This window comes from Roseomonas nitratireducens, from assembly GCF_017813355.1.
GTDB classification, from domain to species: domain Bacteria; phylum Pseudomonadota; class Alphaproteobacteria; order Acetobacterales; family Acetobacteraceae; genus Neoroseomonas; species Neoroseomonas nitratireducens.
Genome location: NZ_JAGIYZ010000011.1, coordinates 1 through 54,575 on the forward strand (window position 1 = coordinate 1; position 54,575 = coordinate 54,575).

Genomic DNA, 54,575 nt, shown 5'->3' on the forward strand with positions numbered 1-54,575 from the left:
TGCGCGGCTTGCCGCCATCATCGGCGCGGCGCGCGGCATGGTGCTGGTCGACGCGCCGGCGCTCGATGCCGGGCTTGCCGGGCCGGTCGCGGCGGAAGCCTGCGGGGAGGCGCTGCTGGTGGTCCGCGCGGGTCGCCTGCCGCGCGAGGCCGCCGCCGGCGCGCGCGACGCGCTGCGCGCGGCGGGCGTCGCGGTGGCCGGCGTCGTGCTCAACGCGCATCGCGACCCGGTGCCGCGCTGGATGCGGGGGTGGCTGCGATGAGCGCGCCGGAAGTGAGCGTCGTCATCCCGTGCAAGAACCGCGCGCGGATGCTCTGGGACTGCTTCGAGGGCCTCGCCGCCCAGACGCTGCCGCGCGACCGCTTCGAGGTGGTGCTGGTGGACAATGTCTCCAGCGACGACCTCGCCGGGCTCTGCGCGCGGGCGCGGGCGGAACTCGGGCTGGCCGTGACGCATGAGCGCATGGCGGAGGATCGTGGCCCGGCGCCCTCGCGCAACCGCGGCGTCGCGCTCGCCCGCGCGCCGATCATCGCCTTCACCGACAGCGACTGCCGGCCGGAGCCGGGATGGCTCGCAGCCGGGCTCGCCGCCTTCGACGATCCCGCGGTCGCGCTCGTCAGCGGGCCGGTGCTGCCCAAGCCGGGCCAGCCGGTGCGCGTGACGTCGAAGATCACCTTCGTGACCGAGGCCGAGCATCCGACCTTCCCGACCGCGAATGCCTGGTACCGGCGGGACCTTTTCCTCCGCCTGGGCGGCTTCGACACGGCGCTGTCCTTCCGCGATCCCTTCGACCGCGCGACGGAGGGGGCGGATGTCGACCTCGCCTGGATGCTGATCAAGGCCGGGCATGCGCGGCGTTTCCTCCCCGAGGCGCGGGTCGCGCACGAGGTCGAGGACCAGCCCCTGGGCCTTTGGCTGATCGAGGGCACGCGTTTGTTCATCCTGCCGGAACTGGTGCGGCGGCATCCGGAGCTGCGGCGCGAATTGCTGCGCGCGCGGCTGTTCTTCCACCCGCGCGGCACGGCGAAGGTCGCACTGGCCGGCGCGCTGCTGGCGGCCTCCGTGTCGCAGCCCTGGCTGCTCGCGCTGCCGGCCGCGGCGCTGGTCGCGCATGCGGTGCGGCGCGCGGGCGGCATCGCCCCGCGCGTGGTCGGATTCCATGCGGCCAAGGCCTGCGGCGACCTGGTGCGCGAAGCCGTCGTCCTGCTCGCCCTGCTCTACGGAAGCCTGCGCTTCCGCTGCGTCGTGCTCTGACCGCCATGCACGACGCCGCCCGCCCGTCACGAAAGCCCCGCATGAATCCCGCGCGACGCCTGCTGCTCTCGGCCCTTCTGCTGCCTGCCTGCGCGGAACGCCGCGGCTTCGACCGCGGCCATGGGGAGGCGGCGGAGCATTTCGACGCGCTCGACCCCACCGCGCGCGATGCCGCGGCGCGGGCGGTGGGCGAGGGGCTGCTGCGCGGCACCGGCGCCTATCGCCTGCAGCCGGGCGACCGGATCGAGGTGCTCTACCACACCGACAACCAGCGCCTGCGCCCTTACCGGTTGTCCATCGGCGACGAGATCGAGTTCGACTTCGCCTTCGACCGCAGCCTGAACCGGCAGATGGTGGTGCGGCCGGACGGGATGGTCTCGCTGCCTGGGCAGGGGGAGGTGCGCGCGCTCGGCCAGGCGCCGGCCGCGCTGTCCGCCGCCGTCGCGCAGCGCTACCGGGAGGTGGCGCGCGACCCGGTCGTGACCGTGATCGTGCGCCGGTTCACCACGCCGGTGGACGACCTGGCGGAGGTGGTGCGCAACGGCGCGGAAGGGCGCGCGCGGACCGCGCTGGTGCGGCCGGACGGGCTGCTCGACCTGCCGCTGGTGCAGGGGATGCGCGCGGCGGGGCAGACGCTCGATGAGCTGAGACAGGATCTCGACGCGGCCTATGCGCGCGCGGTGGGCGGCGTTCGCGTCAGCGCGCGGCTGTCCGCCATCGCCGCCAACCAGATCTTCGTCTTCGGGGAGGTGCGGACGGCCGGCGCCATTCCCGCGCCGACGCCGCGCACGCTGCTGCAGACCGTGGCGGCCGCGGGCGGGCCGCTGCCCACCGGCGCGATGGACCAGGTCCGCGTGCTGTATTTCGACGCCGCCGGCCGGCCGCGGCTGCGGCAGGTGAACCTGACCCGCGTGCTGACGGAACTGGCGCTGGAGGAGGACATGGTCGTGCCGCCCAACGCCACCGTCTACGTGCCGCCGACCACCGTCGCGCGCGTCGGCCGCTGGGTGGACCAGGTGATCCGGCAGATCTTCCTGTTCAACGGCACCTCGGTCAGCTTCAACTACGGCAACAGCTTCCGCTTCCCGAACTGACGCGCGCGGGGCGGCCGCGCGTCGCCTCGACGCCCGTCAGGCGCGGGCGCGCCACTTGGCGAGGTCGGCCTCGACCATCTCGGCGATCATCTCCTCGAGGCTCGTCTCCGGCACCCAGCCGAGCCGGGTGCGCGCGCGCGTCGCGTCGCCGATCGTGATCTCGACATCGGCCGGGCGCATGAAGCGCGGGTCGATGGTGACATGCGCCTCGTAGTCCAGCCCGACATGCGCGAAGGCGATGCGGCACAGGTCGCGGATCGAGGCCGCGCGCCCGGTCGCGATCACGTAGTCGTCGGCCTTGTCCTGCTGCAGCATCAGCCACATGGCGCGGACATAGTCGCGCGCATGGCCGAAATCCCGACGCGCATCGAGGTTGCCCATCGGCAGTTCCGTCGCGCGGCCGAGGCTGATGCGCGCCGCCCCGTCGGTGATCTTGCGCAGCACGAACTCGATCCCGCGCAGCGGGCTGTCGTGGTTGAACATGATGCCGTTGCAGGTGAACAGGCCGAAGCTCTCGCGGTAGTTCACCGTGAGGCAATGCGCGAAGACCTTGGCCGAGGCGTAGGGGCTGCGCGGGTGGAAGCGCGTCTCCTCGTTCTGGGACGGCGTCTCGGCGCGGCCGAACATCTCGGAAGAACTTGCCTGGAAGTACCGCGCGCCGGGGGCCGCGATGCGAAGTGCCTCGAGCATGTTGGCGGTGCCGATGGCGGTGACCTGCGTCGTCAGCAGCGGCTGGTCCCAGGACATGCGCACGAAGGACTGGGCGGCGAGGTTGTAGATCTCGTCCGGCTGGATCTTGCCGAGCAGGCGGATCAGCGAGGACAGGTCGATCAGGTTGCCGTCGACCATCTGCACGTCGCCCTTGCAGCCGAGCCGGCGCAGACGGTCCTCCACGGCTTCCGACCCGCCATGGCGGTGCAGCAGCCCGTGCACCTCGTAGCCCTTGGACAGCAGCAACGCGGCGAGATAGGCGCCGTCCTGCCCGGTCACGCCGGTGATGAGAGCCCGCGCCATCGCCTTCGCCACTCCCCAGGTCCGATCGGCGCGCCTTACACGATCGCGCCGCCGGCGTCCAAGCGCGCGGTGCGTCAGCCGACCGGCGGCAGCGCGGGCAGTGCCGGCAGGGGGGGCGTGACCGGCGGGGCGAGCAGGGCGCGTTGGCGGACATGGAAGCGCATCTCGATCCGCGCGCCGTCCTCGGCGAAGGAAACGCGGACCGCGGCGCCGGGCCCGAGGTCGTGCGCCAGGCCGCGCTCCAGCAGCCGCATGCCGAAGCCGCGCCGGGCCGGCGCGGGCGTGGCGACGGGCGGGCCGCCGCTTTCCTGCCAGGTCAGCACGACCACGCCATCCTCCCCGAGCGTCCAGGAGAGCTCGACCTCCCCACCCGGGCGCGACAGGGCGCCGTAGCGCGCCGCATTGGTCGCGAGTTCATGCAGGCCCAGCACCAGCGCCTGCACCTGCGCGGCGCTGACCAGGATGCGCCCCGAGCCGAGCACGCGGATCGGCTTGCCGCTCTCGATCCAGGGGGAGAGCGCGGCACGCGCGACGCGCGGCAGCTCCACCTCGTCGCCATCCTGGTCGGCGATCAGGTCGTGGCCGCGCATCAGCGCCTGCAGGCGGCCGACGAATTCCCGGCCCAGCGCCGCCGCGCCCGCGCCGCGCAGCGACTGGGCGGCGAGCGACTGGACGGTCGCCAGCGTGTTCTTGACGCGATGGTTCAGCTCGCTGACCAGCGCCTCGCGCGACTTCTCGGCGCGCACGCGGTCGGTCACGTCCTGCAGCACGGCGGACACGCCCGTCACCTCCCCGCCCGCGTTCTTCACCGGGTGGCAGGAAGCGAGCCAGTGGCGCAGATGCTGCACCGCCCCCGGCGCCTGGGCGGAACACGTCACGTCGAGCACGGGGCGGCCGGTGGCGAAGACGCGCCGCTGCGCATCCTCGAGCGGGCGGGCGAGGCCCTCGGGCATCACCTCATGCGCGGCGCGGCCGATATGGGCCTCGGTCAGCAGGCCGCTGATCGCGGCGAAGCGCGCGTTCACGTTCACGAACTTCAGCGACTGGTCGACCAGCGCCAGGCCGACCGGCACCGTGTCGTACACCGCGCGCAGCTCCGCGACGGTCTGGCGCACCTGCGCCTCGTTCACCCGGTGCGCCTGGCCGGCGCCGCGCGCATCGGCCACGTCGTGGATGGCGCCGACCCATTCGAGCAGCAGGCCGTCCTCGTTCACCACCGCGACGCCGGTCGCGCGCACCCAGCGCCAGCCCGCGGCCTCGTCCGCCGTGCGCAGGCGGAACTCGACGCCGATCGGGTTGCGCGCGACGAGGCTGCGGCCCCATTCGGCGAGCGTCGGCGCCCGGTCGTCCGGGTGCACCATCTCGAGCCAGCCATCGCCGCGGAAGGCCGGCGCGGCCTGGCCGGTCAGGCCGGCCCAGCCGGCCGCCTCGATCCAGCCGCCCGCGGCATCGGCCCGCCACAGCACGATCGCCCCGGCCTCGGCCAGCGCGCGCAGGCGGCGTTCCCGCCCTGCCGCGGCGCTGAAGGCCTCCGCGAGCGCCGTGCCGATATCGGTCACCTCGGCCGGGCCGCGGATCGCGGGCGCGGGCGGCGGGGCGCCGTCGCCGCGCAGCGCCTCGGCGATCGCGAGCGTGTGCCGTTCCAGCGCGCGCGCCGGCTCTCGCACCGAGGTCAGGGTGCGCCGGTAGGCGAGCCCCGCGATGCCGAGCGCGAGCAGCACGAGCGTGGCCGCGAGCGGGATCTGCTGGCCGAGCGCGCCGACGGCCGCGGCTTCCGGCTCCCACACCACCACGCGCCAATCCGGCGCGGCCGACAGGTGCATCACGGCGTAGTGGATCGTCCGCCCGCCGGCGTCGCGCCCCGTCAGCGCGCTGCCGCGCGGGGAGGAGGAGAGGGTGGGCCAGTCAGGCAGTTCCGGCGGCAGGGTGCGCTGCGCGGCGACGATGCGCCCGCGCCCGTCGAGCAGCACGGCACGGCCCGCGCCGAGCGCGCCGCGCAGCCGGTCCGGCGCAAGGCCCGCGCTGACGACGCCGATCGGGCGGCCGTCGCGCATCACGGGCACCATCAGTGCCGGCGCCTGCGTGGCGCCGCCGGGCAGCGGCAGGATGTCGCTGACGCGCGGGCGGCCGGTCTCGACCGCCCAGATCGCGGCGGCCACGGCCGGGCTCGACCCCAGCGGCGTGCCGAAGGGATGGTCGGTGTCCACCAGCAGGCCGAGCCCGCGGTCGAGGATCGCGACGCTGCTGCCGAGCGACTGGGCGAGCCGGCGCGCGGCGCCGTCGAGCGCGGCGAGATCGGCTTCCTCGGGCGGGGTCGTGAAGGTGGCGGCGAAGCCGGCGAGGGCGACGAGGCGGCCTTCGATCTCGGCATCCGCGGCCTGCGCCGTCGCGCGCGCCGTGCTCGCCAGGCGGATCGCGGAATCCTCGGCGCCGCTGCGCAGCAGCATGGCGGCCAGCAGGCCGATGGTCACCAGCAGCGGCAGCAGGCAGGCCAGCACCAGCCCGCGCAACCGACCCGCGAGCGCGGGCGTCCGGCCGGTAGTGCGCTCCGCCGTTGCCGACATCCCCTGCGAACCTGATCCCCGAGGCAGCACCCAGGCGCGCTGCAATCGGTAAAGGATCAACTAAAGGGCGTTTTGATGCAAGGTTCACGCACGATACGGCGACTTGGAACCGAAACGATGGCTCGACCAGACGTGACCCGGGCAGCGCCATGTCGCGCCTCCCCACGCCGGCACCGGGCGGGGTGGTGGCGGCGGGGTTTCATCGTGCTGGCATAAGTCGCTCTAGAATCGGTATTTTTTCGTCGATGACGTTCGATCAGGTGATTTCGCGACGTCGAATATCGCGCTAGGGTCGCTGCATGCCGCGATTCGCTTCAGGGCTTGTCCTGGCTGCGGCCCTTCTCGCGCTTGGCGCCTGTGCGCCCGAGCCGCCGCCGGAGGAGCCGTTGCCGCTCCCGCCACCGCCGCCGCCCCGCTTGGCGATGGCGCGGCAGCCCATGCCCGCCATCCGTCCCGATGCGAACGGCGCCGTCGAGTCCGGCGCCGAGTCCACGCCCGGGGCCGGTGACGAGGCCAGCGAACCGGCTGCCGTGACCGAGGCCGCGGCCACGGTGCCCGCCCCGGCGCAGCCCGCGCGCCAAGTCTGGCGCGTGGCGCGGGACGGCACCATCGGCTGCGCCGACCCGAATGCCGTGCGCCTGTTGCGGCAAATGGCGGGCGGGGATCCGCGCATGCTGGTCGAGGCCCGCGCCGCCGGCGGCTGCCGCACCACCTTCCGCGTCAATGAATGGGTCGCCGAGGGCGGCGATGCGGAGACGGTGCGCATGCGGCTGACCAATGGCGCGCCGCTGACGCTGTGGTTCCTGCGCAGCGACCTCGCCGCCCCCTGACCCCCGCTTGCCGCCCGGCCCTGGCGGCGGGAGGATGACGCCCGGGAAGGAACGGGCGCGCATGGTGGGCTGGAACGCCGAACTCGAGGAATTGCGGCGGCGGGAAGCGCTGGCGCGGGAAATGGGCGGGCCCGACAAGGTCCGCCGGCAGCATGAAGGCGGGCGCCTGACCGTCCGCGAGCGGGTCGAGCGGCTGGTCGACCGCGGATCCTTCCATGAGGTCGGCGCCATCGCCGGCCGCGCGGACTACGACGCGCAGGGCGAGCTCACCGCCTTCACCCCGTCCAACTGCGTCATGGGCCGCGCGCTGGTCGATGGCCGGCCGGTGGTGGTGGTCGGCGACGACTTCACCGTGCGCGGCGGCAGCGCGGATGCGACGATCCGCGAAAAGCCGATCATGGCCGAGCGCATGGCGGCGGAACTCCGCCTGCCGATCATTCGGCTGATCGAGGGCTCGGGCGGCGGCGGCTCGGTCAAGACGATCGAGACGACGGGGCGGGCGAACCTGCCGGGCGGCGTCGGCGGCACGCAGCTGTACCACCAGACGACCGCGAATCTGGGCTTGGTGCCGGTGGTGACGCTCGGGCTCGGCTCGGTCGCGGGGCTTGGGGCGGCGCGGCTCGCGGCGGCGCACTACTCCGTCATGACCAAGACGAGCGCGATGTTCGTCGCCGGCCCGCCGGTCGTCGCCCGGCTGGGGGAGAAGCTCGACAAGCGCGACCTCGGCGGCTGGGAGATCCAGTGCAAGGCCGGCGCGGTCGACGACGCGGCGGAGAACGAGGAGGAGGCCTTCGCGCTCGCGCGGCGCTTCATGTCCTACATGCCTGCCTCGGTGCACGAATTGCCGCCCGCCATCCGGTCGCGCGACGATCCGGCGCGGCGCGACGAGGCGCTGCTCTCGGCCATCCCGCGCGACCCGCGGCAGGCCTACAAGATGCGCCCGATCGTCGAGACGCTGTTTGATAAGGGCAGCTTCTTCGAGATGGGCCGCTGGTTCGGCCGGCCGGTCGTCACGGGCCTCGCGCGGCTCGAAGGCCGCGCGGTCGCGGTGCTGGCCTCCGACCCCGTCTTCCAGGGCGGGTCCTGGACGGCGGATGCCTGCCAGAAGGTGATCCGCTTCGTCGACCTGGCCGAGACCTTCCATTTGCCGGTCGTCTACCTGATGGACTGCCCCGGCTTCGCCGTGGGGCTCGAGGCCGAGAAGACGGCGACGATCCGCTGGGGCGTGCGCGCCATGGCGGCGGTGAACCAGTGCCGGCAGCCCTGGTGCACCATCATCCTGCGCAACGCCTTCGGCGTGGCGGGCGTGGTGCACCAGCCGGCGGGGCGCTTTTCGCTGCGCTACGCCTGGCCTTCGGCGCGCTGGGGATCCCTGCCGCTGGAAGGCGGCGTCGAGGCGGCCTACGCGGCGGAAGTAGCGGCGGCGGACGACAAGGACGCCAAGGTCGCCGAGATCGAGGCGCGGCTGCAGAAGCTGCGATCCCCCTTCCGCACCGCCGAGGCCTTCTGGGTCGAGGAGATCATCGACCCGCGCGATTCCCGCCGCCTGCTGTGCGAGTTCGCGCGGCTGGCGGACCCGCTGCGCGCGCCAGGCGTGGCGGGGTTCACGATGCGGCCGTGAGGCCGCGCGCTATTCCGGCGTGATCCCCGCCGCCTGCACCACCTGGCGCCATTGCGCGACCTCGGCCCGCAGGCGCGCCGCCAACGGGTCCGGCCCGCTGAGCACCAGCAGCGACCCGCGATCGGCCATGCGGCGCGAAAGCTCGCTGGTCGGGGCGGCGAGCGGGGCGAGTTCGGCGTTCATCCGGCGGATCGCCTCCGGCGCCGTCTGCTTCGCGGCGAACAGCCCGAACCAGAAGGGCACGGCGTAGCCCGCGATCTGCTCGCCGATCGCCGGCACATCGGGCAGCAGCGGCGCGCGCGCCTGCGTCGTCACGCCGATGGGGCGGATGGTGCCGGCGCGGATGTGCTCGAGCGCGAGCGACAGGTCGCCCACGAAGGCGTCGATCTCGCCCGCCAGCAGCGCCGTCATGATCAGCCCCGCGCCGCGATAGGGCACGTGCAGCAGTTCGATCCCGGCCTTCTGCATCAGGAAGGCGCTGGCGAGATGCGTCGCCGAGCCGATCCCCGAACTGCCGACCGACACGCGCCCGGGCGCTTCCTTCGCGCGCGCGATGAAGGCCGCGAGGTTCGCCGGCCCGTTGGCGCGCACGCAATAGACCAGCGGCGCCTCCGTCACGATGGTGACGGGCAGCAGGTCGGTGAAGGGATCGAAGCCGAGGTCGCGCCGCAGCGCCGGCAGCGTCGCGACGGAATTGGAGGTGATGAGAAAGCTGTGGCCGTCCGTCGCCGTCGCGACATGCTGCATGCCGAGCTGCCCGCCCGCCCCGGCGCGGCTGTCATAGACGACCGGCTGGCCGAGGCGTGGCGTGAGGTAGTCCACGAAGTAGCGCGCCGGCACGTCCTGCGGCCCGCCGGGCGCGAAGGGGCTGATCAGCCGCACCGGCCGGGTCGGCCAGGGGGCTTGCGCGCGCGCCGGCGCGGCGAGCGCGGCGGCGAAGGGCGTCGCGAGCAGCGCGCGGCGGGCGGTCTTCATGGCGGTGTCTCCCCGGATGCGATGGCGTCCTCCCAGCGCGGCAGGGGTCGGTCCTCCGGCGGCGTCAGGAAGGCTTCGTGGTTGGCGCGGTCGATGACGCGCGCGGGCAGCAGGATCTCCCGCGGCACGGGCGCGCCGCGCAGGTGGCGCAGTGCCGCCATGGCGGCGACCGCGCCCATGCGGAACCCGTCATAGTCCATGCTGGCGAGCAGCCGGCCGCGGCCGATCTCCCGCACCGCGTCGAGCGTGCCGTTGTTGCCGACGACGAGCGCGTGGCGGCCGGCGTCGTCGAGCGCGTCCAGCGCGCCGAGCGCCATCAGGTCGTTGGTGCAGATCACGCCGTCGATGCGCGGATGCGCCAGCAGCAGCCGTTCCATCGCCGCGTGGCCCGGCCCGCGCAGGTAGCGCCCGGGCGCGGTGCCGAGGAGGCGGATGGAGGGGAATCGGGCCAGCGCCTCCCGGAAGCCGCGGCCGCGGTCGCGGCTGGTGGGCGCGGTGTCGGGGCCTTCGACCAGCACCACGTCGCCGACCTCGTTCAGCGCCTGGGCCATCACCGTCGCGATGGTGCGGCCCATCGCGACGTCGTCGGCGCCGACGAAGGACACGAAGTCGACCGACATGCGGTTGACGAAGCCGATGAAGGGAATGCCGCGCGCGATCGCCGCCGCGACCGGCGCTTCCAGCGCGCGGTCGTCGGCGGGGGCGAAGATGATCGCGTCCGGGCCTTCCGCGACGACGGCCGACAGCAGGGCGAGCTGGCCGTCCGGGTCGTCCGGCACGGGCGGGAAATGCCGCGTCGCGCGCGCGCCCTCGGCGGCTGCGGCCTTTTCCACCCCGAGCAGGAAGGCCTGGTAGTTCGGATTGACGCCGTTCTTGGTGAAGGCCGCGAGGCGGAGCGCCACCCGTCAGTCCCCGCGCACGCCGGCGGCGCGGATGACCTCGCCCCAGGACCGCAGGTCGGCGGCGATGCGGGCGTTGAAGGCGCGCGTGTCCTCGAACAGCGGGGTCAGCCCGTTGGCGAGCAGCCTTTCGCGGAAGGTCGCGTTCTCGAGCGCCTTGCGCGTCGCCTCCGACCAGCGGGCGAGGCTTTCCTCGTTCATCCCGCGCGGGCCGCAGATGCCGAACCAGCCGGCCATCTGCAGGCCGGGCACGAAGGCCGAGATCGGCCGCGCATTGGGGAACAGCGGCGACCCGGCATCGTCGCCGAGCGCGAGCAGCCGCAATTCCCCGCCCGTGATCTGGCGCATCACGTCGCCGAGGTTGGTGATCATGAAGTCGACGCGCCCGCCGAGGATGTCCACCACCGCGATCGCCGCGCCGCGATAGGGCACATGCGCGATGTCGAGCCCGGCGCGCGCCTTGAGCAGTTCGACCGACAGGTGCTGCGCCGAGCCGACGCCGGCCGAGGCGTAGGACAGCGCGCCGGGCCGCGCGCGCGCCGCGGCGAGCAGCCCGGGCACGTCCTGGTGCGGCCCGCGCGCCGCGACGACGAGCGCGTAGGTGGACAGCGCGACATTGGCGACGCCCACCATCTCCGTGCGCGGATCGACGGGCAGGGCGGCGCCGGGCAGGTTCGGCGTGATGGTCATGCTGCCCATCGGGCATTGCAGCACGGTCATCCCATCCGGCGCGCCGCGCGCCACCACCTCGGCGGCGATCAGGCCATTGGCGCCGGTGCGGTTCTCGACCACGCCGCGCGCGCCCATCTGCGGCGGCACGTATTCGGCGATGAGGCGGGCCATGAGGTCGCCCGCGCCGCCCGGCGCGAAGCCGGAGATGACGCGAACCGTGCGTTCCTGCGCCATGGCGGGCAGGGCAAGCAACGCCGCCGCGGCGGCGGCGAGCAGGGTGCGACGCATGATGTCCTCCCGTTGGTTGGGAGGAAGGCTAGGCGGCTGGCCCTGCCCGGTCCACCCCGTCGTCAGCCCAGCGCGAAGGGGTCCGCGGCGAGCGGGGCGGGCAGAACCTCGATGGCGCCGGCGACCTCCGCCGCGCTCGCGCCCTTCACCAGGATCGTGCCGCCGACATTGGTCGTGATCAGCGCGTCCCCGCCCGCATCGACGACCGAGACGGGCTCGGTGCCGAGCTCGAAGCGGATCACGTCGGCGCGCGTGGAAAAATCCTCGATCACGTCGGCATCGGTCGGACCCGTGCCGGCGCCGAAGACAAAGAGGTCCGCGCCCCCGCCGCCGCGCAGCGTGTCGTCGCCGGATGAGCCGTCCATCCAGTCGGCGCCGGCGCCGCCGATCAGCAGGTCGTCCTGCGTGCCGCCGAACAGCGTGTCATGGCCGGCGCCGCCTTCGAGCGTGTCCTCCCCGCGGCCGCCATCGAGGTCGTCATGGCCCGCGCCGCCATCGAGCAGGTCCTCCTGGTCGCCGCCGGACATGGTGTCGTCGCCTGTGCCGCCGCGCAGCGTGTCGTCGTCGGACAGGCCCGCGAGGATGTCGTCGCCCGCGCCGCCTTCCAGGCTGTCGGCGCTGCTGGTGCCATAGACCGCGTCGTCGCCGGCGCCGCCATCGAGCGTGCTCGGACCGCCGCCGATCGGCAGGTCCTCGCGCGATCCGAACAGCGTGTCGTCGCCCGCATCGCCGGCCATGCGGTTGGAGCCCTCGCCGCCGACGAGCAGGTCGCGGCCGGCGCCGCCATCGAGGCGGTCGTCGCCATCCCCGCCGCGCAGCGTGTCCGCCCCGGCGCCGCCTTCGAGCGTGTCGTTGCCGCCGCCGGCTTCGAGCAGGTCGTCGCCCGCACCGCCATCGAGCAGGTCCTCGCCGGTCCCGGCCGTCAGCGTGTCCTGCCCCGCGCCGCCGCGCAGCGTGTGGTCGGCCAGACGCGCGGTGATCAAATCGTCGCCGGCGCCGCCGTCGAGCAGGTCCCCGCCGAAGACGCCGCTGAGCGTGTCGTTGCCCGCGCCGCCGAACAGGCTGTCGCTGCCGGACCGACCGGCATAGAGGTCGTCATTCCCCGCGCCGCCTTCGATCCAGTCATCGCCGGTGAAGCCGCCGGCGATGACGTCGTCGCCCGCATCGCCGAAGAGTCGGTCGCTGGCGCGCCCGCCATCGATCGTGTCGCGGCCGTCGCCGCCATGCAGCGTGTTCGGCCCGGCGCCGCCCTGCATCCAGTCGTCGCCCGCGCCGCCATCGCCGGTGCCGAGGTTGGCGACGTGGATCTCGTCGTTGCCCGGCCCGCCTTCGACGCGCCAGCCGCGCAGCGTGTCGTCGCCCGCGCCGCCATCGACCAGGTCGTTCTCGTTGCCGCCGTCGAGCGAATCATCGCCGGGGCCGCCGCGCAGCGTATCGTCGCCGAGCCCGCCATTGACCGTGTCGTTGCCGGCGAGCGCGTCGATCAGGTCGGGGCCGTCCGTGCCGTCGATCCTGTCGTCGCCCCGCGTGGGAAACCCTGCGGCGAGCGCGGGGAGGATGGACCGTGTGGCGCTGCCGCTCATGCTTGCATTCCTTCCTGTCCGGCGCTGTGAGATGCGCGCCGCCAGTCACGGGAATGCTAGCCGGGGCTCGAGAGTTTCATCGAGATCGATTATATAAGTTAAGACTAATTAACTAATGATCGCGGAACGGGCGCGAGCGAAGGGCGCGGCCGTCCCGGGCCGCCTCTATACCGTCGCGTCGAGCGCGGCGAGAACGGCATCGGCCATCGCGCGGGTGCCGAGCACCGCCTCTCCCGGCAGGGCGATATCGGCCGTGCGCGCGCCCGCGGCGAGCGCGGCCTCCACGGCGTTCTCCAGCCTGTCCGCTTCTTCCGGCCGTCCGGCCGTCCAGCGCAGCAGCAGCGCGGCGGACAGGATGGCGCCGAGCGGATTGGCGATGCCCTTGCCCGCGATGTCGGGCGCCGAGCCGTGGATGGGTTCGTACAGCGCGCGCCGCCGCCCATCCGGGCCGGGGGCCGACAGCGCGGCGGACGGCAGCATGCCGAGGCTGCCATTGATCGCGCCCGCGCAGTCGGACAGCAGGTCCCCGAACAAATTGTCGGTGACGATGACGTCGAAGCGCGTCGGCGTGCGGCCCAGCTGCAGCGCGCAATTGTCGGCCAGCATGTGTTCGAGCGTCACGTCGGCGAAGTCGGCGCGGTGCACCTCCGTCACCACGTCCCGCCACAGCCGCCCGGCCTCCATCACGTTGGCCTTGTCGACGGACGTCACGTGGTTGCGGCGCGTGCGGGCGAGCTCGAAGGCGAAGCGCGCGGCGCGCGCGATCTCGGCTTCCGTGTAGGTGTGGGTGTTGACGCCGCGGCGCGTGCCGTCGGCCTGCGTCTCGATCCCACGTGGCGTGCCGAAATAGACCCCGGCGGTCAGTTCGCGCACGAAGACCAGGTCCGCGCCCGCGACGGTGCGCGCCTTGAAGGGGGAGGATTCGGCCAGCGGCGCCCAGGCGCGCACCGGCCGTACATTGGCGAAGACGTCGAGCGCCTTGCGCATCCGCAGCAAGGCGCCCTTGCGCCGTTCCTCCGGCGGGATGTGCGTCTGGTCCAGGCTGCCGACGGCGCCGAACAGCAGCGCGTCGGCGCGCATGATCGCGTCCCAGGTCGCCTCGGGCATCGTCGTGCCCTGCGCGGCCCAGGACGCCGCGCCGAACAGGTGCCGCGTCATGCGCAACTGCACGCCGCGCTTCGCCACGAACCAGTCGAGCACGCGCACCGCCTCGTCCGTCACCTCGGGCCCGATGCCGTCGCCGGGCAGGACGCAGATGTCGAGCATGCTCATCGTTCCACGCTTTCCCAGGCCCAGGCGCGCGCGGCGCGGTCCGCCTTCTGCCAGGCGGCGATGGTGTCCTTGTGGCGCAGCGTCAGCGCGATGTCGTCGAGCCCTTCGAGCAGCGATTCCCGGCGGCGCGGGTCGATGGCGAAGGGGATTTCCGCGCCCTCCGGCGTGACGACCACTTGCCGGACAAGATCGACCGTCGTGTGGCGCGAGCCCTGCGAGGCTTCGGTTTCCTCGGCGATGCGGCGGATCACGTCCTCCGGCAAGGCGACCGGCAGCAATCCGTTCTGGAAGCAGTTGTTGAAAAAAATGTCGCCGAAGGATGGGGCGATGACGGCGCGCACGCCCATGCCCATCAGCGCCCAGACCGCGCCTTCGCGCGACGATCCGCAGCCGAAATTCGGCCCCGCGAGCAGCACGGGGCTGCCGCGGTACTGCGCGCGGTTCAGCACGAAGTCGGGGTTGTCGCTGCCATCCTTCAGGTAGCGCAGCCGCTCGAAGGCATGGGGGCCGAGGCCCGTGCGCCCGGTGCCGACCAGCCGCTGGATCGGGATGATGACGTCGGTGTCGATGTTCGCCTGCAGCATCGGCACGGCCGGGCCGGCGACGGTGGTGACCTTGTCCATGATGCTGCCCCCTTATGCCGCGACCAGGCGGACATCGGCGATCGCGCCCTCGATCGCCGCGGCCGCCGCCATGGCGGGGGAGGCGAGGTGCGTGCGCGCCCCCGTGCCCTGCCGGCCGACGAAGTTGCGGTTCGACGTGGAGACGCAGCGCGCGCCGGGCGGCACCGCTTCCCCGTTCGCCGCGACGCAGAGCGCGCAGCCCGGCTCCCGCCATTCGAAGCCGGCGGCGCGGAAGGCGGCGTCCAGCCCCTCGGCCTCGGCCGCGTGCTTCACCCGCTCGCTGCCGGGCACCACCCAGGCGGTGACGTGCGGCGCCACCTTCCGCCCGCGCAGCACAGCGGCGGCGGCGCGCAGATCCTCGATGCGCGAATTGGTGCAGGATCCGATGAAGACCCAGTCCACCTTGGTGCCCGCGATGGGCTGGCCGGGCGTCAGGCCCATATAGGCGATGGCGGATTCCCAGGCGGCGCGCTGCTCCGCGCCCGGCGCCTCGGACGGGTCGGGCACGCGGCCGGTGACGGGCAGCACCTGGTCGGGGCTGGTGCCCCAGGTGATCTGCGGGGCGATGTCGCGCATGTCGATCGTGAGGTCGCGGTCGAAGGCGGCATCCTCGGCGGAGGGCAGGGTGCGCCAATGCGCGACCGCCGCGTCCCACGCACTGCCCTTCGGCGCGAAGTCGCGGCCGGCGAGCCATTCGAAGGTCGTCTCGTCCGGCGCCACCATGCCCATCTTGGCGCCCATCTCGATCGAGAGGTTGCACAGCGTGAGCCGCCCCTCGACCGACAGCGCGCGCACCGCCGAGCCCGCGTATTCCACCGCGTGGCCGACGCCCGCCGCCGCGCCGAAGCGGCCGATGGCGGCAAGGATCATGTCCTTGGGCGTGACACCCGGCGGGGCCGCGCCCTCGAAGCGGATGCGCATGCGCCTGGGCTTCTTCTGCGGCAGGGTCTGCGTGGCCAGCACATGGCGCAGTTCCGACGCGCCGATGCCGAAGGCGAGCGCGCCGACGCCGCCATTGGTGCAGGTGTGGCTGTCGCCGCAGACCAGCGTCGTGCCCGGCAGCACGATGCCGAGTTCCGGCGCCATCACATGCACGATGCCGTTGCCGTCCTGGCCGAGGTCGAACAGCCGCACGCCCGCCTCGGAGGCGCGCTTGCGCAGCCCCGCAAGCAATTGGCCGCCCTTGGGGAAGGTCTCCGAGGTGCGGCCGGGCAGCGTGGACACGGCATGGTCCGGTGTCGCGAAGACGAGGTCCGGGCGGGCGCATTTGTAGCCCGATTGCGCCAGTTCCTCGAGCGCGCGGCCGCCCGACAGGTCGTGCACCAGCACGCGGTCGCAATGCAGCAGGGACCAGCCATTGCCGAGATCCGCCACCACATGCGGGTCCCAGATCCTGTCGAACATGGTCGCGGACATGACGTTCCCTCGTTCTTGACCCGTGCGCGCCTGGGCCGCACCGTTCCCGGAAAGCGGCGGCATCACGCCGCGCGGATCGGGCGCGGTCAAGCGCCCGCCGACGGGAAGGAAACGCCATGACCTCGCTCCCCCGACGCGCCGTCACGCTTGGCCTGCTCGCCGCGCCCGCGATCGCCCGCGCGCAGACCACCTGGCCGGACCGGCCGGTGCGCCTCGTCGTGCCCTACAGCGCCGGGGGCGTGGCCGACACCATCGCGCGCACGCTGCAGGCGCGCGTCGCGGAGGCGCTCGGCCAATCCTTCGTCATCGAGAACCGCACCGGCGCCTCGGGCGCGATCGGCGCGCAGGTGGTCGCGCAGGCGCCGGCCGACGGCTACACGCTGCTGTTCGAAGGCGCGACCTTCGCGACCCTGCCCGAGGTGCGGCGCGACCTGCCCTTCGACTACGCCGCGACCTTCGTCCCGGTCGTGCAGGTGACGACCCAGCCCTACATCATCGGCATCCGCGCGGGCTTCCCGGCGACCGACCTGGCGGGCTTCGTGGCGGAGGCGAAGCGCCGGCCCGGGGAGGTCACCTACGGCACGCCCGGCGTCGCCCATATCGGGCATTTCATGGGGGAGGCGCTGCAACTCGCCGCCGGCATCCGGCTGGAGCACGTGCCCTTCCGCGGCGGCGCGGACGTGGCGCGCGAACTCGCCGGCGGGCGGATCGACGCCGGCATCATCTCCTTCTCCTCGCTGCGTCCCGCGGTGGAGCGCGGGGCGACGCTGATCGCGAGCACGGCCGGGCAGCGCCAGGCCTCCCTGCCGCAGATCCCGGTGATCGGGGAGACGTTTGCCGGCTACGACATGTCGTCCTGGACCGGCGTCTTCGCGACGTCGGGCACGCCGGCCATCGCCATCACGCGCATCGCGCAGGCGATGCGCAGCGCGCTGGCGGATCCCGAGGCGCGGCGGCGGCTCGACGCGGCGGGCGCGGATGCGGTGGAGTCCGATCCCGTCGCCTTCGCCGCGGTGATCCGGCGGGATAGGGAGACGGCGCGGCGGATCGTGCAGGCGACGGGGCTGCGGGTGGGGTGAAGGGCAGGGGGGAGAAGGGAACTTCTCCCCCCCCCCGACCTTACTCCGCCGCCTTCGGCGCGTAGCCCAGCCCGCCCTCGTACTTCCGCGCGCTGTCCGCGCCGAGGAACTCCGCCTCCATCTCCCGGATCCGGTCGAAGCCCGAGAAGCCGTGCAGGTTGCCCATCGGGTGCGCCTTGAAGCGCGCGTCGTACTCGGCTTCGGCCATCGGCCCGCCCGCCTTCAGCGCCATCGCGAAATCATGGATCGCCATGATCGTCGCGCGCATCGCCGCCCCCGGCAGGATGCACACGCGGATGCCGAGTTCCGCCATGCGTTCGGCCGACAGGCGCGGGGAGATGCCGGTCATGTTGTAGAAGACCGGGCCCTTCACCTCCCGCCCCACGCGCTCCACCTCGGCCTCGTCCTTCGGGCCTTCGACGAAGGCGAGGTCGGCGCCAGCATCGAGGAAGGCGTTGGCGCGGTCGATCGCTTCGTCGAGCGAGCCACCATGCGCGCCTCGGGCGTCGGTGCGCGCGATCAGCACGAAGTCGGGGTCGAGCGCGTCGCGCGTCCGCGCCGCGGCGCGCACCTTCAGCACCGCTTCCTCCCGCCCGATCACCTCCCGCCCCGCGACATGGCCGCAGCGCTTGGGCGCGACCTGGTCTTCCAGGTGCAGGCCGGCGACGCCGCCGCGGATGTATTCCTCGACCGTGCGCACGACGTTGATGGCGTTGCCGAAGCCGGTGTCGGCGTCGGCGATCAGCGGCACGCGCACCGCCGAGGCGATCAGCCGCGCGTTCAGCGCCATCTCGGTCAGCGTCGCGAGGCCGGCGTCGGGCAGGCCGAGCAGGTTGAGCGAGGTGCCGTAGCCCGACATGTAGAGCGCGGGGAATCCGGCATTCTCGAGGATGCGGGCCGACATGGCGTTGAAGCAACCCGGCACGACGAGCGGGCGGTGTTCGGCGATCAGCGCGCGCAGGCGCGTGGTGGGGCGGGCGGTCTCGCCCTGGCCGAGGCGCATGGGTTGGCTCCTTTCCCGGAAAGCGGGTTGCGCGGGAGCCTAACCCCGCGCGGCTAGAGCCGGAAGGTGACCGTCGCGTTGTCGTTGAAGCTTTGCTGGCCCACGCCGAAGGGATTGACCACGAAGGCGAAGCGGATGCGGGTGGTCACCGTGACCGTCACGTTGCCGTTCGCCGCCTCTGCGCGCCGGACGCAGACGCCCAAGGGGTCGTCCTGCGTGCCGGTCGCGGTCACGTAGCGCGTCACCACGCCGCCGCGGCCCATCTGGTTCACCAGATCCGTCCGGCAGACCTCGACATTGCCGCTCAGGTTGACGATGCCGAAGCGCTCCGCATCCGCGATGAAGTTCCTCATGCCCTGGATGGTCATGTAGTAGCGGCCGAGGTCGATGGTCGCGAGAAGCGTGAGGAAGAAGAGGCCGGCGACGACGGCGAATTCCACCGCCGCGACGCCGCGGCGGCAGGAGACCGCGTGGCGGCTAGAGGACACGGACTTCGACATTGCCGCGCAGCGTGGTGACGGGGACGACGATGAGCGGCGAATAGGGCCGGGTGACGGTGATCGAGACATACTGGCGGATCGTGCAGCCACTCTGTTCGGTGTCGCAGTCCACGCGGTTGGCGTAGTTGACCGCGGCGCTGCCGCACTGGCACCAGCTGAGCGGCGTGATGCAGACGCCATTGCCCACGCCGTCCACGCAGGACGTGGCGAGCGGCGGATTGCCCAGATGCGCGCGTACCGTGTCGCGGATCTGCGTCGTCGCGGTGGGATTCGAGAAGGCGATCTGCGCCCCGGCGCGGGCGGCCGATTCCATACGGATCGCCTGCTGCATGGCGTTGCCGAAATCGGCCACGGCGAACATGACGAGCACGACGATCGGCATCACCAGCACGAATTCGAGGGCCGAGGCCGCGCGGTCGCGGCGACGGAGGAGGGAGGTGATGGTCATTGGACGAGTCTCACGGTCCAGATCTGTGCCACCCCCGTGCCGTAGGGCTGGCAGGCATTCACGTTCATCGCCGAATTCCCGCTGAGGCTGATGCGCCCGGCGACGATCGACATGCAGCCTTCGGACGCGCCGGGCGGGGGATTCATGGTCGCGGTGCCGACGAGCTGGATCTCGCTGGTCGGCGCGTAGACGCCGCCGAACAGCGTGCTGCCGGAATTGCCCTCGATGCGGATGTTGTCGCCGGCGGCGTTTCGGACCGCGCCGGCGTTGTCGCGGTAGATGGCGACGCCGTCATAGGCCGCGGGCGCGCCGTTGCCGGTGCCCGGCGCGATCAGTTCGAAGGTGCCGCCGGTCAGGCGGATGGCACCGACATCGTTGGAGGAGTTGCCCGTGAAGACCAGGGTGACGCCGCGCCGGTCGGCGACGGAACATCCGTCGCAGACGATGCGCCCGCCGGTCTGGATCAGGCTCGCACCGCTGAAATAGTAGGTGCCGGGCGTCAGGCGCAGGGTCTGGCCGGCGCCGATCTGCACATTGCGGCCGCAGGTTGCGGTGTAGTCGCGGGGCACCGCGAGGCGGTCGGTGACGCTGGTCAGCGTCATCGTGGTCCAGCCATTCGGCTCGTTGTTGCCGTTGCCGCGCAGGATGGTGTTCTGGGCGTCGCGATAGGTCGGCTCGACGCAGGCGCCCCCTGTGAAGCGGGGGATCGGGTTCACCGTGCGGTCGTCGAGGTCCTCGAAGGGGTTTTCCGTGAGCGGGGCGCCCGATGCGGTGCCGCCGGGGACATTGGCCTCGGGCACATCGTCGCAGTTGTAGCACTGGCCGTGCGCGCGCAGCGCTGCGGCGATCAGGCTGCCCGCGGCGTTGTTCCCGAGTTCGATGGAACGCCGCCCCGGCCTGTTCGACGCGATCAGGCAGTTCGGCGCGTTCAGCGCGTTGCTGCCGGAGATGTAGACGCTGCCGTCGACCTGCGTCGTCCCGCCGCCCGGCGGCGGTACGGAAAGCACGCAGGCCGGTCCGCCCGGGGTCCGCGCGGCCACGGCCCCGCCCCAGGCGATCGGCGCGACGGTGCTGATGAGGCGGGCGAGCACCATCGTCTGCGTCTGCGTCACCTGGACGCGCACTGCGTTGGGGGTCTGGCCGCTCGGTACCGGCGTGGCGAAGGCGCCGCCGGCCCAGAGGCCGGTCTCGACCGTGACGGTCGCATTGGAGCCGTTTGTGAACCCGTTGCGGGTCACCACTTCGCGGACGCGGCTGTCGACCTCGTTCGTGCCGACCTGGGTCAGGGCGTAGATGCCGGCGATCGCGCCGGCATCGGCGGCGCCCTGGGCATTGCGGCGGACCGTCAGCCAAGTGCCGGCCTCGCTGGCGAGCGCGGCCATGCCGAGCAGCGCGGTGGCGCTGACGGCGAGGGCGACGGCGATCGAACCGCGCCGCGCGCCTGGCCTCGATCGGGGAAACCAACGCGCGCCGGGGGGGGATTTTTTCGCGGGCATGGGGCGATCGATCATGGTGCGGTAACTGACATAACAATTATGTGATCGCCTGTCGCGCGATCAATCACAAAATCGCGAACATTTTCGCGCCGATGGGACCGGCTGCGCGGGGCGGATCATTCGCCGCGCGACACCAAGATCGTTCGCAGCCTTGCCGATCGGGCATCGCGGCCGGTCTCCGCGAGGTTTCCCCGGCGGGATGCGCGGGCGCGCCTCACCCGATCGTCAGGGTGACCTACCCCTATGCCAAACAGAGGATTGATCGGGATTTCGAGCGAATTCTCAATTTGGAGATGGACATGAAAATTAGCAGTTTGTTTATATCTCGACAGCGGAACGAGTTGGTCCCTGACTGGCCGGACCGCACCGCTGCCTGGCGACGCGCCGCACGACGCGAGGCCTGGCAGCGGCCCAGTGACCAGAGGCGCCGCGGGCGCCCAGCAGACGGAAGACACCGATGATCCGCAAGTTCCTTGCCTCCCTCCATGGCGCCGCCGCCGATCGCAAGGGCGTGACCGCCGCCGAATACGCCATCCTCGCCGTGGGCGTGGTCATCGTGGTGGGCGGCGCCGTGCTGGCCTTCCGCGAGCCGCTCAACGACGCCTTCGCCAACATCGGCGGGCAGATCACCAGCACGCAGGGCTCGGTCCGGACAACCGCCCGCTGACGCGCGTCGCACCCGCGCCATGCGCGCCGGCGCCCCGTGCGCCGGCGCCTTCCGTCGGGTCGGCGAATGCCAGGGCGTGGCGGAAGGCAGGGTGCCGTGGGCGTTGCCTCGGCCATCCGGGTCGGACTCGCGCCTCACGCCCGTTGTCGTCGCCAGCGCGGCGCCGACTCCAAGATGGGCGCCGCCCCATCGAATTCCTTCGGAAATTCAATCTGATGCGCTGGATGCGCGACGACGAAACTCGTGCGTCGATCCATTCGAAAAAACAAATATGTGAAAAAGAGCCCGAATCTCAAAAAAGATCGTTCACATCTGATTAACGAAACTGTTTAGTCGCGCCAGGGCGGTTGCTGACGTTCTCGTTGGCGCCGCTTGCCGACCGTCCCGAATATCGTCCTGGCGAGCAGGCGTGGGGCGCGAGGTCCTCAACCCGCTCGCGTGTCCGTACCGAAGGAAACCCCCATGATCCGCACCTTCCTCGCTTCCCTCCGTGGCGCCGCTTCCGACCGCAAGGGCGTGACCGCCGCCGAATACGCCATCCTCGCCGTCGGCGTGGTCATCGTGGTGGGCGGCGCCGTGCTCGCCTTCGCGCCGGCCCTGAACAACGCCTTCACCACGATCGGCACGCAGATCACCAGCACGCAGACCTCGGTCCGCGCCCGCTGATCCTGGACGCGCCGGCGCCACGCGCGCCGGCGCCCTCCACGCCCGCGGCGAATGGCGCGCGGGCGTTCGGCCCCGCCCGCCTTGAGCGGGCCTTCCCCGGGCCGGGCCATCGATGCGATGGCATCCAAAGCCTCCCCTCCCGATCCCCTTGGCGCTCTCCGCGCCACACCTGGTGGCCGTCGCCCGTCGGGGAGAGCTGCGGGTGAGGCGTCGCCGTCCCGCTCGAGCCCGCCCGGCGCTGAAAGGTTGCGAAATCCAGAATTTCATCACCCGCAACGGACAGCCCTGCAACCTCCGGGTGTGTTGATGACTAACGAAGGAAAAACAGCCAGTTACAAGGAAAGCCTGCCGGAAAACGCGAACAAAATTGCTGGTCGAAAGCGAATGATCGGTAAAAAAATCGCTGAATCTCAATTTTTAGCGTTGACGCCTGCTTAACCAAGTTGTTCACTCCGTCTCGAGGTCAAGCACACACGAAAGCGTGAGCAAAGCCTCCCACCATCCTCAGAAGGCGCCCCGTCGAGCGGGCGTGGGGCTGGCGGTCCGCAACAGGCTCGTCCGTTTTTTGACCGAAGGGGAATATCATGATCCGCAAGCTCCTCGCCTCCATCCGTGGCGCCGCTTCCGACCGCAAGGGCGTGACCGCCGCCGAATACGCCATCCTCGCCGTCGGCGTGGTCATCGTGGTGGGCGGCGCCGTGCTCGCCTTCGCGCCGGCCCTGAACAACGCCTTCACCGCGATCGGCACGCAGATCACCAGCACGCAGACCTCCGTCAGCCGCTGACGTCGCCTACCCCATCGGTTATCGCCCGGACCCCGCCACGCGGCGGGTCCGGGCAGCCGAAGGGGGGGTCCGCCTGGCCCTGCCCCGCCTGATCAGACGCGGGGGAGGGCCCCGGCCACCGCCGAAGACCGGCCAAGTGGCCTGATGCCCGCGGTGCCGTCGCGCCGACGCGGGACCCGACTGCGGATCCCGCCGTCAGCCCGGATCACCCTTGGGTTCGAGCGGCTTGTGTCGTAATGGTCACGCCAAGTCGCGGTGGCCATGCGGTTCACTCGGGGAGACGGGGCTGCACAATGCAGGATCGGTTCACCTTTATTTTATGCCGCCTCTTCCGTGGCGTCCGCGATACGCGCGGCGTTACGGCGGCGGAATATGCCATCCTGGCTGTTGGCGTGGTCATCATGGTCGGCGGTGCCGTGCTCGGCTTCTCCCCGTACCTGGTCAACGCCTTCAGCGATGCCGGGACGGCCATCACCTCCACCCAGGCATCCCTGCCGGCTGCCGCCCGCTAGTGCGGCCGGTGGCCACCCACCAACGCCCCGCGAACGGGACAGGACCGAGATGAGTGGCGTGCTGCTCCTCCAGATCGTCGCGATCCCGCTCCTCTGCTTCGCCGCGGCGCGCGACATCGCGACCCGGCTGATCCCCGACGGCGTCTCGATCGGCATCCTCGTCGCGGGCATCGCCGCCCGCGCCATGGTCGGCTGGACCGAGGCCGGCATCTCCCTGCTGGTCGCCATCGCGGTCTTCGCGGCCCTGCTGCCGCTCGCGATGCGCGGGCTGCTCGGGGGCGGCGACGTCAAGCTTATGGCGGCGCTCGCCGCGGGGCTCTCGCCCTTCGAGACCTGGTCCTTCGTGGTGGCCACGGTCTTCGCCGGCGGCGTCCTGGGCCTTGCATATATATTGGGACGCTACCTCGTCCCCGAGACCCGCCTTGCGCCGGGCGGCCCGCTGCTTCGCCGCGTCCTGGCGGTCGAGGCGCGGCGCGTCCGGCGCCGCGGGCCGCTTCCCTACGCCGTCGCGATCGCGATCGGCGGCACCCTTGTCCTCCTCAACTTGCCGGGAGCCTAAGCCATGTTCCTGCGGCTTCTTGTCATCTTCTCCCTGGTGCTGAGCGCCACCGGCCTCGGCATCCTGGGCCTGCAGCTCATGCAGCCGGCCGGCCAGCCCCAGCAGGTGGTGCGCGTGGAAGCGCCCCCCTCCGTCGCCCCCGTTCCGCGGGTGCGCATGGTGGTCGCGGCCAGGCCGCTGTCCATCGGCACGCTGCTGAAGGACGACGACCTGCGCGAGATGGAGATCCCCGGCGACGCGGTGCCCGAGGGCGCCTTCGTCGGCGGCGGCGAAGCGCTCGCCGAGCTGCGCGGCGCGCTGCTGCGCCGCTTCGTCGACCCGAACACGCCGATCATCCGCACCGACGTGCTGCGCCCGCGGGACCGCGGCTTCCTTGCCGCGGTGCTGCGGCCCGGCACGCGCGCCATCTCGATCGGCGTCGATGTCGTCACCGGCGCCTCCGGCCTGATCTGGCCGGGCGACGAGGTGGACCTGATCCTGACCCAGAACCTGCAGTCCGGCGGCCAAGAATCGCCTGGACGGCGAGTCGTCGGCGAGACCATCCTGTCGGCAGTCCGGGTGATTGCGGTGGACCAGCAGATCAGCCATAGCGGCACGGATGCTACGGCGGGACGTGTCGTTGCCCGCACCGTGACGCTCGAAGTGACGCCCGAACAGGCGGAACGGGTGGCGGTCGCGATGCAGCTCGGTCGCATCTCGCTGGTTGTGCGTTCGATCGAGGGCGTGCCCGAGGCCTCCGCGCCCCGGCCGTCCCTCGTGTTCGGTTCGGATGTCTCGTCGGCCCTGACGGGCCCCCAGGCACCCACGCCGGCGGCGCCGCGCATGCGCATCATCCAGGGCGGGTCGCAGCAGGAGGTTACGTTTCGATGATGCTGGTGCGCTTCACCGGGGAGAACGGCTCCCGCCCCCTGCGGGCAGGGACGGCCAACCCCGGACGGCTTCTCCTGTTGGCGGCGGTCTCGGCCTTCCCCCTTCTGGCCCTGTCCGCCGAGCCGGCGCGGAGCGCGGCGGCGGCTGATCCCGCCGCCGCCTCCGATGCGCCGGCCGTCGGCGTCCGCGTCGGCAGCCACCCGGGCTATGGCCGCGTCGTCTTCGACTGGAGCGCGCGCACCGACTACCAGGCCACGGTCGAGGGCGACACGCTCGTCCTCCGCTTCGCCGAGCCGGGCCGGCCCATGGTCGGCGCGGTCTCCGCCCCGCCGCGCAACGTGCTGGGCCTTGCCGCGACGGGCGGCGAGGTGCGGATCGCGGCGCGCGAAGGCGCCCGCTTCCGGCATTTCCACCACGGGCCGAAGCTCGTGGTCGACATCCTCGACCCCGGCGCGCCGGCGGCCATGGCGGCCGCCCCCCGGTCCGTCGCGACGGTCCCGACCGCCCTGGCCGAAGGCGCGCCGAGCACCGAGAACGTGCTGAGCGACCTTGCCGCCGCGACCCGGCTGCCCGCCCCGGCCGCCCCGGGCGCGGCGATGGCGCGGCTGGCGAGCACCTCGCCGATCGTGCCGTCCGCCCCGGCGAACGTGCTGGTGCCGGATGCGCTGGGCGCCCCGGCTTCGCGCGGCGTCCAGACCGTGCAGGCGCAGCAACTGCCCCCGACCCGCCCGCCGGCCTTCACCGTGCCGCTGCAGGCGCCGGGGACGACCTTCATCCCGCAGGCCCAGGCGCAGGGCTTCCCGCAGCAGGCCCCGCAGGTGCCGCAGGTCCCCGGCATGCCGCAGGTGTCGGCGCCCGCGCCGGGTGCGACGCTGACGCGCCCGCTGGTGCTCGAGCAGGGATCCGGCCGGTTGGTCGAACTGCCGGCGGCCGCGCTCACGGTGCTGGTCGCCGACCCGCGCATCGCGCGCGTGCAGCCGGCATCGCCCACCAGCCTCTTCATCATGGGCGTCAATCCGGGCCGGACGAACCTGATCGCGACGCGCGAGGACGGATCGCTGGTCGCGGAATTCGACATCAGCGTGCAGTCGAGCGCGGCCGGCGCGGCGCAGGTCGCCCCGGTCGGCGCCGCGGCCGCGATGCCCGCGGTCACCGCCGGCCAGGTGCAGAGCATGATCCGCCGCACGGTGCGCGGCGGGCAGAATGTGCGCGTGACCATGACCAACCGCGGCCCGATCGTGCTGTCGGGCATGGTGCCGACCGCCGCCGACGCCTCGCGCGCCGAGGCGGTGGCCAAGGGCATGGCCGGCGAGGGGCGGGAGGTGCTGAACAACCTCACCCTGCTGTCCGGCATCCAGGTGAACCTGCGCGTGCGGGTCGCCGAGATCTCCCGCGAAGTGACGCGCGACCTCGGCTTCAACTGGCTCGCGGCCTTCAACGACGGCACCTGGCAGCTCGGGCTGCGCACGGGCGGGGGCGTGGTGGGCAGCGTGATCGGGGCGATCACCGGCGCAGGCACGAGCACGGGCGGCCTGGTCGGCGCCAGCTTCAGAAGCGGCAATTTCGACATCAACAGCATCGTCGACGCGCTGGCGCAGGACCGCCTGATCACCATCCTCGCCGAGCCGAACCTCACGGCGCAGTCGGGCGAGATGGCCTCCTTCCTCGCGGGCGGCGAGTTCCCGGTCCCGGTCGCGGCCTCGGGCAACTCGAACGCGCTGACGGTGGAGTTCAAGCAGTTCGGCGTCAGCCTCGCCTTCGTGCCGACCGTGCTCAGCCCCGAGCGGCTGAACATGCGCGTCCGCCCGGAAGTCAGCGAATTGTCCGAGGCGAATTCGGTGGTCTTCCCCGTCGCCGGCGGCACGGTGCGCGTCCCGGGCCTGTCGGTCCGCCGCGCGGAGACGACGATCGAGGTCGGCTCGGGCCAGAGCTTCGCGATCGCGGGCCTGCTGAGCCGCAACTCCTCGATCAACAACAGCGGCATCACCGGCCTCGGCGACATCCCGGTGCTGGGCACGCTGTTCCGCTCCGACCGGTTCCGCCGCAACGAGACGGAGCTTGTGATCATCATCACGCCCTATCTCGTCCGGCCGGTGTCCGACCCCTCGGCGCTCGGGACGCCGCTCGACACCTTCCGGCCGGCGACGGATCTCGAGCGCGTGCTGATGCGCCGCCAGACCGGATCGCAGCCGCCCTATCGCCAGATCAGGCCGCCCGCGGCGGCCGGGTTCATCGTGGAGTGATGGCCATGCTTCGCCACCCCGCCCCCGTGCTTCTCGTCGCGCTCGGCCTCGCAGCCTGCGCCGACACGGATTTCGACCGCCCGTACACCTGGCAGGCGGATGGGATCAACGATCGCAACCTCCGCGCCATGATTGTCGACCCGGCGCATCTCGACCGCGGCGTGGGTGCCGCGACGGATCGCGGCCAGCAGGGCGCGGCGGCTGTCCGTGCGCTCGAGGCCGGCGCGCGGCCCGCCCTGCCGGCGGGCCTGTCCGACATCGGCGGCAGCGGCGGCGGTGCCGCCGGCGTGTCGCAGGGCGGCGGTGGCGGGGGAGGGGGCGGCGGTGGGCGCTGAACCTATGGCGATGCGTGAAGTCCCCGACGCCCAGCGCGGCGGGGCGATCACCTCGGCGGACCGTCCGACGCTCACGGTCTTCGTCTCGGACGAGGCGAGCGAGGCCGCCATCCGTGGCGGCCTGGGCGACGTGCTCGGGATGCAGATCCGGCGCGGCACGGTCCGCACGGCGGTGAAGTCGCTCGAGAAGGAAGTGACGCCCCGCATCCTGATCGTGGACATCAGCGGCGTGGAGGATCCTTTCGCCGCGCTCGACGACCTTGCCTCGGTCTGCACGCCGGACGTTCGCGTTCTTGTCGTTGGCGAGAGGACCGAAATCGGATTCTACCGCGACATTACCCGCAATATCGGCGTGCATGAATACCTGCACAAGCCGCTGACGCGTGACAATGTCGCGAGGCTGTTCGCCCCGCATGTCCAGGGCAGCAGCGATGTCGGCCAGGACCGCGGCGGCCAGGTGACGGTGGTCTGCGGCGTGCACGGCGGCGTCGGCGCGACGACGCTCGCGGTCAACCTCGCCCTGCAACTCGAGGAAGCGACGCACAGCCACGTCGCCATCCTCGACCTGCATCTGCGCGGCGGGACGGCGGCGATGATGCTGGGCGCGCGCGTCACCTCGGGCCTGCGCATCGCGCTCGAGGAACCCGAGCGCGTCGACAGCCTCTTCCTCGACCGCGTGGCGGTGCCGATCGGCGAACGCGTCCGCCTGATCGCGGCCGAGGAGCCGATGGAGGCCGATACCTGCCCGACCGAGGAAGGCGTGCGCCGCGTGATCGACATGCTGCGCCAGCGCTTCAACCATGTCGTGGTCGACCTGCCGATGCCGCCCGGGCCGGTGGAGAAGCTGGTCCTGCAGCGCGCGCGGCACGTCGTGCTCGTGCTTGGGCCGGATGTCGCGAGCATCCGCGACACGGTCTCGACCCGGAAGCTCGTCTCGACGACCGGCGCGCCGGGCCGTGTCATGACCGTGCTGAACGGCGCGGGACGCCGCGGCTACCTGCCGGACAAGCTGGTGGCCGAGGGCATCGGCGCGGCACCCGAGGTCGTGATTCCCGACCTGCCGCGCCAACTGCCGCGTGCGGCCAATCTCGGCCGCCCGGCGCTGCGCGACAGCCCGCCGCTGCGGCGCGCGCTGTCCCAGCTCACGCAGGAGATCGCGGCCGTGCGCGCGGCGGAAAGGTCCCGCTCGCTGTTCGCGCGGCTTTTCGGACGCGGAGGCTGAACCATGCGACCCTTCGGGCGACGGAGCGAGGGCACCTCGCAGCTCCCGGTGCCGATCTCGACCGATGGGATGGCGAGGTCGGTCAACCTTTCGGCCGCTGACATCGCGCTGTCGGACAGCGCGGAACTGGCGCGGCTGCGCACCCTGGTGCTCGAGCGGATCGACCCGGTCGTCGCGGGCGAATTGCCGCCGGCCGCGCTGCGCCAGCAGCTCGACGCCCTGGTGCATGAGCTCGCGAGCCGCGAGCGCATGGAGATCTCGGCGCGCGACCAGTCGCGCATCGCCGAGGAGATCGCGCGCGACATGGTGGGCTACGGCCCGCTCGAGCCGCTGCTGGCCGACGACACCATCAACGACATCATGGTGAACGGGCCGGACAACGTCTTCGTCGAAGTCCGCGGCAAGCTGATCCGCACCAATGTGCGCTTCCGCTCCTCCGCCCAGGTCGCGGCCATCGCGCAGAAGATCGCTGCGACCGTCGGCCGGCGCGTCGATGAATCGAGCCCGCTGTGCGACGCGCGCCTGCTCGACGGCTCGCGCGTCAACATCGTCTTCCCCCCGCTCGCGCTCGACGGGCCCTGCATCTCGATCCGTAAGTTCGCCAAGAAGCGCTACGACCTCGGCTCGCTCGCCGCGAACGGGTCGATGTCCGCGCCGGTGCAGCGGATCCTCGAGATCGCGGCGCGCTGCCGGCTGAACGTGGTGATCTCGGGCGGCACGGGCTCGGGCAAGACCACCATGCTCAACGCCATGTCGCGGCTGATCGACCATGGCGAGCGCATCGTCACGATCGAGGACGCGGCCGAACTCCAGCTGCAGCAGCCCCATGTGGTGCGCCTCGAGACCCGGCACGCCAACCTCGAGGGCCGCGGCGAGATCACCGCGCGCGAGCTCGTGCGCAACGCGCTGCGCATGCGGCCCGACCGGATCATCGTCGGCGAGGTCCGCGGCCCCGAGGCCTTCGACATGCTGCAGGCCATGAACACGGGCCATGACGGGTCCTTCTGTACCGTCCACGCCAACTCCTCCCGCGACGCGCTGACGCGTATCGAGAACATGGTGATGATGGGCCAGGCGACGCTGCCCTCGCGCGCCATCCGCACGCAGATCGCCGCGGCGGTCGACGTCATCGTGCAGATCGAGCGCATGCGCGACGGCGGCCGCCGCGTCTCCCAGGTCAGCGAGATCTGCGGCCTCGAAGGCGATGTCATCACGATGAACGACATCTTCACCTTCCAGTACGAGGGCGAGAACGCGGACGGGCGCCTGCGCGGCTCCTGGGTCTCGCCCGGCATGCGCCCGGCCTTCGTCGAGCGGCTCAACTACTTCGGCATGCTCGACCCCTGGATGCGCGCGCTCCAGGAGGCCTGAACATGGACCAGACCCTCCTCCTCGGCGTCGGCGCCCTCCTGACCCTCGCGCTCGTCACGGGGATCGTGACGCTCGTGAAGACGGGGCAGGCGCGCCGCCTGAAGGAGAGGGTCTCGGTCGCCGGCGCGCTGGAGTCGCAGGCCGCGCTGCAATCGGGGCTTCCGAGCATCCGGCTGCAGACCAACGAGACGCAGCCGCTGGTCCAGCGCTTCCTTCGCCTGCTGCGTTTCAACCCGGACCTGCCGCAGGAACAGGTCATCCCCTGGTGGCTGACCATCCTGCTCGGCGTGATCGCGGGCGCGCTCGGCGGCTACTACATCGGCTTCCTGATCGGCCGCTCGATGTCGGTGCCGCTCGGCATCGTGCTCGGCTTCTTCGCCATCCGCGGCCTGTTCGGCTGGCAGCACCAGCGCTACGTCGAATCGATGTTCGTCCAGATCCCGGACGCGATCGGGATGATGGTCCGCGCGATCCGCGCCGGCCTTCCGGTGGGCGAGGCGATGCGCAGCGTCGCGGCCGAGATGACGGCTCCGCTGCGCGAGGAATTCGCGCGCATGCTGGGTGATGTCGCCGTCGGCCGGCCGGTCGACCAGGCGCTGATGCGGCTGTACAAGCGCACCGAGCTGCCGGAATTCTCCTTCCTCGCGGTCACGCTCGGCCTGCAGTCCCAGACCGGCGGCAATCTGGCCGAGACGCTCGAGAACCTCGCCGACATCGTCCGCAAGCGCGTCGCGCTCGCCAAGCGGGCCAAGGCGCTGGCGGCGGAAGCGCGCATGCAGGCCGGTATCCTGATGGTGCTGCCCTACATCGCCGCGCTGGCCATGTCGCAGATCCAGGACTTCTACATCGAGAACTTCTTCTACAACCCGACCGGGCAGAAGCTGCTCATGGTCGGGCTCGGCTTCTCGGTGTTCGGCTACCTCGTGATCCGCTGGATGATCAAGCGCGCGGGATCGGATTGAGGCGATGATCGACCAGATCCAGGGTTCCGGGCTGCTCGCCGTCCTTGCCGTCGGCGGCGCCATATTCTTCGCCATCCTCGCCGCCGTGCTGCTCGCGCGCGGGGCGGAGGACAAGGACATCTCGGGCCGCGTGCGCGGCCTGGTGCGCCCCGCGGCCGACCAGCCCTCCGCCGTCGCCGGCGCCGCCGGCGCGAGCGCGGCTGCGGCGCCCTTCCGCCGCCTGGGCGAGATGCTGCGCAACACCGCCATCGTGTCCGAGAAGGACATCGGCGACTTCCAGATGGCGATCGCCGCGGCGGGGCTCAATCCGCGCGCCGCGGTGCCGACCTTCATCGGCGTCAAGGCGGTGCTGATGGTGGCGCTGCCGGTGCTCGCCTACGCCTACGCGCATGTGACGAACATGGGAGGGCCGCAGACCGCCTTCGTCGTCTTCGGCGGCATCTTCTTCTCGATCTTCGGGCCGAACTTCGTCCTGTCCTACCTGAAGGGCAAGCACCAGGAGAAGCTGCGCAAGGGCCTGCCGGACGCGCTCGACCTCCTTGTCGTCTGCGCCGAGGCGGGGCTCGGGATCGAGACCGCGCTCGACCGCGTCGCTCGGGAGATCGAGAACAGCAACCGCCCGCTCGCCATCGCCTTCCTCGTGCTGGTGCAGGAGCTGCGCATGCTGCCCGACCGCCGGCAGGCGCTGGAGCGCTTCGCCGAGCGTTCGGAATTCGACGGCTTCAAGCGTCTGGGCGGGACCCTGTCCCAGACCCTGAAGTACGGCACGCCGCTGGCCCAGGCCCTGCGGGTGCTGGCGGCCGAGATGCGCCAGGACCGCATGCTGCGGATCGAGGAGAAGGCGATCCGCCTGCCGGCGCTCTTGGTGATTCCGCTGATTCTCTTCATCATGCCGGCGGTCTTCATCGCCCTGGTCGGCCCTTCGGTGCTCGAACTCGGCAAGGGCCTCCTCTCCGGCATGGACCAGTGATGCGCAGCCCTTCAGCCCTGCTTCTCGCCCTTGCCCTCGGCGCTTGCGCGAACAGCGATGCGCCGCGCGACCCCGACACCGCCTCCCGCCTGCGCGTCGCCAGCACGGCGGAGTCGCAGGGGCAGATGGACGTGGCCCTGTCGATGTACGGCGCCGCCGCGGCGCGGGACCCGAACAATCCCGAGGTGCAGGCCCGCTTCGCCGGCGCCCTCATGCGCTCGGGCAACATGCGCCAGGCCGAGCAGGTGCTCGCCGCGGCGGTGGAACGTTCTCCCAACGCCCGGCCGCTGATGGTCACGCTCGGCCGGCTCCGCCTGCGCAACGGCGCGGCGGGGGAGGCGCTCGGCCTGTTCGACCGCGTGCTCGCCTCCGAACCGCGCAACGTCGACGCGCTCGACGGCCGCGGCGTCGCGCTCGACCTGATGGGCCGGCATCCGGAAGCGCAGGAGGCCTATCGCCGCGCCCAGGCGGTCGATCCCGACCGGATCTCGGTCGCCAACAACCTCGGCCTGTCGCTGCTGCTCGACGGCCGTCCGGACGAAGCCCGCGCGGTGCTCGAGCCGCTGGCCCGCCGGTCGGACGCGCCGCAGCGCGTCACCGCCAATTACGGCATCTCGCTCGCCGCCACGGGCGACGTCGCCGCGGCGCGCAACGTGCTCGGCGAGGAAGGCGGCGACGTCCGCGCCCTCGGCGAGAGCTTCCGCACGAACCGCCAGGTCATCGAGGTCACGCCCGGCGACGGGCGCAGCTGACCCTCCCATGCCCGGCGGCGCGGGGGAGATGCGCTGGCTGACCGGCGCGCGCGTGGCGCTGTTCGGCGGCGCGGTCGTGGCGCTCTACTTCGCCATCCTGCTCGTCGGCACGCTGTTCCGCGCCGACGGGGCCCCGCCCACCGACTTCCTTGCCTTCCACACGGCCGGCCGCCTCGCCCTCGCGGGACAGGCGCCACAGGCCTATCACTGGCATGTCCTGCAGGCCGCGCAGGCCGAGACGGTGGGCGCGCCGCCGGATGCGATCAGTTCCCTCGCCTGGCTGAACCCGCCGCATTTCTTCTTCGTGGTCATCCCCTTCGCGATGCTGCCTTACGCCTGGGGCTGGCTCGCCTGGGTGCTGGCGACGGGCGTGGTCCATGCCGCGGCCGCGTGGGCGGTGCTGGCGCGGCCGGCCGCCATGCTCGCCGCGCTCGCCGCCCCGCCGGTGCTGCTGACCGCGAGCGTGGGGCAGAACGGGCTGCTGACGGCGGGACTGATTGGCCTGACCTTCGCGCTGATGGACCGGCGGCCCTGGGCGGCGGGCCTCGCGCTCGGGCTGCTGACGGTCAAGCCGCAATTCGGCCTGCTGCTGCCGCTGATCCTGGCGCTGACCGGGCGCTGGCGGGTCTTCGCCGCCGCCGCGGCCGCGGCGCTCGCGGCCATGGCCTTGTCCTGGCTCGCCTTCGGGGGCGCGACCTGGCTCGCCTTCCTCCCCTCCATCGGGGGGAATGCCGAACGCTTCCTGGGCCCGGGGATCGAGGTCTCGCCCCGCATCCAGTCGGTCTTCGCCTTCGTCGCGCGGCTGACGGGGGCAGATCGCGCGGCGATGCTCGCGCACGGGATCGTGGCGCTGGCCGCCGCGGCGCTGACGCTGCGCCTGTGGCTGCGCCGGCCGGAAGGGCCCGAGGAAGCGCGCGCGGCGGCGGGCATCGCCTCGGCCTACCTGCTGACGCCCTATGTCTGGGGGTATGATTCGCCGGCCATCGCGATCGCGGTGCTGTTCCTCGCCCGCGCCGCGCTGCGCGACGGGTTCCTGCCCTGGGAAAAGCCGCTGCTGGTCGCGGCCTGCCTGTGGCCGGCGATGCTGGTCCTCCGCCCCTTTCCGCTGGTCATGCCGCTCGCCTGGGGGCTGGTGCTGTGGCTCGCCTGCCGGCGGGACCGGGCCTGGCGGTTCAGCCCGGCGCGGTGCGCGACGACGTCCTGAGGCACATGATGCGCGGCCGCGCCGGGCCGGCGGCCTGCGGGGTGCCGCGCAGGCGAAGCTCGACGCTCGGCGCGCCGACGATCGGCATCAGGTTCGGCTCGCGCGACCCCAGCAGCAGCACGGCGCCGCGGCCGGAGGCGCAAAGCCCCGCCATCTGCGGCCCGGGGAGCGGGATCACGCCCGGCGCCGGCCCGGGCATGAAGCCCTGGCCCGTCATCGCGGTCATGACTCGCTGGTGGTAGATCGCGCCGCGCTCGGGCGTCGCGGAGTGATATTGCGCGGTCGCCGTCGCCCAGTCCCCGGTGCGGGCATGCAGGGCGCGCAGGAAGCGCACGGCGTAGGCGACGTTGGTCGCGGGGTCGAAGCCGGCATCGACGCTGGGAAAGGCGTCCGGGTGGTGCAGAAGGTTGATCTGCATGCAGCCGATGTCGATGGACCGCACGCCGCGCGCCTGCAGGGCCTGCACCTCGGCGACGGCTTCCGGGCGGTTCGCCGCGTAGCGGCCTTCCCCGGCGGCGTTGTAGGACCAGGGCCAGGGCTGGACGCCGCCGCCCGGCGCGCGGCGGCCCGTTTCCACCCGCGCGATGGCGCCGAGCAGGCCCGGCGGCAGGCCGGAATTCGCCTCGGCCGCGGCGATGGCCTGGGCGCAGGCGCTCCAGGGATCGAGGCTCGAGACGATGACGGGCGCCGCGGCGGCGGCCGGCACGCGGGCGGCGACCTGGCGGGGCTGGGCGGCGGGGGCGGGGCGCGCCGGGGTTGCGGCCGGGCGCGCCTGGGCCATGCGCGCAGCCTCGGGCTGGCGGGGCGCGTTCGCTGCGGCGGGGAGTGCCATGAACGGCAGCGCCAGGCCGAGGGCCAGGGGCGCGAGGCGGCGTCGCATCGGCATGCGCCGGTCATGGACCGATCCGCCGCGCCGGGTCAAGTCCGAAGGCCAAGGGCTCATCGGGACGGATCAGAAATGATCCGCCCGCAGCACCTGGCATTCCGTGATGCTGACGATGGCCGGGCGGGCGCCGAGAAGTTCCGCCTGCGCGCCCATGATCCGCTCGGCCACCGCCTCCGACGCGATGCAGAGCACCACCACGTTGTCGTCGACCCCGCCCGGGTCCCCGGCGCGGCGGATGCCCTGCCGCCCGCGCCCGGCCAGCACCGGCAGCACCGTCCAGCCGGTCGCCCCCAGCCGGTCGAGCAGCGCCGTCACCGCCTCGGCCCGCACGGCCTCCACCACGATCTCGATCCGCTTGCGCGCGTGCACCGCTACCCCCCCGTCGCCGCCCTTGCCGCCCAGAGCCAGAGCGGGATGCCGGCCAGGATGTTGAACGGGAAGGTCACCGCGAGCGAGAGGGTCACGTAGATCCCGGCATCGGCCGAGGGCAGCGCCATGCGCATCGCCGCCGGCACCGCGATGTAGGAGGCCGAGGCCCCGAGCACCGCCATCAGCCCCACGCCGCCGGGCGAAAGCCCCGCCAGCAGCCCCGCCCCGAGCCCCGCCGCGCCGCCGATCAGCGGCATCAGCAGCGCGAATCCCACCAGCCGCGCATCGAGCCCGCGCCCGCGGTCGCGCAGGCGCCGCGCCGCCGTCAGCCCCATCTCCAGCAGGAAGAGGCAGAGCGCGCCGGGAAACAGCCCGGTGATGAAGGGCGCCAGTTGCCGGTCCGCCGCGGGGCCGGCGATCCAGCCGATCAGGAAGGCGCCGAGCAGCAGCACGACCGACCCGTTCAGCAGCACCTCATGCGCCAGTTCGCGCGGCCCGCCCGAGGTCGCCGCGCCGCCGCGGCGCGCGAGCAGCAGGGCGGTCAGGATGGCCGGCGTCTCCATCGCGGCGAGCACCGCCGGCATGAAGCCTTCATAGGGGATGCGCGCGGCGTCCAACTGCCCCGCCGCCGCGGCGAAGGTGACGACGCTGACCGAGCCGTAATGCGCCGAGACCGCCGCGGCCGTCGCGCGGTCCAGCCCCGTGCCGGCGCGCAGCATGGCATAGGCCGGGATGGGCAGCAGGGCGGACAGCGCCACGCCGAGCCCGAGCGCGGGCAGCATCGCCGCCGCGGCCCCGGGCTGCGCCACCGCGATGCCGCCCTTCAGCCCGATCGCCATCATCAGGTACAGCGACAGCGCCTTGGCCAGCGCATCCGGCACGGACAGGTCAGACCGCAACGCCGCCGCGGCGAAGCCGAGGGCGAAGAACAGCACGGGCGGCGGCAGCAGGTCGGCGATCGGCATGGGTGCGCGCTCTTGGCGGCCCGCCGCGCCGATGTCCAGGCCCCGATGGACTTTCGGCCCCGCGGTTGCGACCCTGCGGCCAACCAAGCACACCGGAGGAAACGACGATGGCCTTCACCCTGCCGCGCCGCGCGCTGCTCGCCGCACCGCTCGCCGCCCCCGCGCTGGTCCGGGCGCAGGGCAGCGCCTGGCGGCCGACGCGGCCCGTCACCTTCATCGTTCCCTTCGCGGCGGGGTCGGGGACCGACACGGTGACGCGGCTGCTGACCTCGCTGCTCGAGCAGGAATGGGGCATCCAGCCGGTGGTCGAGAACCGGCCCGGCGCGAACGGCGCCATCGCCGCGGTCGCGACCGCCCGCGCCGCGCCGGACGGGCACACTGTGATGATCACAACGAACAGCCCGCATGGCGCCACGCCGGCGCTGATGCGGCGCCCGACCTACGACGCGGTGGCGGATTTCACCGCCATCTCCCGCATGGGCACGTACATCTTCGTCTTCGCGGTGAACGACCAGGTGCCGGCCCGGACGATGGCGGAATTCCTGGCGCTGGCGAAGGCGCAGCCGGGCCGCTTCACCTGCGCGTCCGGCAACACCACGGGCGTAGTCGGCGCGGCGATGCTCAACCGGATCGGCGGCGTCGAGGTGACGCATGTCCCCTACCGGTCCTCGCCCCCCGCCATGACGGACGTGATCGCCGGGCGGGTGAGCTCGATGTTCGCCGATGTCGCGGCCTCCCGCGCCTTCCTCGCCGAGGGGAAGCTCAAGCCGCTCGGCATCACCTCGGCCCGCCGCACGCCGCTTTTCCCGGACTGGCCGGCCCTGTCCGAGGTGGGGCTGCCCGGATTCGAACTGCTGTCCTTCATGGGCGCCGTCGGCCCCGCCCGCATGCCGGAGGAAGCGGTCATGGCCTGGAACGGCGCGATCCGCCGCGTGTGGGAGCGGCCGGAGACGGAGCGGCGCCTGGGTGATTTCGGCATCGAGCGGGTCACCTCCACCCCCGCCGAATTCGGCACCTTCATCCGCGAGCAGATCGCCTTCTGGGGCGAGCAGGCGCGCGCGGCGGGGATCGAGCCCGAGTAACCGCCGGCCCGCCTCGTGGCAGGATTGCGGCGAGTACGGTGCTTGTTTTGACCGATTCATGACCAATATCGGCGCCACGCGCGAAGAGAATGGGGGAGGCCGCGCGCAACGCCCGAAGGGGGACCTGATGACCGTGAACGCCCGTGATTCCAATGCCCTGGCCCGTGCGATCGCCGATCTGGCCGACGGCAGCCTTGCCGACCGCATCCGCCTGGAGCAGGCGGCGCGCGTGATCGTCACCGCCCGTCGCGCCGCGCGCCTGGCCGATGCGGGCGCCATCGCCCTGCCGTCCGTGACGGACCCGGCGGTGCAGGCGGTCACCGAGATCGCCCGTCATTGGGACGAGATCGCCGTCACCGCCTTCGAATACGCGGAATCGCTGCCTGTCGCGGCGCTCGAGCGCCTGCTGCGCGCCGCGCCGTCCTGGGCCGCGGCCTTCGGCCCCACCGTCGCGCCGCGCCTCGCGGCCTGACCGTTACCCACCCGGCGCATGCGCGCCGGGTGTGCCCTGAGCCCATCCGCGCTATACCCGCGCACAATCGAAAGCGCGGAGGTATTGCATGGCGGGCAGCACGGGGACGCGAAGCAGGCCATCCAATGAGCCGCGGCGCGTCCTTCTCCTCACCGGCGCGTCGCGCGGCATCGGCCATGCGACCGTCAAGCGCTTCTCCGCCGCCGGGTGGCGCGTCATCACCGTCTCGCGCCAGCCCTTCCCCGAGCAATGCCCGTGGGAAATGGGGCCCGAGGACCATATCCAGCTCGACCTGACCGACCCTGCCGCGACCGAGCTCGCGGTCAAGGAGATCCAGGCGCGCCTCGCCCCCGACAACGGGCTGCTGCACGCCCTGGTCAACAACGCCGCCATCTCGCCGAAAGGGCCCGGCGGGTCGCGCCTCGGCTCGCTGGAGATGGACCTCGAGGGCTGGCTGCGCGTCTTCCGCGTGAACTTCTTCGCCCCCGTCCTGCTGGCGCGCGGGCTGGTGGAACCCCTGCAGCGCGCCAAGGGGTCGGTGGTGAACGTCACCTCGATCGCCGGGTCGCGCGTGCATCCCTTCGCCGGCGTCGCCTATTCCACCTCAAAGGCCGCGCTGGCCGGCCTGACGCGGGAGATGGCGAGCGACTTCGCGCCGCTCGGCATCCGCGTGAACGCGATCAGCCCGGGGGAGATCGACACCTCGATCCTGTCGCCCGGCACCGAGAAGATCGTGCGGGAGCAGATCCCCATGCGCCGGCTGGGCCGGCCGGAGGAAGTCGCGCAGGCGATCTACTTCCTCTGCACCGAGGCGTCGTCCTACGTGAACGGCGCGGAACTGCACATCAATGGCGGGCAGCATGTTTGATGCCTCAGGCGCCGGCGCGGAGTCTTTTTTGACCTCAGGCGCCGGCGCGGCCATCCGGCCGTTTGGGTTGCGCGCCGTGGACTGTCGCGCCCGGCACGGCTGATGGTCTGGGCGCGGTCGCGCTTTGCGCTCCCGGATCGAGGCGGGGCCTCGATCCGTTTGGGTGTGCCTCAGGCGCCGGCGCGCGCATCCGCGCGCTTGGCTTGCGCGCCGTGGACTGTCGCGCCTGGCGTGGCTGATGGTTTGGGCGCGGTCGCGCTTCGCGCTCGCGGATCGAGGCGGCGCGCGATCCGCCGGGGTGGTGCGGGTGGCTGAGGGCGCGGATGGCCGATAGCGCGGCTGCGCGGCCGCGCAGCGTCACGGCGCTGCGCCTGCTGCTGCCCTTCCTCCGTCCCTATCTGCTGCGCGCCGCGGGGGCCGCGACCGCGCTGGTCGCCGCCGCCGCGCTCACCCTCGCGGTCGGGCAGGGGCTGAAGCACATCATCGACGACGGGTTTTCCGGCGGGCCCGGCGCGCTGAACCAAGCGGCGCTGGTGATGGGCGGCATCGTCGCGGGACTCGGGGTCGCGACCTCGCTGCGCTACTACCTGGTCACCTGGCTCGGCGAACGCGTCGCGGCGGATTTGCGCGCGGCGGTGTTCGACCATCTGACGCGGCTCGACGCCACCTTCTACGACACCGCGCGCACCGGCGACCTGATGTCGCGGCTGACGGCGGATGTCGCGCTGCTGCAGTCGCTGATCGGCTCGGCCGTCTCGATGGGGCTGCGCAATGCGCTGACCGGCATCGGCGCCTTCGCCATGCTCGTGCTGACCAGCCCCAAGCTTGCCGGCATCATGGCGGTGGTCGTGCCGCTGGTCGTGCTGCCGATGATCGCCTTCGGGCGACGCGAACGGCGCCTGTCCAAGGCCGCGCAGGAACGCATCGCCGACCTCGCCGCCCGCGCCGAGGAAGCGATCAACGCCATGCGCACCGTCCAGGCCTTCACGCAGGAGGATGCGGAGCGGCGCCGCTACGGCGCCGATTCCGAACGCTCGGTGCAGGCGGCGCTGAAGCGCGTGGCGAACCGCACGGTGCTGATCCTCTCCGTCATCCTGCTCGGCTTCGGCGCCATCACCTTCGCCCTCTGGGTCGGCGGGCAGGACGTGATCGCGGGGCGGATGAGCGGCGGGGACCTGACCGCCTTCGTCTTCTACGCCGTGATGCTGGCGAGCGCGGGGGCGACCGTCAGCGAATTATGGGGCGAGATCCAGCGCGCCGCCGCGGCGGCCGACCGGCTGGGCGAGATCCTGATCGTCCGCCCCGCCATCGCCGCGCCGGCGGACCCGCTGCCCCTGCCGCCGCCGCAGGGCCGCGTCGCCTTCCGCGACGTCACCTTCCGCTACCCGTCGCGGCCGGAGACGAAGGCGCTCGACGGCTTCACGCTCGATGTCGCGCGGGGGGAAACGGTCGCGCTGGTCGGACCCTCGGGGGCGGGCAAGACCACGGTGCTCGCGCTGCTGCAGCGCTTCCACGACCCTGACAGCGGGCAGGTGCTGCTCGATGGCGTCGACATCGCGCGCGCGACGCCGCAGGAGGTGCGCGCGCGCCTCGGCGTCGTGCCGCAGGACCCGGTGATCTTCGGCGCGACCGTCGCCGACAACATCCGCTACGGCCGGCCCGAGGCGAGCGACTCCGAGGTCGCGGCCGCCGCCGAGGCCGCTTCCGCCGCCGGTTTCATCGCCGCGCTGCCCGAGGGATTCGCGACGCATCTCGGCGCGCGCGGCGTCACGCTCTCCGGCGGGCAGCGCCAGCGCATCGCGATCGCCCGCGCCATCCTGCGCGATCCGCCGGTGCTGCTGCTGGACGAGGCGACGAGCGCGCTGGATGCCGAAAGCGAGCATGCCGTGCAGCAGGCGCTCGCACGGCTGACGAGCGGGCGCACCACCATCGTCGTCGCCCATCGCCTAGCCACTGTGCGCCGCGCGGACCGGATCGTGGTGATGGAAGCCGGACGCATCGTCGCGACCGGCACGCATGAGGCGCTGCTGGCTGAAGGCGGGCTCTATGCGCGGCTGGCCGCGTTGCAGTTCACGGATGCCTGAAGGCGCGCGTTTTCGCCGCGCCTCCTGAACGGTTCCGGCGCACCCAAATCCTGGTTTCCAAAGGCCTTTCGGCCTTTGGTGGGGTGGTGCGGAGGGGCAAGGCCCCTCCGTTCAACCCTGGCCGAGGAAGTCCAGCACCGCCGCGTTGAACGCCGCCGGATTGTCCGCCTGGACGCTGTGCGCCGCGTTCGGGATCGTCACGCGCGTCGCGTTCGGCATAGCCCCTTCCAGCGCATCGAGGATCCGCCCGAATTGCGGCTGGGACTGGTTGCCGCCCATCAGCAGCGTGCGCGTGCGGATGCCTTCGGCCTCCGCGCGGCGATAGGGGCTGCGCTGCTCATGGATCTGGCCGAGCAGCGTGCGGGCATTGTCCCGGTTCACCGCCTTGCGCGCTTCCGACCGCTTGGCCCAGGCGCCGGGGCCGCCGGTATGCTCGGCGACGACGGTCAGGCCTTCCTCCTCCCGCCCCTCGGCGATCAGCGCGGCGGCCTTGGCGAAGGCGGAGGCCTGGTTGCCCGCCGGCGGCGCGCCGCCGAGGCTTTCGTCCAGTTCCCCGCCAGGTTCCACCAGCACCAGCGCCGCGATCAGTTCCGGATGGTGCTGGGCGACGCGGAAGGCGATGTGCCCGCCGCGCGAATGGCCCATCAGCCGCACCGGCCCGGCGCCGAGCGCGCGGATGAACCCGGCGATGTCGGCGGTGTGGCGCGCGATGGTGAAATCCCCGCCATCCTCCCACCGTCCGGGCCAGCAATGGCGCAGACTGACCGCCATCGCGCGGAAGCGTTCGCCGAAGGGCGCCATCTGCGCCGACCAGGACCGCTGATCGCCCAGCGTCCCGTGCACCATGACGAGCGGCGGGCCGGACCCGGCCTCGGCATAGGCGATGTCGTAGCCGTCGACGGCGATGCTCGGCATGGCGTTCCTCCTCAGGCCGCGCGCGCGGCGTCGATCAGCGCGCGGAAGCGCCGCACCACGGCGGGCAGTCCTTCGAACACGCTCTGCGAGATCAGGAAATGGCCGATGGAAACCTCGGTCACCTCGGGCCAGGCGGCGATCGGGCCGACCGTGTCGTAGGTCAGCCCGTGCCCGGCGTGGCAGAGCAGCCCGGCGGCGCGCGCCGCCTCGACGCCGCGCCGCAGCCGCGCGAGTTGCGCCGGCCGGTCGGCGACCGGGCCTTCGGCGTAGGTGCCGGTGTGCAGTTCGATCGCCTGCGCGCCGATGCGAGCGGCGGCCTCGATCTGCGCCGGATCGGCCTCGATGAAGATCGACACGCGCACATGCGCGGCGCGCAGCCGCTGCACGGCCTGCGCGAGGAACGGCCCGGCGCGCAGCACGTCGAGCCCGCCTTCGGTCGTCAGTTCCGCGCGCTTTTCCGGCACGATGCAGCAATAGGGCGGGCGGATGCGCTCGGCGAAGGCGACCATCTCCTCGGTCGCCGCCATCTCGAAGTTGAGCTGCGTCGCGACCTCGCCGCGGATGCGCTCCACGTCGCGGTCGCGGATGTGGCGGCGGTCTTCCCGCAGATGGACGGTGATGCCGTCGGCACCCGCCTCGACCGCGACGCGCGCGGCCTCGACCGGGCAGGGGAAGGTCCCGCCGCGCGCGTTGCGCAGCGTGGCGACGTGATCGACGTTCACCGAGAGATCGAGATGCGTCATGCGAAACCCCTGGCGCGCGCCAGTTCCGCCGCCAGGCGGATGGCCGCGATCAATGATGCAGGATCGGCGCGGCCCGTCCCCGCGATGTCGAGCGCCGTGCCGTGGTCCGGGCTGGTGCGCACGATGGACAGGCCGAGCGTGACGTTCACGCCGCCCGCCATGTCGAGCGTCTTGATCGGGATCAGCACCTGGTCGTGATACAGGCCGATCGCCGCGTCGTAGGTGGGCCGCGCCAGCGCGGTGAACATGGTGTCGGGCGGCATCGGGCCGCGCGCGTCGATCCCCTCCGCACGGAGCGTCGCGACGGCGGGGGCGACGATCTCGATATCCTCCCGCCCCATCGTGCCCGCTTCCCCCGCATGCGGGTTGAGCCCCGCGATGGCGAGCCGTGGTGCCGCGATGCCGAATTCGTCGCGCAGCGCGCGGGCGGTGATGCGCGCCGTCTCGACGATCATGGCGGGCGTCAGCCGCGCGATGGCGCGCGCGAGCGCCTCATGCACCGTGACGGGCACGACGCGGAGTTCGGGGCAGGCGAGCATCATCACGGGCGGGATGCCGGTGCCCGCGATCTCGCCCAGATATTCGGTGTGGCCCGGGTGCTTGAAGCCGGCGGCCGTGAGCGTCGCTTTCTGGATCGGGTTGGTCACCACGCCGGCGGCGCGGCCCGCCTTGGCCAGTTCGACCGCCTCGGTGATCGCGGCGATGGTCGCGGCCGCGTTCGCGGTGTCCGGCCGGCCGGGCACGGGTGGGGCGGGCAGCGGGCGGTGCAGCACGGGCAGCGCATCAGGGAAGACCGCCGCCGCGTCCTCGGGTGCCGCGATGGCGCGCACCGGCACCGCGAAGGGCCGCGTCGCGTCGTCGATCAGGAAGAAGGCCGGGCCGGCCGCGCGCAGCGCCGTCCAGGCGCCGGCGGCGATCTCGGCGCCGATGCCGGCGGGTTCTCCCATGGTGAGGGCAAGCGGGCGCATCGCCCCGGATGTAGCCCCGCAGCCGGCGTCTGGCGAGGGCTTGCGCCGGCGCAAGCCTGGGCGTGCCTGCCATGCTATCCAGACGTCATGGAGTTCCTGGCGAATTGCCTCCATGACCTGACGGCGATCGGCCCGGGCGGGGTGCCGATGGTGATGGCCGCGCTGTTCCTGGCGGGGCTGGCCGGCGGTGCGACGCATTGCGCGGGCATGTGCGGGCCCTTCGTCATCGCCCAATCGGCCGCGGTCGCGGACCGCGCGGCGGCCGGCGGGATGCTGGCGCGGATTTCGGGTGCGGCGCTCGCGCCCTATCACCTGGGGCGCGCGCTGGGCTACGGGCTGCTCGGCGCGCTGGCCGGCGGCTTCGCGGGGCTTGTCGCGCTCGGCACGGGGCTGCGCTTCCTGCTCGCCGCGCTGCTGGTCCTCGCGGCGCTGCTGATGCTGGCGCAGGCGAGCGCGCGCATCGCAGCGCTGCTGCCGCGCCTTCCCGCGCCGCGCCTGCCGGCGGGGATCGAGGCGCGCATGGGCGCGCTGATCGCGGCACCCACGGGGCTGCGCGGTGTCGCACTCGGCCTGATGCTCTCGGCGCTGCCCTGCGGGCTGCTCTATGGCGCGCTGGCGGCAGCCGCGGCGACCGGATCGGCGCTTGGCGGCGCGCTCGCCATGCTCGCCTTCGTCGCCGGAACGGTGCCGGCGCTGGTGGGCGTGGCGTTGCTCGGGCGCTTCTTCGGGCGGCGCGCGGGGCCGGGGATGCGCGTCGCGGGTGCCGCGCTGTTCGCGCTGAACGGCGTGATGCTGGGCGCGATGGCGGTCAGGCTCGTGGCCTGACGCCTACCGCACCAGGTCGCGATAGGCGTGCCAGGTGGCGTGCCCGACCAGCGGGATCACCAGCGCGAGGCCCAGGAAGAAGGGCACCATGGCCATCGCCGTGAACACCACGATCAGCCCGGCCCAGAAGATCATCGCCGGCGGGTTGGCGATGACGGCGCGGACGGAGACCGAGATCGCCTCCATCGCCGTGATGTCCTTGTCGACCAGCATGGGGATCGAGACGGCGGAGATGGCGAAGGCGCCGGCCGCCAGCACCGCGCCGGCGGCCGTGCCCACGATGAGGAAGGGGAGCAGCATGGGCGAGCGCAGCATCGCCATGGGCAGGTCCTCGAGCGCCGGGGCGAAGTTGATGCCAAACATCAGCATGAAGACCAGCGCCGCCACGCGCACCCAGAACAGGTGCAGGATCAGCAGCACGACGCCCATGAAGGCGAGTTGCCCCGCATTGCGCGTATAGCCCTTGAGGCAGGCGGCGAAGGTGACGGGCTGGCCTTCCTCGCGCAGGCGCGATGCCTCGTAGAGCCCGGCGGCGAGGATCGGCGCCACCATGAAGAAGCCGGCCGAGGCCGGCAGGATCGCCCAGGCTGTGCGCGCCCAGAGCAGCAGCAGCGCCAGCGCCCAGCCGCCGAGCGTCAGCGCGCCGCCGTAGAAGAAGCCGATCTGCGGATTGGCCATCAGGTCCCGCCATCCCGCCGTCAGCCACGCCCAGGGCCGATCGGGCGGCACGGTGCGAATCAGGGCGGGTCGGCGCGTGGCGCTGTCCGCTTCGCTCGGCATGGCGCGGTTCCCCCGGAAGCCTTCGTGACGGAATCGCAGCCTAGCCTGTTGCAGTGCGAGAGAATTGATCCGGATCAAGGACGCATCCGGACCGGAACGCTTCCTTTCCGACCGTGGCAGGCATGGCGACTCCGCCATGCGGCCGTGGTGGGAGAGATTGGTCGTGGCAGCAGCAACGGCAACCGCCGCCCTGGCTCCGGGGCAGGCGACAAGGGCTGGGGAGGTGACCTATGTGGAGGCGCCGATCCGCGCCTTCGCGGCGATCACCGCCTTCTGGGGGGTGGTCGGGTTCCTCGTGGGCGTGGTCATCGCCCTGCAGCTGGCCTTCCCGCTGCTGAACCTCGACCTGGAATGGACCACCTTCGGCCGCCTGCGGCCGCTGCACACGAGCGCGGTGATCTTCGCCTTCGGCGGCAACGCGCTGCTGTGCACGAGCCTGTTCGTCGTGCAGCGCACCTGCCACGCGCGGCTGTTCGGCGGCGACGACGCGGGATGGTTCCTCTTCTGGGGCTACCAGTTCGTCATCGTCATGGCGGCACTCGGCTACGTGCTCGGCATCACGCAGGGCAAGGAATACGCCGAGCCCGAATGGTACGTTGACCTCTGGCTGACGGTCGTGTGGGTCGTCTACCTGATCGTGTTCGGCGGGACGATCGTGAAGCGGCAGGAGCCGCACATCTACGTGGCGAACTGGTTCTTCCTCGCCTTCATCATCACCGTCGCACTGCTGCACATCGGCAACAACATCTCGATCCCGATCAGCCTCGGCTCCTCCACCTCCTACGCCGCGCCCCCGGGCGTGCAGGGGGCGATGATCCAGTGGTGGTACGGCCACAACGCGGTGGGCTTCTTCCTGACCGCGGGCTTCCTCGGGATCATGTACTACTTCATCCCCAAGCAGGCGCAGCGGCCGGTCTATTCCTACCGGCTGTCCATCGTGCACTTCTGGACGCTGATCTTCCTGTACATCTGGGCCGGTCCGCACCACCTGCACTACACCGCGCTGCCCGACTGGGCGCAGGTGCTGGGCATGGTGTTCTCCGTGATCCTGTGGATGCCGTCCTGGGGCGGCATGATCAACGGGCTCATGACGCTCTCGGGCGCCTGGGACAAGCTGCGCACCAACCCCGCGCTGCGCTTCTCGGTCACCGCCGTCGGCTTCTACGGCATGTCGACCTTCGAGGGGCCGGTGATGTCCATCCGCGCGGTCAACGGCCTGTCGCACTACACCGACTGGACGATCGGCCACGTGCATTCCGGCGCGATGGGCTGGGTCGGCTTCATCACCTTCGGCGCGCTCTACTACCTGTTCCCCGTGCTGTGGCGGAAGAAGGCGATCTGGAGCGAGAAGCTGATCGCCTGGCACTTCTGGCTCGCGACGTTGGGCATCGTCTTCTACATCACCGCGATGTGGGTCTCCGGCATCATGCAGGGCCTCATGTGGCGGGCGTACGACGAGCTCGGCTTCCTCCAGTACTCCTTCGTGGAGACGGTGGAGGCGATGCACCCCTACTACGTGATCCGCGCGCTGGGCGGCGTGCTCTACCTGAGCGGCGCCCTGATCATGGCCTTCAACCTCTGGAAGACCGTCACCGACAGCGAGGCCTCCGAGCCCGCGCCGTCGGCGGCTTCCGCCATCGCCGTCGCGGCCGAATAAGGAGGAACCGCACATGTTCGCCTGGCTTCGCGACCACGGCATCATCGAGCGCAACGTGATCCTGATGGGCGTGCTCACGCTCATCACGGTCTCGATCGGCGGCCTCGCGCAGATCGTCCCGCTTTTCGCGGTGGAGACGACCATCGAGCGCGTCGCCGGCGTGCGCCCCTACACCCCGCTCGAGCTGCGCGGGCGGGACATCTACATCCGGGAAGGCTGCTACAACTGCCACTCCCAGATGGTCCGCCCCTTCCGCGACGAGCTGGAACGCTACGGGCACTACAGCCTGGCGGCGGAGAGCATGTACGACCACCCCTTCCAGTGGGGCAGCAAGCGCACGGGGCCTGACCTCGCCCGCGTCGGCGGCCGCTACTCGGATGACTGGCAAGCGGCGCATCTGCGCTCCCCGCGCGCGCTGGTGCCGGCCTCGATCATGCCGCCCTACGCCTTCCTCGACCGCCCGCTCGACGTCTCGGACGTGCAGTCCCGGATGCGCGCGCTGCGCGCGGTCGGCGTGCCCTACACGGACGAGATGATCGCGAACGCGGTCGCCGACCTCCGCGCCCAGGCCACGCCGGATGCGGACGCGGCCGCCTTCCAGGGCCGCTACGCCCGCGCCCGCCAGGCGGCCTTCGACGGCAATCCCGGCGTGGTGACGGAGATGGATGCGCTCGTCGCCTACCTGCAGATGCTGGGCACGCTCGTCGACTTCCGCGACGTGACGCCCGCGCAGCTGCGCCAGCCTTGAGGAGATGACGGTGGAAGCCCTGACCTCCCAGCTGCCGCTGATCCGCACCCTCTGGGTCGTGTGGTTCTTCGTCCTCTTCCTCGGGATGCTCTGGTTCGTCCTGCGCCCGTCGAGGAAGCAGCACTTCGAATCCCAGGCCGACATTCCGCTGCGCGACGATGTCGCGCGCCCGAGCCGTTGAGGAGCATCCGAGGATGCCGACCAAGATCGAGAAGGACACCCTCTCGGGCCAGGACACCACGGGCCATGAGTGGGACGGGCTCAAGGAGCTCAACACCCCGCTGCCGAAATGGTGGCTCTGGACGTTCTACGCCTGCATCGCCTGGGGTGTGGCCTGGGTGATCATCTATCCCTCCATCCCCGGCTGGCGGGGCACCTCGGGCTGGATCGCGCGGGAGGCGATCGTGGAGGAGGTGCGCGCGGCGACCGAGCGCAACGCGCCGATGATGGCGCGGCTGCGGGAAGCCACGCCCGCGCAGATCGCGGCGAATGACGAGATGCGCGCCTTCGCGCTGGCCGGCGGGCGCGTCGCCTTCGCCAACAACTGCGCCGCCTGCCACGGCGCGGGCGGGCAGGGCGCGGCGGGCGGCTTCCCGTCGCTCGCGGACGATGACTGGATCTGGGGCGGCAGCCTCGAGGAGATCCAGCACACCATCCGCCACGGCATCCGCGCGAATGAAAGCGACGACCAGCGGCAGAGCCAGATGCCCCGCTTCGGCGCCGACAACCTGCTGACCGCGGCGCAGATCAACGACGTGGCCGAGCATGTCCTGTCGCTGACCAACCGCGCGACCGACCAGGCCGCGGCCGGCCGGGGTGCGGCGCTGTTTGCCGAGCAATGCGCCTCCTGCCACGGCGAGCGCGGCGAGGGGAACCGGGAGTTCGGCGCCCCCCGCCTGAACGACCAGATCTGGCTCTATGGCGCGAGCAAGCCTGAGATCGTGGCGATGATCCGCAACCCGCGGGCCGGCGTGATGCCGTCCTGGCAGGGGCGGCTCGACGCCGCGACCGTCAACATGCTGACCGTCTACGTGCAGTCCCTCGGCCGCACCAACTGAGGCCGGGGGCAAGCGAGGCAGACATGGGCACCGTCGAGGCGCCGCACCGCGCGAAAGGGGACCGGCCGGCCGACGCGCCGGTCTCCGCCGCGCCGCAATCGCTCTACGCGGCGCGGCAGAAGGTCTATCCGAAGCGCGTCTTCGGCCTCGTCCGCTCGGCCAAGTGGGCGGTGCTCGGGCTCTGCCTCGCGTTCTACTACATCGTGCCCTGGCTGCGCTGGGACCGCGGCGCGGGGATGCCCGACCAGGCGGTGCTGGTCGACATCACCAACGCCAGGCTGTTCTTCTTCTGGATCGAGATCTGGCCGCAGGAGATCTACTTCCTCACCGGCGCGCTGATCCTCGGCGCCTTCGCGCTGTTCGCCGTCTCCTCCCTGTTCGGGCGGCTGTGGTGCGGCTTCACCTGCCCGCAGACGGTCTGGACGGACCTGTTCATGTGGGTGGAGCGCTGGATCCAGGGCGACCGCAACGCGCGGATGAAGCTCGACCAGGGGCCGAAGGACGCGAACTACTGGACGCGCAAGGGCCTGACCCATGCGGTGTGGGTGCTGATCGCGGCCGCGACGGGCGGCGCCTGGGTGATGTACTTCAACGACGCGCCGACCGTGACGATGGAGATCCTGACCGGCACGGCGGGCACGCAGGTCTACTTCTTCTTCGCCATGTTCGCCGGCTTCACCTACCTGCTCGCCGGCTGGGCGCGGGAACAGGTCTGCACCTACATGTGTCCCTGGCCGCGCTTCCAGGCGGCGATGCTCGACGAGAACTCGCTCGTCGTCACCTATCGCGACTGGCGCGGCGAACCGCGCGGCAAGGCGAAGGCGGAGAATGTCGGCGATTGCGTCGACTGCTACGCCTGCGTCCATGTCTGCCCGACGGGCATCGACATCCGCGACGGGCAGCAGCTGGAATGCATCGGCTGCGGGCTTTGCATCGACGCCTGCGACAGCGTCATGGGCAAGCTCGGCCGGCCGAAGGGGCTGATCGCCTTTGAGACGCTGAAGAACCTCGCCGCCAGCGAGGCCGCCGTCGCCGGCATGGCCCCCGGCCCCGAACGCCAGGCCTGCGGGATGAAGGCGCGCACCATGCCGCGCTTCGTCCGCCCGCGCACGCTGATGTACGCCGGCGCGCTCGCCGTCGTCTCGCTCGCGATGCTGCTGGCCTTCGTGCTGCGCTCGACGCTCGACGTCACGGTGCTGCGCGACCGCGCGCCGCTGTTCGTCCGGCTGTCGGATGGCGGCATCCGCAACGGCTACACGGTCAAGATCGTGAACAAGCGGCGCGACGACACGCCGCTGGTCCTCTCGCTCCAGGCGCCGGAGGGCTTCCGCCTGTCGGTGCAGGATGCCGCGACCGACGCGCAGGGCCGCCCGCTGCTGGCGCGCCGCGCCGACGGCATCACGCAGTACCGCGTCTTCGTCACCGCGCCGGCGGGCCTGAGGGTCCGCGAGGATACGCATGTGACCTTCCGCCTGCTGGACGCGGGCGGCCGCGTGATCGCGGGCGAACGCAGTTCCTTCCGGGGGCCGGGCCATGACCGCAACGACCATCATGACTGACCGCGGCCAGCCGCACGACCCTTCCCGCGGCCGCTGGATCCCCTGGGCCTTCGCCGGGGCCATGACGCTCGTCGTCCTGGTCAACGCGGTGCTCGTCTACTTCGCCATCTCGACCTTCACCGGCGTGACCGTCCCGCGTTCCTACGAACGCGGCCGCGGCTATGACGGGGTGCTGGCGGAAGCGGCGCGGCAGGATGCGCTCGGCTGGAAGGCCGATGTCGCGCTGGCAGGCGGGCGGCTGAGCCTGGTCGCGACCGACCGCGAGGGCCGCCCCGTCCCCGGCCGCGTCGAGGGCGTGCTGCTCCGCCCGCTGGAAGGCACCGAGATCCCGCTCGCCTTCTCCCCGGTCGGCGGCGGACGCTGGGCCGCGGACGCCGTCCCGCCGCAGCGCGGCCAGTGGGAAGCGCGGCTGACGCTGTTCGGCCCGAACGAGACCGCCTTCGACATCCGTCGCCGCGTGGTCGTGCCGTGAGCCTGATCGTCCCGGCCCGGCCGATCGCCAGCGAGGCGCTCTCGGCCGCCGCCTGCGCGCATTGCGGCGCGCCGCTCGCGCCGGGCCAGGCGCGCTTCTGCTGCACGGGCTGCGAGGGCGCGCATGCGCTCATCGCCGGCCTCGGCCTCGCCGCCTTCTACGCGCGGCGGGAGTCGGAGGCCGGCGCGCTGCGGCCGGAAGTCACCGCGACGTCCATCGACCTCGTCCCCTTCGCGGCGGCCGGGCGGGACGGCACGCGGCGGCTTGAACTCGTCGTCGCGGGCCTGACCTGCGGCGCCTGCGTCTGGCTGGTCGAGCAGGCGCTGGCGCGCGAGCCCGACATCCTCTCCGCCCGCGCCTCGCTGTCCGCCCGCCGCCTCACCGTGACCTGGCGGGGGGAAGCGGGGCGCGCGAATGACATCGCCGCGCTGCTCGCGCGCCTCGGCTTCCGCGCCGCGCCCTTCTCCCCCGCCTGCCTGCGCGCGACCGAGGATGCGGAAGGGCGCGAACTGACCCGCGCGCTCGGCATCGCCGCCTTCGGCGCGATGAACGTCATGCTCGTCTCGGTCGCCGTCTGGGTCGGCACCGACATGGGCCCGGCGCTGCGCCACGGGCTGCACTGGCTCGCCGCGCTGATCGGCATGCCGATCGTGCTTGTCGCGGGCATGCCCTTCTACCGCTCGGCCTGGGTGGCGCTGCGCGCTGGCCGGCCGAGCATGGACATGGCGGTCTCGCTCGGCGTGCTCGCCACCGCGCTGATGTCGCTGTCCGAGACGGTGTTCAACGGCCCCTACACCTATTTCGACGGCGCGACCGCGCTGCTCGCCCTGCTGCTGGCCGGCCGCGCGCTGGACCGCGGCGCGCGGCGACGCGCGCGGCAATCGGTCGCGGAACTGCTCGCGCTGCAGGAAGGCACCATCCAGCGCCTGCTGCCCGATGGCCGCACGGAAGCGGTGCCGGCCGAACACGCCGCCGCCGGGGACCGCGTGCTGGTCGCGGCGGGCGAGCGGCTGCGCCTCGATGGCGTGGCGGAAGGCGACACGCTGCTCGACGCCGCCGCGACCACGGGCGAGAGCCTGCCGCGCCGCTTCGGCGCTGGGGAGGCGCTGCCGGCCGGTGCGGTCAACATGGGTGCGGCCTTCACCATGGTGGTGAGTGCCGCGGCGAAGGACGGCTCGCTCGCCGCCATGGCGCGGCTGCTGGAACGCGCCGAACAGGCGCGCGGCCGCTTCGTGTCCATCGCCGACCGGGCGTCGCGCTGGTACGTGCCGGTGGTGCACGTCGTCGCGGCGGCGACCTTCGCGCTGTGGTGGGGCGCCCTCGGCGCGCCCTGGCAGGTCGGCCTCGTCAACGCCGTCTGCGTGCTGCTCATCACCTGCCCCTGCGCGCTGGCGCTCGCGGTGCCGGCGGTGCAGGTGGTCGCGGTCGGCGCGCTGTTCCGCCGCGGCGTGCTCGTCACATCCGCGACCGCGCTGGAACGGCTGGCCAGCGCGGACCATGCGGTGTTCGACAAGACCGGCACGCTGACCGAAGGCCGCCCGGTGCTGATCCCCGAGGGTCAGGATCCGGCGGTGCTGGCGCAGGCCGCCTCGCTTGCGCGCGCCTCGCGCCATCCGCTGGCGCAGGCGCTGGCGCGCGCGGCGCCGGACGCGCCGGCCCTCGATGGCGTGCACGAGGTTCCCGGCCAGGGGCTGGTCCGCGGGGTCGCGCGGCTGGGTTCGCCTGCCTTCTGCGGGCTGCCCGCCTCGGTGGACGGCATGACGCTCGCCTATCGCGACGGGGATGCGGCGCCGGTGGTGTTCCGCTTCGCGGACCGGCTGCGCGCCGATGCGCCGGCGGCGGTGGCGGCGCTGGCGGGGCTTGGCCTCGATGCCGAGCTCCTGTCCGGCGACGGCGCCGGCGCCGTCGATGCGGTCGCGCGGGACGCGGGGATCGCCGGCTGGCGCGCCGGGGTCGATCCTGCCGCGAAGCAGGCGCGCATCCTGGCGCTGAAGGCGGAAGGGCGCCGGCCGCTGATGGTCGGCGACGGCATCAACGACGCGGCCGCGCTCGCCGCCGCGCATGTCTCGGCGAGCCCCGCCGGCGCGACCGACCTCGCCCAGACCGCCTCGGACCTCGTGCTGCAGCGGGAGGGGCTGGCCATGCTGCCGGGCGCCATCCGCATCGCGCGGCGCGCCCAGGCGATCGCGCGGCAGAACATCGGCTTCTCGCTTGTCTACAACGTGCTGGCGGTGCCGATGGCGGTCGCCGGCTTCGTTACGCCGCTGGTCGCGGCGCTGGTCATGGCATCCTCCTCCATCATCGTCGTGGTCAACGCGCTGCGCGCGGGGAAGGAGGGCTGATGGACAGCCTGCTGCTGCTGATCCCGGTTTCGCTCTTCCTGGGCTTCCTCGGCCTGGTGGGCTTCCTCTGGGCGCTGCGATCGCGCCAGTACGAGGATCTGGATGGGGCGGCCGCCCGCATCCTGTTCGACGACCAACCCGACAAGGAGACACCGAGATGAGCGGTGGCCGCGTCTTCTTCCTCGCCTTCTATGCCGTGCTCGCGCTGCTGGGGCTGTTCCTCGCCGCCGCGGCGCAGGATGCGGGCATCACCATCTTCGCCTGGGGCCTGATCCTGTTCGGCGTGCTGAACGCCTACCGGACCATCGGCGCGCATTATTCCGAGGCCGGCCGGGCGCATTGAACATGGGCGGCGCGGCCCACGCGGCCGCGCCCTTCACGGCACCGGGGAGATCGTGCGCTTCAGGCAGCGCAGGGTGAAGGCCGTGCGCGTGTGGCGCACGCCGGGCAGGCGGTAGATCTTCTCCCGCAGCAGCGCCTCATACCCCGCGGTGCCGCCCACCGCGGCCTTCAGCACGTAGTCGTATTCGCCGGTGACGAGCCAGCATTCCAGCACCTCGGGGATGGCGAGCACCGCTTCCTCGAAGCGCGCCAGATGCGTGTCGTCGTGGCGTTCCATCATCACCTCCAGGAACACCGTGTCCGGCAGGCCGAGCGCGGCCTGGTCCAGCACCGCGTGGTAGCCCTGGATCACGCCGGCCTGCTCGAGCCGCCGCACCCGCGTCCAGCAGGGGGAGGGGGAGAGGCCCACCTCCTCGGCAAGCTCGGCATTGGTCAGCCGCGCCCGGCGGGCCAGCGCGCGGAGAATCTTTCGGTCGATGGCGTCCATGACGGCAGGATGTTCCGCCCCTTCGGCGCCGCACAACAGAAATCGGTAAAATCCGCCGCGCGCCCGGGCGCATCATCCCGCCATTGGCATCCTCGCGGGACGCACGCAACATGACCGCCATGGGCAACATGATCCGACCCGACGCGACGCTCGAGGAACGCTGGGAGGCGACCGGCGGCCCCGTGCTGCTGACCGGCACCCAGGCGCTGGTCCGCCTGCCGCTGCTGCGGCGGGAGATGGACGCGGCGCTGGGCTGGACCACGGGCGGCTTCATCTCCGGCTATCGCGGCTCGCCGCTCGGTGGCTTCGACCGGGAACTCGCCAAGCAGAAGAAGCGGCTCGACGCCGCGGGCGTCGTCTTCCAGCCCGGGCTGAACGAGGACCTCGCCGCGACCGCCATCTGGGGCACGCAGCAGGTGGGCATGACGCCGGGGGCCAAGGTCGAGGGCGTCTTCTCGATCTGGTACGGCAAGGGGCCGGGCGTGGATCGCTCCGGCGACGTGCTGCGCCACGCCAACAGCGCGGGCACCTCGCCGAAGGGCGGCGTGCTGGCGCTGGCCGGGGACGATCCTTCGAGCAAGTCGTCCACCATCACATCGGGATGCGAATACGCCTTCATCGATGCCGAGATCCCGGTGCTCGACCCGTCCGATGTGGCGGAGGTGCTGGAATTCGGCCTCAAGGCCATCGCGCTGTCGCGCTACGCCGGCACCTGGGCCGGCATGAAATGCGTGGCCGACACGATGGACGCGTCGATGACCGTCCTGCTCGACCCCGCCCGCTACGTCACGCGCGACCCGCAGGGGCTGCCCGAGGGGCCGGACGGCATCCATATCCGCCTGACGGATACGCCGATCGCGCAGGAAGCGCGGCTGCGCCACGTGAAGCTGCCGCGCGCCGTCGCCTTCGCCCGCGCCAACGGCTTCGACCGCATCGTGCTGGATTCCCCCGACGCCCGCTTCGGCATCGCCGTGCGCGGCAAGGCCTATGGCGTGCTGCGCCAGGCGCTGGAGGAAGCGGGCATCTCGGACGCCTTCGCCCGCGCCAACGGCTTGCGCATCTGGAAGGTGGGCCTGGCCTGGCCGCTCGATGCCGAGGCCGCACGCGCCTTCGCCGAGGGGCTGGACGAAGTCCTCGTCGTCGAGGACCGCCGCCCCGTCATCGAATGGCAGCTGCGCGACGCGCTGTTCCACGCCGCCACCCG

Annotated in this window: 56 protein-coding genes (1 of these 56 running past the window's edge); 35 read left to right on the forward strand and 21 right to left on the reverse strand. The window is 72.2% G+C overall.

All coding sequences use genetic code 11. The annotated features are described in order from the left end of the window. The 3 genes from J5Y09_RS12225 to J5Y09_RS12235 form a co-directional block, all read left to right on the forward strand. Positions 1–262 (forward strand): hypothetical protein (locus J5Y09_RS12225; protein ID WP_209352078.1); only part of this gene is annotated, 262 nt, incomplete at its 5' end. Beyond that, positions 259–1,254: a glycosyltransferase gene (locus J5Y09_RS12230; protein WP_245217092.1), complete on the forward strand. Its 996-nt coding sequence runs from the start codon at positions 259–261 to the stop codon at positions 1,252–1,254. The genes J5Y09_RS12225 and J5Y09_RS12230, both read left to right, overlap by 4 nt. Positions 1,255–1,295: 41 nt before the next feature. Continuing rightward, complete coding sequence (locus tag J5Y09_RS12235; RefSeq protein ID WP_209352080.1) at positions 1,296–2,348, forward strand: polysaccharide biosynthesis/export family protein; 1,053 nt, start codon at positions 1,296–1,298, stop codon at positions 2,346–2,348. Between the two features lie 36 nt (positions 2,349–2,384). Here J5Y09_RS12235 and J5Y09_RS12240 read toward each other — a convergent pair whose 3' ends face one another. Further along, positions 2,385–3,362 carry a GDP-mannose 4,6-dehydratase gene (locus tag J5Y09_RS12240; RefSeq protein WP_209352081.1) on the reverse strand — a complete coding sequence of 326 codons (978 nt, stop codon included), beginning with the start codon at positions 3,360–3,362 and terminating at the stop codon, positions 2,385–2,387. A gap of 74 nt (positions 3,363–3,436) precedes the next feature. Then, positions 3,437–5,926: a sensor histidine kinase gene (locus J5Y09_RS12245; RefSeq protein ID WP_209352082.1), complete on the reverse strand. Its 2,490-nt coding sequence runs from the start codon at positions 5,924–5,926 to the stop codon at positions 3,437–3,439. A gap of 437 nt (positions 5,927–6,363) precedes the next feature. Here J5Y09_RS12245 and J5Y09_RS12250 point away from each other — a divergent pair, with 437 nt between their 5' ends. Further along, the gene (locus tag J5Y09_RS12250; protein WP_209352083.1) at positions 6,364–6,756 is read left to right on the forward strand and encodes a hypothetical protein; all 393 of its coding nucleotides are present in this window, start codon (positions 6,364–6,366) and stop codon (positions 6,754–6,756) included. A gap of 61 nt (positions 6,757–6,817) precedes the next feature. Next, on the forward strand, positions 6,818–8,377 hold the full coding sequence (locus tag J5Y09_RS12255) for an acyl-CoA carboxylase subunit beta (RefSeq protein ID WP_245217082.1): 1,560 nt from the start codon (positions 6,818–6,820) through the stop codon (positions 8,375–8,377). A 9-nt stretch (positions 8,378–8,386) separates the two neighbouring features. On the opposite strand, the gene J5Y09_RS12260 is transcribed toward J5Y09_RS12255, so the two are convergent. From J5Y09_RS12260 to leuC, 7 genes are all read right to left on the reverse strand, one after another. Further along, entirely contained in the window at positions 8,387–9,352 is a 966-nt protein-coding gene (locus tag J5Y09_RS12260; protein WP_209352084.1) for a Bug family tripartite tricarboxylate transporter substrate binding protein, read from the reverse strand. Continuing rightward, the gene (locus tag J5Y09_RS12265; protein ID WP_209352085.1) at positions 9,349–10,254 is read right to left on the reverse strand and encodes a sugar ABC transporter substrate-binding protein; all 906 of its coding nucleotides are present in this window, start codon (positions 10,252–10,254) and stop codon (positions 9,349–9,351) included. The genes J5Y09_RS12260 and J5Y09_RS12265 overlap by 4 nt, the downstream gene beginning before the upstream one ends. Before the next feature lie 3 nt (positions 10,255–10,257). Beyond that, entirely contained in the window at positions 10,258–11,211 is a 954-nt protein-coding gene (locus J5Y09_RS12270) for a Bug family tripartite tricarboxylate transporter substrate binding protein (RefSeq protein ID WP_209352086.1), read from the reverse strand. 62 nt (positions 11,212–11,273) lie between these two features. Next, complete coding sequence (locus tag J5Y09_RS12275; protein WP_209352087.1) at positions 11,274–12,794, reverse strand: calcium-binding protein; 1,521 nt, start codon at positions 12,792–12,794, stop codon at positions 11,274–11,276. A 165-nt stretch (positions 12,795–12,959) separates the two neighbouring features. Continuing rightward, complete coding sequence (gene leuB, locus J5Y09_RS12280; protein ID WP_209352088.1) at positions 12,960–14,066, reverse strand: 3-isopropylmalate dehydrogenase; 1,107 nt, start codon at positions 14,064–14,066, stop codon at positions 12,960–12,962. After that, positions 14,063–14,689, reverse strand: a complete 627-nt coding sequence (leuD, locus tag J5Y09_RS12285; RefSeq protein WP_209352089.1) for a 3-isopropylmalate dehydratase small subunit — start codon at positions 14,687–14,689, stop codon at positions 14,063–14,065. The genes leuB and leuD overlap by 4 nt, the downstream gene beginning before the upstream one ends. A 12-nt stretch (positions 14,690–14,701) precedes the next feature. Further along, complete coding sequence (leuC, locus tag J5Y09_RS12290) at positions 14,702–16,105, reverse strand: 3-isopropylmalate dehydratase large subunit (RefSeq protein ID WP_209352090.1); 1,404 nt, start codon at positions 16,103–16,105, stop codon at positions 14,702–14,704. 116 nt (positions 16,106–16,221) lie between these two features. On the opposite strand from leuC, the gene J5Y09_RS12295 reads away from it, so the two are divergent. Next, positions 16,222–17,184, forward strand: coding sequence for a Bug family tripartite tricarboxylate transporter substrate binding protein (locus tag J5Y09_RS12295; RefSeq protein ID WP_209352091.1), 963 nt, complete (start codon positions 16,222–16,224; stop codon positions 17,182–17,184). Between the two features lie 40 nt (positions 17,185–17,224). On the opposite strand, the gene J5Y09_RS12300 is transcribed toward J5Y09_RS12295, so the two are convergent. From J5Y09_RS12300 to J5Y09_RS12315, 4 genes are read right to left on the reverse strand one after another with little or no spacing between them, the layout of a single operon-like run. Next, complete coding sequence (locus J5Y09_RS12300) at positions 17,225–18,187, reverse strand: isocitrate lyase/PEP mutase family protein (RefSeq protein ID WP_209352092.1); 963 nt, start codon at positions 18,185–18,187, stop codon at positions 17,225–17,227. 53 nt (positions 18,188–18,240) lie between these two features. Next, entirely contained in the window at positions 18,241–18,675 is a 435-nt protein-coding gene (locus J5Y09_RS12305; protein WP_209352093.1) for a TadE/TadG family type IV pilus assembly protein, read from the reverse strand. Beyond that, the gene (locus J5Y09_RS12310; protein WP_209352094.1) at positions 18,665–19,135 is read right to left on the reverse strand and encodes a TadE/TadG family type IV pilus assembly protein; all 471 of its coding nucleotides are present in this window, start codon (positions 19,133–19,135) and stop codon (positions 18,665–18,667) included. The genes J5Y09_RS12305 and J5Y09_RS12310 overlap by 11 nt, the downstream gene beginning before the upstream one ends. After that, positions 19,132–20,646, reverse strand: a complete 1,515-nt coding sequence (locus J5Y09_RS12315) for a TadG family pilus assembly protein (protein ID WP_209352095.1) — start codon at positions 20,644–20,646, stop codon at positions 19,132–19,134. The genes J5Y09_RS12310 and J5Y09_RS12315 overlap by 4 nt, the downstream gene beginning before the upstream one ends. 442 nt (positions 20,647–21,088) lie before the next feature. On the opposite strand from J5Y09_RS12315, the gene J5Y09_RS12320 reads away from it, so the two are divergent. The 14 genes from J5Y09_RS12320 to J5Y09_RS12385 all read left to right on the forward strand — a co-directional run bounded on the left by J5Y09_RS12320 (position 21,089) and on the right by J5Y09_RS12385 (position 33,749). Further along, positions 21,089–21,298: a hypothetical protein gene (locus J5Y09_RS12320; protein WP_209352096.1), complete on the forward strand. Its 210-nt coding sequence runs from the start codon at positions 21,089–21,091 to the stop codon at positions 21,296–21,298. 462 nt (positions 21,299–21,760) lie between these two features. Beyond that, a complete protein-coding gene (locus J5Y09_RS12325) occupies positions 21,761–21,964 on the forward strand; it encodes a Flp family type IVb pilin (RefSeq protein ID WP_209352097.1) in 204 nt (67 codons plus the stop codon). A 584-nt stretch (positions 21,965–22,548) separates the two neighbouring features. Further along, the gene (locus J5Y09_RS12330) at positions 22,549–22,749 is read left to right on the forward strand and encodes a hypothetical protein (protein ID WP_209352098.1); all 201 of its coding nucleotides are present in this window, start codon (positions 22,549–22,551) and stop codon (positions 22,747–22,749) included. A 293-nt stretch (positions 22,750–23,042) separates the two neighbouring features. Then, the gene (locus J5Y09_RS12335; protein WP_209352099.1) at positions 23,043–23,261 is read left to right on the forward strand and encodes a Flp family type IVb pilin; all 219 of its coding nucleotides are present in this window, start codon (positions 23,043–23,045) and stop codon (positions 23,259–23,261) included. Positions 23,262–23,310: 49 nt separating this feature from the next. After that, positions 23,311–23,820, forward strand: a complete 510-nt coding sequence (locus J5Y09_RS12340; RefSeq protein WP_209352100.1) for an A24 family peptidase — start codon at positions 23,311–23,313, stop codon at positions 23,818–23,820. 3 nt (positions 23,821–23,823) lie between these two features. Further along, complete coding sequence (gene cpaB, locus J5Y09_RS12345; RefSeq protein ID WP_209352101.1) at positions 23,824–24,690, forward strand: Flp pilus assembly protein CpaB; 867 nt, start codon at positions 23,824–23,826, stop codon at positions 24,688–24,690. Then, a complete protein-coding gene (locus J5Y09_RS12350; protein WP_209352102.1) occupies positions 24,687–26,933 on the forward strand; it encodes a type II and III secretion system protein family protein in 2,247 nt (748 codons plus the stop codon). The genes cpaB and J5Y09_RS12350 overlap by 4 nt, the downstream gene beginning before the upstream one ends. A 5-nt stretch (positions 26,934–26,938) precedes the next feature. Further along, positions 26,939–27,268, forward strand: coding sequence for a hypothetical protein (locus J5Y09_RS12355; protein ID WP_209352103.1), 330 nt, complete (start codon positions 26,939–26,941; stop codon positions 27,266–27,268). A 10-nt stretch (positions 27,269–27,278) separates the two neighbouring features. Then, positions 27,279–28,490 carry a CpaE/TadZ family protein gene (locus J5Y09_RS12360; RefSeq protein WP_209352104.1) on the forward strand — a complete coding sequence of 404 codons (1,212 nt, stop codon included), beginning with the start codon at positions 27,279–27,281 and terminating at the stop codon, positions 28,488–28,490. 3 nt (positions 28,491–28,493) lie between these two features. Further along, positions 28,494–29,861 carry a TadA family conjugal transfer-associated ATPase gene (locus J5Y09_RS12365; protein WP_245217084.1) on the forward strand — a complete coding sequence of 456 codons (1,368 nt, stop codon included), beginning with the start codon at positions 28,494–28,496 and terminating at the stop codon, positions 29,859–29,861. A gap of 2 nt (positions 29,862–29,863) precedes the next feature. Beyond that, positions 29,864–30,823, forward strand: a complete 960-nt coding sequence (locus J5Y09_RS12370) for a type II secretion system F family protein (protein ID WP_209352105.1) — start codon at positions 29,864–29,866, stop codon at positions 30,821–30,823. Positions 30,824–30,827: 4 nt separating this feature from the next. Further along, entirely contained in the window at positions 30,828–31,793 is a 966-nt protein-coding gene (locus tag J5Y09_RS12375) for a type II secretion system F family protein (protein ID WP_209352106.1), read from the forward strand. Further along, the gene (locus J5Y09_RS12380; RefSeq protein WP_209352107.1) at positions 31,793–32,545 is read left to right on the forward strand and encodes a tetratricopeptide repeat protein; all 753 of its coding nucleotides are present in this window, start codon (positions 31,793–31,795) and stop codon (positions 32,543–32,545) included. Before J5Y09_RS12375 ends, J5Y09_RS12380 begins: the two co-directional genes overlap by 1 nt. A 7-nt stretch (positions 32,546–32,552) precedes the next feature. Then, positions 32,553–33,749: a glycosyltransferase family 87 protein gene (locus J5Y09_RS12385; RefSeq protein ID WP_209352108.1), complete on the forward strand. Its 1,197-nt coding sequence runs from the start codon at positions 32,553–32,555 to the stop codon at positions 33,747–33,749. Here J5Y09_RS12385 and J5Y09_RS12390 read toward each other — a convergent pair. The 3 genes from J5Y09_RS12390 to J5Y09_RS12400 all read right to left on the reverse strand — a co-directional run bounded on the left by J5Y09_RS12390 (position 33,718) and on the right by J5Y09_RS12400 (position 35,969). Next, the gene (locus J5Y09_RS12390) at positions 33,718–34,635 is read right to left on the reverse strand and encodes a lytic transglycosylase domain-containing protein (RefSeq protein ID WP_209352109.1); all 918 of its coding nucleotides are present in this window, start codon (positions 34,633–34,635) and stop codon (positions 33,718–33,720) included. The genes J5Y09_RS12385 and J5Y09_RS12390 overlap by 32 nt on opposite strands. Positions 34,636–34,701: 66 nt before the next feature. After that, on the reverse strand, positions 34,702–35,004 hold the full coding sequence (locus J5Y09_RS12395; RefSeq protein WP_209352110.1) for a P-II family nitrogen regulator: 303 nt from the start codon (positions 35,002–35,004) through the stop codon (positions 34,702–34,704). Between the two features lie 2 nt (positions 35,005–35,006). Then, positions 35,007–35,969 (reverse strand): sodium-dependent bicarbonate transport family permease, encoded by a 963-nt coding sequence (locus tag J5Y09_RS12400; protein ID WP_209352111.1) that lies wholly within the window; start codon positions 35,967–35,969, stop codon positions 35,007–35,009. Between the two features lie 107 nt (positions 35,970–36,076). Here J5Y09_RS12400 and J5Y09_RS12405 point away from each other — a divergent pair, with 107 nt between their 5' ends. From J5Y09_RS12405 to J5Y09_RS12420, 4 genes are all read left to right on the forward strand, one after another. Further along, the gene (locus tag J5Y09_RS12405) at positions 36,077–37,051 is read left to right on the forward strand and encodes a Bug family tripartite tricarboxylate transporter substrate binding protein (protein WP_209352112.1); all 975 of its coding nucleotides are present in this window, start codon (positions 36,077–36,079) and stop codon (positions 37,049–37,051) included. 127 nt (positions 37,052–37,178) lie between these two features. Further along, positions 37,179–37,523, forward strand: a complete 345-nt coding sequence (locus J5Y09_RS12410; protein ID WP_209352113.1) for a hypothetical protein — start codon at positions 37,179–37,181, stop codon at positions 37,521–37,523. 88 nt (positions 37,524–37,611) lie between these two features. Beyond that, positions 37,612–38,391, forward strand: coding sequence for an SDR family NAD(P)-dependent oxidoreductase (locus J5Y09_RS12415; protein WP_209352114.1), 780 nt, complete (start codon positions 37,612–37,614; stop codon positions 38,389–38,391). Between the two features lie 323 nt (positions 38,392–38,714). Next, positions 38,715–40,475, forward strand: coding sequence for an ABC transporter transmembrane domain-containing protein (locus J5Y09_RS12420; RefSeq protein WP_209352115.1), 1,761 nt, complete (start codon positions 38,715–38,717; stop codon positions 40,473–40,475). Between the two features lie 111 nt (positions 40,476–40,586). On the opposite strand, the gene J5Y09_RS12425 is transcribed toward J5Y09_RS12420, so the two are convergent. From J5Y09_RS12425 to pdxA, 3 genes are read right to left on the reverse strand one after another with little or no spacing between them, the layout of a single operon-like run. Then, entirely contained in the window at positions 40,587–41,390 is an 804-nt protein-coding gene (locus J5Y09_RS12425) for an alpha/beta fold hydrolase (RefSeq protein ID WP_209352116.1), read from the reverse strand. Between the two features lie 11 nt (positions 41,391–41,401). Next, positions 41,402–42,133 (reverse strand): pyridoxine 5'-phosphate synthase, encoded by a 732-nt coding sequence (locus J5Y09_RS12430; protein WP_209352117.1) that lies wholly within the window; start codon positions 42,131–42,133, stop codon positions 41,402–41,404. Next, positions 42,130–43,101 (reverse strand): 4-hydroxythreonine-4-phosphate dehydrogenase PdxA, encoded by a 972-nt coding sequence (pdxA, locus tag J5Y09_RS12435; protein WP_209352118.1) that lies wholly within the window; start codon positions 43,099–43,101, stop codon positions 42,130–42,132. Before pdxA ends, J5Y09_RS12430 begins: the two co-directional genes overlap by 4 nt. 87 nt (positions 43,102–43,188) lie before the next feature. Here pdxA and J5Y09_RS12440 point away from each other — a divergent pair, with 87 nt between their 5' ends. Beyond that, on the forward strand, positions 43,189–43,926 hold the full coding sequence (locus J5Y09_RS12440; protein WP_209352119.1) for a sulfite exporter TauE/SafE family protein: 738 nt from the start codon (positions 43,189–43,191) through the stop codon (positions 43,924–43,926). Positions 43,927–43,929: 3 nt separating this feature from the next. Here J5Y09_RS12440 and J5Y09_RS12445 read toward each other — a convergent pair whose 3' ends face one another. After that, the gene (locus J5Y09_RS12445) at positions 43,930–44,706 is read right to left on the reverse strand and encodes a DUF2189 domain-containing protein (protein WP_209352120.1); all 777 of its coding nucleotides are present in this window, start codon (positions 44,704–44,706) and stop codon (positions 43,930–43,932) included. A 223-nt stretch (positions 44,707–44,929) separates the two neighbouring features. Between J5Y09_RS12445 and ccoN the strand changes: the two genes are divergently transcribed. Genes ccoN through J5Y09_RS12490 form a run of 9 tightly spaced genes read left to right on the forward strand, consistent with a single transcriptional unit; the run spans position 44,930 to position 52,885 of the window. Next, positions 44,930–46,363: a cytochrome-c oxidase, cbb3-type subunit I gene (ccoN, locus tag J5Y09_RS12450; protein WP_342451469.1), complete on the forward strand. Its 1,434-nt coding sequence runs from the start codon at positions 44,930–44,932 to the stop codon at positions 46,361–46,363. Positions 46,364–46,376: 13 nt separating this feature from the next. Then, positions 46,377–47,111, forward strand: a complete 735-nt coding sequence (gene ccoO / locus J5Y09_RS12455) for a cytochrome-c oxidase, cbb3-type subunit II (RefSeq protein ID WP_209352122.1) — start codon at positions 46,377–46,379, stop codon at positions 47,109–47,111. A 10-nt stretch (positions 47,112–47,121) separates the two neighbouring features. Beyond that, on the forward strand, positions 47,122–47,292 hold the full coding sequence (locus J5Y09_RS12460; RefSeq protein WP_342451470.1) for a cbb3-type cytochrome oxidase subunit 3: 171 nt from the start codon (positions 47,122–47,124) through the stop codon (positions 47,290–47,292). A gap of 13 nt (positions 47,293–47,305) precedes the next feature. Next, positions 47,306–48,169 carry a cytochrome-c oxidase, cbb3-type subunit III gene (gene ccoP, locus J5Y09_RS12465; protein ID WP_209352123.1) on the forward strand — a complete coding sequence of 288 codons (864 nt, stop codon included), beginning with the start codon at positions 47,306–47,308 and terminating at the stop codon, positions 48,167–48,169. Positions 48,170–48,192: 23 nt separating this feature from the next. Beyond that, entirely contained in the window at positions 48,193–49,728 is a 1,536-nt protein-coding gene (ccoG, locus tag J5Y09_RS12470) for a cytochrome c oxidase accessory protein CcoG (RefSeq protein WP_209352124.1), read from the forward strand. Further along, complete coding sequence (locus tag J5Y09_RS12475; RefSeq protein WP_245217085.1) at positions 49,703–50,200, forward strand: FixH family protein; 498 nt, start codon at positions 49,703–49,705, stop codon at positions 50,198–50,200. The genes ccoG and J5Y09_RS12475 overlap by 26 nt, the downstream gene beginning before the upstream one ends. After that, positions 50,197–52,542 carry a heavy metal translocating P-type ATPase gene (locus tag J5Y09_RS12480; RefSeq protein ID WP_342451471.1) on the forward strand — a complete coding sequence of 782 codons (2,346 nt, stop codon included), beginning with the start codon at positions 50,197–50,199 and terminating at the stop codon, positions 52,540–52,542. Before J5Y09_RS12475 ends, J5Y09_RS12480 begins: the two co-directional genes overlap by 4 nt. Beyond that, positions 52,542–52,703 (forward strand): cbb3-type cytochrome oxidase assembly protein CcoS, encoded by a 162-nt coding sequence (gene ccoS, locus J5Y09_RS12485; protein WP_209352125.1) that lies wholly within the window; start codon positions 52,542–52,544, stop codon positions 52,701–52,703. Before J5Y09_RS12480 ends, ccoS begins: the two co-directional genes overlap by 1 nt. Next, entirely contained in the window at positions 52,700–52,885 is a 186-nt protein-coding gene (locus J5Y09_RS12490; protein ID WP_209352126.1) for a hypothetical protein, read from the forward strand. The genes ccoS and J5Y09_RS12490 overlap by 4 nt, the downstream gene beginning before the upstream one ends. A gap of 33 nt (positions 52,886–52,918) precedes the next feature. Here the strand turns inward: J5Y09_RS12490 and J5Y09_RS12495 are convergent, their stop codons facing one another. After that, positions 52,919–53,371: an Lrp/AsnC family transcriptional regulator gene (locus J5Y09_RS12495; protein WP_209352127.1), complete on the reverse strand. Its 453-nt coding sequence runs from the start codon at positions 53,369–53,371 to the stop codon at positions 52,919–52,921. Between the two features lie 110 nt (positions 53,372–53,481). On the opposite strand from J5Y09_RS12495, the gene J5Y09_RS12500 reads away from it, so the two are divergent. Beyond that, on the forward strand, positions 53,482–54,575 hold the 5' portion of the coding sequence (locus tag J5Y09_RS12500) for an indolepyruvate ferredoxin oxidoreductase family protein (RefSeq protein WP_245217086.1). The gene runs 2,290 nt beyond the window's last position; 1,094 of the gene's 3,384 nt are visible here — the first part of the coding sequence; its start codon is at positions 53,482–53,484; the stop codon falls past the right edge of the window.

Coding starts and splice junctions, on each gene's coding strand:
- ccoG (WP_209352124.1), top strand. CDS start 48,193: ATGGGCACCGTCGAGGCGCCGCACCGCGCGAAAGGGGACCGGCCGGCC.
- pdxA (WP_209352118.1), bottom strand. CDS start 43,101: ATGCGCCCGCTTGCCCTCACCATGGGAGAACCCGCCGGCATCGGCGCC.
- J5Y09_RS12375 (WP_209352106.1), top strand. CDS start 30,828: ATGATCGACCAGATCCAGGGTTCCGGGCTGCTCGCCGTCCTTGCCGTC.
- leuD (WP_209352089.1), bottom strand. CDS start 14,689: ATGGACAAGGTCACCACCGTCGCCGGCCCGGCCGTGCCGATGCTGCAG.
- J5Y09_RS12410 (WP_209352113.1), top strand. CDS start 37,179: ATGACCGTGAACGCCCGTGATTCCAATGCCCTGGCCCGTGCGATCGCC.
- J5Y09_RS12230 (WP_245217092.1), top strand. CDS start 259: ATGAGCGCGCCGGAAGTGAGCGTCGTCATCCCGTGCAAGAACCGCGCG.
- J5Y09_RS12320 (WP_209352096.1), top strand. CDS start 21,089: ATGATCCGCAAGTTCCTTGCCTCCCTCCATGGCGCCGCCGCCGATCGC.
- J5Y09_RS12380 (WP_209352107.1), top strand. CDS start 31,793: ATGCGCAGCCCTTCAGCCCTGCTTCTCGCCCTTGCCCTCGGCGCTTGC.
- J5Y09_RS12495 (WP_209352127.1), bottom strand. CDS start 53,371: ATGGACGCCATCGACCGAAAGATTCTCCGCGCGCTGGCCCGCCGGGCG.
- J5Y09_RS12390 (WP_209352109.1), bottom strand. CDS start 34,635: ATGCCGATGCGACGCCGCCTCGCGCCCCTGGCCCTCGGCCTGGCGCTG.
- J5Y09_RS12405 (WP_209352112.1), top strand. CDS start 36,077: ATGGCCTTCACCCTGCCGCGCCGCGCGCTGCTCGCCGCACCGCTCGCC.
- J5Y09_RS12445 (WP_209352120.1), bottom strand. CDS start 44,706: ATGCCGAGCGAAGCGGACAGCGCCACGCGCCGACCCGCCCTGATTCGC.
- ccoP (WP_209352123.1), top strand. CDS start 47,306: ATGCCGACCAAGATCGAGAAGGACACCCTCTCGGGCCAGGACACCACG.
- J5Y09_RS12420 (WP_209352115.1), top strand. CDS start 38,715: ATGGCCGATAGCGCGGCTGCGCGGCCGCGCAGCGTCACGGCGCTGCGC.
- J5Y09_RS12335 (WP_209352099.1), top strand. CDS start 23,043: ATGCAGGATCGGTTCACCTTTATTTTATGCCGCCTCTTCCGTGGCGTC.
- J5Y09_RS12385 (WP_209352108.1), top strand. CDS start 32,553: ATGCCCGGCGGCGCGGGGGAGATGCGCTGGCTGACCGGCGCGCGCGTG.
- J5Y09_RS12365 (WP_245217084.1), top strand. CDS start 28,494: ATGCGACCCTTCGGGCGACGGAGCGAGGGCACCTCGCAGCTCCCGGTG.
- ccoS (WP_209352125.1), top strand. CDS start 52,542: ATGGACAGCCTGCTGCTGCTGATCCCGGTTTCGCTCTTCCTGGGCTTC.
- cpaB (WP_209352101.1), top strand. CDS start 23,824: ATGTTCCTGCGGCTTCTTGTCATCTTCTCCCTGGTGCTGAGCGCCACC.
- J5Y09_RS12295 (WP_209352091.1), top strand. CDS start 16,222: ATGACCTCGCTCCCCCGACGCGCCGTCACGCTTGGCCTGCTCGCCGCG.
- J5Y09_RS12430 (WP_209352117.1), bottom strand. CDS start 42,133: ATGACGCATCTCGATCTCTCGGTGAACGTCGATCACGTCGCCACGCTG.
- J5Y09_RS12245 (WP_209352082.1), bottom strand. CDS start 5,926: ATGTCGGCAACGGCGGAGCGCACTACCGGCCGGACGCCCGCGCTCGCG.
- J5Y09_RS12255 (WP_245217082.1), top strand. CDS start 6,818: ATGGTGGGCTGGAACGCCGAACTCGAGGAATTGCGGCGGCGGGAAGCG.
- leuB (WP_209352088.1), bottom strand. CDS start 14,066: ATGAGCATGCTCGACATCTGCGTCCTGCCCGGCGACGGCATCGGGCCC.
- J5Y09_RS12350 (WP_209352102.1), top strand. CDS start 24,687: ATGATGCTGGTGCGCTTCACCGGGGAGAACGGCTCCCGCCCCCTGCGG.
- J5Y09_RS12300 (WP_209352092.1), bottom strand. CDS start 18,187: ATGCGCCTCGGCCAGGGCGAGACCGCCCGCCCCACCACGCGCCTGCGC.
- J5Y09_RS12370 (WP_209352105.1), top strand. CDS start 29,864: ATGGACCAGACCCTCCTCCTCGGCGTCGGCGCCCTCCTGACCCTCGCG.
- J5Y09_RS12325 (WP_209352097.1), top strand. CDS start 21,761: ATGATCCGCACCTTCCTCGCTTCCCTCCGTGGCGCCGCTTCCGACCGC.
- J5Y09_RS12270 (WP_209352086.1), bottom strand. CDS start 11,211: ATGCGTCGCACCCTGCTCGCCGCCGCCGCGGCGGCGTTGCTTGCCCTG.
- J5Y09_RS12250 (WP_209352083.1), top strand. CDS start 6,364: ATGCCCGCCATCCGTCCCGATGCGAACGGCGCCGTCGAGTCCGGCGCC.
- J5Y09_RS12400 (WP_209352111.1), bottom strand. CDS start 35,969: ATGCCGATCGCCGACCTGCTGCCGCCGCCCGTGCTGTTCTTCGCCCTC.
- J5Y09_RS12355 (WP_209352103.1), top strand. CDS start 26,939: ATGCTTCGCCACCCCGCCCCCGTGCTTCTCGTCGCGCTCGGCCTCGCA.
- J5Y09_RS12275 (WP_209352087.1), bottom strand. CDS start 12,794: ATGAGCGGCAGCGCCACACGGTCCATCCTCCCCGCGCTCGCCGCAGGG.
- J5Y09_RS12235 (WP_209352080.1), top strand. CDS start 1,296: ATGAATCCCGCGCGACGCCTGCTGCTCTCGGCCCTTCTGCTGCCTGCC.
- J5Y09_RS12415 (WP_209352114.1), top strand. CDS start 37,612: ATGGCGGGCAGCACGGGGACGCGAAGCAGGCCATCCAATGAGCCGCGG.
- J5Y09_RS12440 (WP_209352119.1), top strand. CDS start 43,189: ATGGAGTTCCTGGCGAATTGCCTCCATGACCTGACGGCGATCGGCCCG.
- ccoO (WP_209352122.1), top strand. CDS start 46,377: ATGTTCGCCTGGCTTCGCGACCACGGCATCATCGAGCGCAACGTGATC.
- J5Y09_RS12330 (WP_209352098.1), top strand. CDS start 22,549: ATGATCCGCAAGCTCCTCGCCTCCATCCGTGGCGCCGCTTCCGACCGC.
- J5Y09_RS12240 (WP_209352081.1), bottom strand. CDS start 3,362: ATGGCGCGGGCTCTCATCACCGGCGTGACCGGGCAGGACGGCGCCTAT.
- J5Y09_RS12490 (WP_209352126.1), top strand. CDS start 52,700: ATGAGCGGTGGCCGCGTCTTCTTCCTCGCCTTCTATGCCGTGCTCGCG.
- J5Y09_RS12425 (WP_209352116.1), bottom strand. CDS start 41,390: ATGCCGAGCATCGCCGTCGACGGCTACGACATCGCCTATGCCGAGGCC.
- J5Y09_RS12340 (WP_209352100.1), top strand. CDS start 23,311: ATGAGTGGCGTGCTGCTCCTCCAGATCGTCGCGATCCCGCTCCTCTGC.
- leuC (WP_209352090.1), bottom strand. CDS start 16,105: ATGTCCGCGACCATGTTCGACAGGATCTGGGACCCGCATGTGGTGGCG.
- J5Y09_RS12475 (WP_245217085.1), top strand. CDS start 49,703: ATGACCGCAACGACCATCATGACTGACCGCGGCCAGCCGCACGACCCT.
- J5Y09_RS12260 (WP_209352084.1), bottom strand. CDS start 9,352: ATGAAGACCGCCCGCCGCGCGCTGCTCGCGACGCCCTTCGCCGCCGCG.
- J5Y09_RS12360 (WP_209352104.1), top strand. CDS start 27,279: ATGCGTGAAGTCCCCGACGCCCAGCGCGGCGGGGCGATCACCTCGGCG.
- J5Y09_RS12315 (WP_209352095.1), bottom strand. CDS start 20,646: ATGATCGATCGCCCCATGCCCGCGAAAAAATCCCCCCCCGGCGCGCGT.
- J5Y09_RS12310 (WP_209352094.1), bottom strand. CDS start 19,135: ATGACCATCACCTCCCTCCTCCGTCGCCGCGACCGCGCGGCCTCGGCC.